This is a genomic window from Ramlibacter sp. GCM10027632 (genome assembly GCF_042675325.1).
Lineage (GTDB): Bacteria > Pseudomonadota > Gammaproteobacteria > Burkholderiales > Burkholderiaceae_C > Ramlibacter.
On sequence record NZ_JBHTGW010000002.1, the window covers coordinates 168,776 to 223,002 of the forward strand.

General features: G+C 71.9%; 56 protein-coding genes (2 of these 56 running past the window's edge). 34 read left to right on the forward strand and 22 right to left on the reverse strand.

Features of this window, described 5'->3' with window-relative positions:
* From ACFQZY_RS04175 to ACFQZY_RS04200, 6 genes are all read left to right on the forward strand, one after another.
* On the forward strand, positions 1–216 hold the 3' portion of the coding sequence (locus ACFQZY_RS04175) for an FAD-dependent oxidoreductase (RefSeq protein ID WP_377413000.1). It extends 1,380 nt beyond the left edge of the window; 216 of the gene's 1,596 nt are visible here — the last part of the coding sequence; the start codon falls outside the window, past its left edge; the stop codon is at positions 214–216.
* Positions 213–455, forward strand: a complete 243-nt coding sequence (locus ACFQZY_RS04180) for a hypothetical protein (protein WP_377413003.1) — start codon at positions 213–215, stop codon at positions 453–455. Before ACFQZY_RS04175 ends, ACFQZY_RS04180 begins: the two co-directional genes overlap by 4 nt.
* Positions 456–468: 13 nt before the next feature.
* A complete protein-coding gene (locus ACFQZY_RS04185) occupies positions 469–1,890 on the forward strand; it encodes an FAD-dependent oxidoreductase (protein ID WP_377413006.1) in 1,422 nt (473 codons plus the stop codon).
* Positions 1,891–1,922: 32 nt separating this feature from the next.
* Positions 1,923–3,686 (forward strand): FAD-dependent oxidoreductase, encoded by a 1,764-nt coding sequence (locus tag ACFQZY_RS04190; RefSeq protein WP_377413010.1) that lies wholly within the window; start codon positions 1,923–1,925, stop codon positions 3,684–3,686.
* A 15-nt stretch (positions 3,687–3,701) separates the two neighbouring features.
* Positions 3,702–4,481, forward strand: coding sequence for an SDR family NAD(P)-dependent oxidoreductase (locus ACFQZY_RS04195; protein ID WP_377413014.1), 780 nt, complete (start codon positions 3,702–3,704; stop codon positions 4,479–4,481).
* A 78-nt stretch (positions 4,482–4,559) separates the two neighbouring features.
* Positions 4,560–5,498 (forward strand): LysR substrate-binding domain-containing protein, encoded by a 939-nt coding sequence (locus ACFQZY_RS04200; RefSeq protein ID WP_377413884.1) that lies wholly within the window; start codon positions 4,560–4,562, stop codon positions 5,496–5,498.
* A 26-nt stretch (positions 5,499–5,524) separates the two neighbouring features.
* Here ACFQZY_RS04200 and ACFQZY_RS04205 read toward each other — a convergent pair whose 3' ends face one another.
* The gene (locus ACFQZY_RS04205) at positions 5,525–6,298 is read right to left on the reverse strand and encodes a hypothetical protein (protein WP_377413017.1); all 774 of its coding nucleotides are present in this window, start codon (positions 6,296–6,298) and stop codon (positions 5,525–5,527) included.
* Positions 6,299–6,513: 215 nt separating this feature from the next.
* Here ACFQZY_RS04205 and ACFQZY_RS04210 point away from each other — a divergent pair, with 215 nt between their 5' ends.
* From ACFQZY_RS04210 to ACFQZY_RS04255, 10 genes are all read left to right on the forward strand, one after another.
* The gene (locus ACFQZY_RS04210) at positions 6,514–7,335 is read left to right on the forward strand and encodes an SDR family NAD(P)-dependent oxidoreductase (RefSeq protein WP_377413021.1); all 822 of its coding nucleotides are present in this window, start codon (positions 6,514–6,516) and stop codon (positions 7,333–7,335) included.
* Positions 7,335–8,012 (forward strand): TetR/AcrR family transcriptional regulator, encoded by a 678-nt coding sequence (locus ACFQZY_RS04215; protein WP_377413024.1) that lies wholly within the window; start codon positions 7,335–7,337, stop codon positions 8,010–8,012. The genes ACFQZY_RS04210 and ACFQZY_RS04215 overlap by 1 nt, the downstream gene beginning before the upstream one ends.
* A 173-nt stretch (positions 8,013–8,185) precedes the next feature.
* Positions 8,186–9,178: a TRAP transporter substrate-binding protein DctP gene (gene dctP / locus ACFQZY_RS04220; protein ID WP_377413027.1), complete on the forward strand. Its 993-nt coding sequence runs from the start codon at positions 8,186–8,188 to the stop codon at positions 9,176–9,178.
* 67 nt (positions 9,179–9,245) lie between these two features.
* Positions 9,246–9,764, forward strand: coding sequence for a TRAP transporter small permease (locus ACFQZY_RS04225; protein WP_377413030.1), 519 nt, complete (start codon positions 9,246–9,248; stop codon positions 9,762–9,764).
* Entirely contained in the window at positions 9,761–11,065 is a 1,305-nt protein-coding gene (locus tag ACFQZY_RS04230) for a TRAP transporter large permease (RefSeq protein ID WP_377413033.1), read from the forward strand. The genes ACFQZY_RS04225 and ACFQZY_RS04230 overlap by 4 nt, the downstream gene beginning before the upstream one ends.
* 9 nt (positions 11,066–11,074) lie before the next feature.
* Positions 11,075–11,800: an SDR family NAD(P)-dependent oxidoreductase gene (locus ACFQZY_RS04235; protein WP_377413036.1), complete on the forward strand. Its 726-nt coding sequence runs from the start codon at positions 11,075–11,077 to the stop codon at positions 11,798–11,800.
* Positions 11,801–11,808: 8 nt separating this feature from the next.
* On the forward strand, positions 11,809–12,885 hold the full coding sequence (locus ACFQZY_RS04240) for a Gfo/Idh/MocA family protein (RefSeq protein ID WP_377413039.1): 1,077 nt from the start codon (positions 11,809–11,811) through the stop codon (positions 12,883–12,885).
* Positions 12,882–13,754: a sugar phosphate isomerase/epimerase family protein gene (locus ACFQZY_RS04245; protein WP_377413042.1), complete on the forward strand. Its 873-nt coding sequence runs from the start codon at positions 12,882–12,884 to the stop codon at positions 13,752–13,754. The genes ACFQZY_RS04240 and ACFQZY_RS04245 overlap by 4 nt, the downstream gene beginning before the upstream one ends.
* Positions 13,747–14,460 carry an SDR family oxidoreductase gene (locus tag ACFQZY_RS04250; protein WP_377413045.1) on the forward strand — a complete coding sequence of 238 codons (714 nt, stop codon included), beginning with the start codon at positions 13,747–13,749 and terminating at the stop codon, positions 14,458–14,460. Before ACFQZY_RS04245 ends, ACFQZY_RS04250 begins: the two co-directional genes overlap by 8 nt.
* Positions 14,461–14,477: 17 nt before the next feature.
* Positions 14,478–14,930 carry a type II 3-dehydroquinate dehydratase gene (locus ACFQZY_RS04255; RefSeq protein WP_377413048.1) on the forward strand — a complete coding sequence of 151 codons (453 nt, stop codon included), beginning with the start codon at positions 14,478–14,480 and terminating at the stop codon, positions 14,928–14,930.
* Here ACFQZY_RS04255 and ACFQZY_RS04260 read toward each other — a convergent pair.
* The 5 genes from ACFQZY_RS04260 to ACFQZY_RS04280 all read right to left on the reverse strand — a co-directional run bounded on the left by ACFQZY_RS04260 (position 14,876) and on the right by ACFQZY_RS04280 (position 17,682).
* Positions 14,876–15,355 (reverse strand): hypothetical protein, encoded by a 480-nt coding sequence (locus ACFQZY_RS04260; protein ID WP_377413051.1) that lies wholly within the window; start codon positions 15,353–15,355, stop codon positions 14,876–14,878. The genes ACFQZY_RS04255 and ACFQZY_RS04260 overlap by 55 nt on opposite strands.
* A gap of 29 nt (positions 15,356–15,384) precedes the next feature.
* Positions 15,385–15,621, reverse strand: coding sequence for a hypothetical protein (locus tag ACFQZY_RS04265; protein WP_377413055.1), 237 nt, complete (start codon positions 15,619–15,621; stop codon positions 15,385–15,387).
* A 106-nt stretch (positions 15,622–15,727) separates the two neighbouring features.
* Positions 15,728–15,979, reverse strand: coding sequence for a KGG domain-containing protein (locus tag ACFQZY_RS04270; protein ID WP_377413058.1), 252 nt, complete (start codon positions 15,977–15,979; stop codon positions 15,728–15,730).
* 92 nt (positions 15,980–16,071) lie between these two features.
* Positions 16,072–17,430: a sigma 54-interacting transcriptional regulator gene (locus tag ACFQZY_RS04275; protein ID WP_377413061.1), complete on the reverse strand. Its 1,359-nt coding sequence runs from the start codon at positions 17,428–17,430 to the stop codon at positions 16,072–16,074.
* An 18-nt stretch (positions 17,431–17,448) separates the two neighbouring features.
* On the reverse strand, positions 17,449–17,682 hold the full coding sequence (locus ACFQZY_RS04280; RefSeq protein WP_377413064.1) for a hypothetical protein: 234 nt from the start codon (positions 17,680–17,682) through the stop codon (positions 17,449–17,451).
* A gap of 417 nt (positions 17,683–18,099) precedes the next feature.
* Here ACFQZY_RS04280 and rpoN point away from each other — a divergent pair, with 417 nt between their 5' ends.
* Together rpoN and ACFQZY_RS04290 are read left to right on the forward strand one after the other, a co-directional pair.
* Complete coding sequence (gene rpoN, locus ACFQZY_RS04285) at positions 18,100–19,485, forward strand: RNA polymerase factor sigma-54 (protein WP_377413067.1); 1,386 nt, start codon at positions 18,100–18,102, stop codon at positions 19,483–19,485.
* Positions 19,486–19,531: 46 nt separating this feature from the next.
* Positions 19,532–20,923 carry a sensor histidine kinase gene (locus ACFQZY_RS04290; protein ID WP_377413070.1) on the forward strand — a complete coding sequence of 464 codons (1,392 nt, stop codon included), beginning with the start codon at positions 19,532–19,534 and terminating at the stop codon, positions 20,921–20,923.
* Here ACFQZY_RS04290 and ACFQZY_RS04295 read toward each other — a convergent pair.
* The 7 genes from ACFQZY_RS04295 to pcp all read right to left on the reverse strand — a co-directional run bounded on the left by ACFQZY_RS04295 (position 20,902) and on the right by pcp (position 26,674).
* Complete coding sequence (locus ACFQZY_RS04295; protein WP_377413073.1) at positions 20,902–21,495, reverse strand: LuxR C-terminal-related transcriptional regulator; 594 nt, start codon at positions 21,493–21,495, stop codon at positions 20,902–20,904. The two genes, ACFQZY_RS04290 and ACFQZY_RS04295, sit on opposite strands and share 22 nt — an antisense overlap.
* Before the next feature lie 79 nt (positions 21,496–21,574).
* Positions 21,575–22,864, reverse strand: coding sequence for a tryptophan--tRNA ligase (locus ACFQZY_RS04300; RefSeq protein WP_377413076.1), 1,290 nt, complete (start codon positions 22,862–22,864; stop codon positions 21,575–21,577).
* 14 nt (positions 22,865–22,878) lie between these two features.
* On the reverse strand, positions 22,879–23,547 hold the full coding sequence (locus ACFQZY_RS04305; protein ID WP_377413078.1) for a site-2 protease family protein: 669 nt from the start codon (positions 23,545–23,547) through the stop codon (positions 22,879–22,881).
* A 42-nt stretch (positions 23,548–23,589) separates the two neighbouring features.
* Positions 23,590–24,225, reverse strand: a complete 636-nt coding sequence (locus ACFQZY_RS04310) for an L-threonylcarbamoyladenylate synthase (protein WP_377413081.1) — start codon at positions 24,223–24,225, stop codon at positions 23,590–23,592.
* Between the two features lie 44 nt (positions 24,226–24,269).
* Positions 24,270–25,160, reverse strand: coding sequence for a DMT family transporter (locus ACFQZY_RS04315; RefSeq protein WP_377413083.1), 891 nt, complete (start codon positions 25,158–25,160; stop codon positions 24,270–24,272).
* A complete protein-coding gene (locus ACFQZY_RS04320) occupies positions 25,157–26,008 on the reverse strand; it encodes a 3',5'-nucleoside bisphosphate phosphatase (RefSeq protein WP_377413087.1) in 852 nt (283 codons plus the stop codon). Before ACFQZY_RS04320 ends, ACFQZY_RS04315 begins: the two co-directional genes overlap by 4 nt.
* A gap of 9 nt (positions 26,009–26,017) precedes the next feature.
* The gene (gene pcp, locus ACFQZY_RS04325; RefSeq protein WP_377413886.1) at positions 26,018–26,674 is read right to left on the reverse strand and encodes a pyroglutamyl-peptidase I; all 657 of its coding nucleotides are present in this window, start codon (positions 26,672–26,674) and stop codon (positions 26,018–26,020) included.
* Positions 26,675–26,786: 112 nt separating this feature from the next.
* On the opposite strand from pcp, the gene ACFQZY_RS04330 reads away from it, so the two are divergent.
* From ACFQZY_RS04330 to ACFQZY_RS04340, 3 genes are all read left to right on the forward strand, one after another.
* Positions 26,787–27,872, forward strand: coding sequence for a transporter (locus tag ACFQZY_RS04330; protein WP_377413090.1), 1,086 nt, complete (start codon positions 26,787–26,789; stop codon positions 27,870–27,872).
* A 175-nt stretch (positions 27,873–28,047) separates the two neighbouring features.
* Positions 28,048–28,659 carry an OmpW family protein gene (locus ACFQZY_RS04335; RefSeq protein WP_377413094.1) on the forward strand — a complete coding sequence of 204 codons (612 nt, stop codon included), beginning with the start codon at positions 28,048–28,050 and terminating at the stop codon, positions 28,657–28,659.
* A 106-nt stretch (positions 28,660–28,765) separates the two neighbouring features.
* On the forward strand, positions 28,766–30,214 hold the full coding sequence (locus ACFQZY_RS04340; protein ID WP_377413097.1) for a DEAD/DEAH box helicase: 1,449 nt from the start codon (positions 28,766–28,768) through the stop codon (positions 30,212–30,214).
* A gap of 143 nt (positions 30,215–30,357) precedes the next feature.
* Here the strand turns inward: ACFQZY_RS04340 and ACFQZY_RS04345 are convergent, their stop codons facing one another.
* Positions 30,358–31,194, reverse strand: coding sequence for a symmetrical bis(5'-nucleosyl)-tetraphosphatase (locus ACFQZY_RS04345; protein ID WP_377413100.1), 837 nt, complete (start codon positions 31,192–31,194; stop codon positions 30,358–30,360).
* A gap of 26 nt (positions 31,195–31,220) precedes the next feature.
* Between ACFQZY_RS04345 and ACFQZY_RS04350 the strand changes: the two genes are divergently transcribed.
* A complete protein-coding gene (locus tag ACFQZY_RS04350) occupies positions 31,221–32,516 on the forward strand; it encodes a hemolysin family protein (RefSeq protein ID WP_377413103.1) in 1,296 nt (431 codons plus the stop codon).
* Between the two features lie 24 nt (positions 32,517–32,540).
* On the opposite strand, the gene ACFQZY_RS04355 is transcribed toward ACFQZY_RS04350, so the two are convergent.
* Together ACFQZY_RS04355 and ACFQZY_RS04360 are read right to left on the reverse strand one after the other, a co-directional pair.
* Positions 32,541–32,819 (reverse strand): hypothetical protein, encoded by a 279-nt coding sequence (locus tag ACFQZY_RS04355; protein WP_377413106.1) that lies wholly within the window; start codon positions 32,817–32,819, stop codon positions 32,541–32,543.
* A gap of 83 nt (positions 32,820–32,902) precedes the next feature.
* Positions 32,903–33,916: a glycoside hydrolase family 5 protein gene (locus ACFQZY_RS04360; protein WP_377413109.1), complete on the reverse strand. Its 1,014-nt coding sequence runs from the start codon at positions 33,914–33,916 to the stop codon at positions 32,903–32,905.
* A 219-nt stretch (positions 33,917–34,135) separates the two neighbouring features.
* On the opposite strand from ACFQZY_RS04360, the gene ACFQZY_RS04365 reads away from it, so the two are divergent.
* The 6 genes from ACFQZY_RS04365 (at position 34,136) to ACFQZY_RS04390 (ending at position 41,273) form a co-directional block, all read left to right on the forward strand.
* Complete coding sequence (locus ACFQZY_RS04365; protein ID WP_377413112.1) at positions 34,136–36,073, forward strand: AMP-dependent synthetase/ligase; 1,938 nt, start codon at positions 34,136–34,138, stop codon at positions 36,071–36,073.
* Positions 36,074–36,087: 14 nt separating this feature from the next.
* On the forward strand, positions 36,088–36,909 hold the full coding sequence (locus ACFQZY_RS04370; RefSeq protein WP_377413888.1) for an ABC transporter ATP-binding protein: 822 nt from the start codon (positions 36,088–36,090) through the stop codon (positions 36,907–36,909).
* 16 nt (positions 36,910–36,925) lie between these two features.
* On the forward strand, positions 36,926–37,855 hold the full coding sequence (locus tag ACFQZY_RS04375) for a branched-chain amino acid ABC transporter permease (RefSeq protein WP_377413114.1): 930 nt from the start codon (positions 36,926–36,928) through the stop codon (positions 37,853–37,855).
* A 15-nt stretch (positions 37,856–37,870) separates the two neighbouring features.
* A complete protein-coding gene (locus ACFQZY_RS04380; protein WP_377413116.1) occupies positions 37,871–38,947 on the forward strand; it encodes a branched-chain amino acid ABC transporter permease in 1,077 nt (358 codons plus the stop codon).
* Between the two features lie 46 nt (positions 38,948–38,993).
* Positions 38,994–40,316 (forward strand): ABC transporter substrate-binding protein, encoded by a 1,323-nt coding sequence (locus ACFQZY_RS04385; RefSeq protein ID WP_377413118.1) that lies wholly within the window; start codon positions 38,994–38,996, stop codon positions 40,314–40,316.
* A gap of 147 nt (positions 40,317–40,463) precedes the next feature.
* A complete protein-coding gene (locus ACFQZY_RS04390; RefSeq protein ID WP_377413120.1) occupies positions 40,464–41,273 on the forward strand; it encodes an ABC transporter ATP-binding protein in 810 nt (269 codons plus the stop codon).
* A gap of 104 nt (positions 41,274–41,377) precedes the next feature.
* Here ACFQZY_RS04390 and ACFQZY_RS04395 read toward each other — a convergent pair whose 3' ends face one another.
* Entirely contained in the window at positions 41,378–42,067 is a 690-nt protein-coding gene (locus ACFQZY_RS04395) for a Crp/Fnr family transcriptional regulator (RefSeq protein ID WP_377413122.1), read from the reverse strand.
* A gap of 169 nt (positions 42,068–42,236) precedes the next feature.
* Between ACFQZY_RS04395 and ACFQZY_RS04400 the strand changes: the two genes are divergently transcribed.
* Positions 42,237–43,502, forward strand: coding sequence for a phenylacetate--CoA ligase family protein (locus ACFQZY_RS04400; RefSeq protein ID WP_377413125.1), 1,266 nt, complete (start codon positions 42,237–42,239; stop codon positions 43,500–43,502).
* A gap of 146 nt (positions 43,503–43,648) precedes the next feature.
* Positions 43,649–46,675, forward strand: coding sequence for an acetoacetate--CoA ligase (locus ACFQZY_RS04405; RefSeq protein ID WP_377413127.1), 3,027 nt, complete (start codon positions 43,649–43,651; stop codon positions 46,673–46,675).
* 15 nt (positions 46,676–46,690) lie between these two features.
* Here the strand turns inward: ACFQZY_RS04405 and ACFQZY_RS04410 are convergent, their stop codons facing one another.
* Entirely contained in the window at positions 46,691–46,900 is a 210-nt protein-coding gene (locus ACFQZY_RS04410; protein WP_377413130.1) for a DUF2892 domain-containing protein, read from the reverse strand.
* A 99-nt stretch (positions 46,901–46,999) separates the two neighbouring features.
* Here ACFQZY_RS04410 and ACFQZY_RS04415 point away from each other — a divergent pair, with 99 nt between their 5' ends.
* Positions 47,000–47,335 (forward strand): ArsR/SmtB family transcription factor, encoded by a 336-nt coding sequence (locus tag ACFQZY_RS04415; protein WP_377413132.1) that lies wholly within the window; start codon positions 47,000–47,002, stop codon positions 47,333–47,335.
* 60 nt (positions 47,336–47,395) lie between these two features.
* Here ACFQZY_RS04415 and ACFQZY_RS04420 read toward each other — a convergent pair whose 3' ends face one another.
* From ACFQZY_RS04420 to ACFQZY_RS04435, 4 genes are all read right to left on the reverse strand, one after another.
* A complete protein-coding gene (locus ACFQZY_RS04420) occupies positions 47,396–48,421 on the reverse strand; it encodes a YeiH family protein (protein ID WP_377413134.1) in 1,026 nt (341 codons plus the stop codon).
* 4 nt (positions 48,422–48,425) lie between these two features.
* Entirely contained in the window at positions 48,426–50,069 is a 1,644-nt protein-coding gene (locus ACFQZY_RS04425) for a 3-(methylthio)propionyl-CoA ligase (protein ID WP_377413136.1), read from the reverse strand.
* Between the two features lie 19 nt (positions 50,070–50,088).
* Complete coding sequence (locus ACFQZY_RS04430; RefSeq protein WP_377413138.1) at positions 50,089–51,066, reverse strand: Bug family tripartite tricarboxylate transporter substrate binding protein; 978 nt, start codon at positions 51,064–51,066, stop codon at positions 50,089–50,091.
* Between the two features lie 129 nt (positions 51,067–51,195).
* Positions 51,196–52,242 carry an AraC family transcriptional regulator gene (locus tag ACFQZY_RS04435; RefSeq protein WP_377413139.1) on the reverse strand — a complete coding sequence of 349 codons (1,047 nt, stop codon included), beginning with the start codon at positions 52,240–52,242 and terminating at the stop codon, positions 51,196–51,198.
* Between the two features lie 122 nt (positions 52,243–52,364).
* Here ACFQZY_RS04435 and ACFQZY_RS04440 point away from each other — a divergent pair, with 122 nt between their 5' ends.
* The 3 genes in view from ACFQZY_RS04440 to ACFQZY_RS04450 are tightly spaced (at most 13 nt apart) and all read left to right on the forward strand, a layout consistent with a single transcriptional unit that may run on beyond the window.
* On the forward strand, positions 52,365–53,420 hold the full coding sequence (locus ACFQZY_RS04440) for a 3-keto-5-aminohexanoate cleavage protein (RefSeq protein ID WP_377413141.1): 1,056 nt from the start codon (positions 52,365–52,367) through the stop codon (positions 53,418–53,420).
* 13 nt (positions 53,421–53,433) lie between these two features.
* Positions 53,434–54,090, forward strand: a complete 657-nt coding sequence (locus tag ACFQZY_RS04445) for a DsbA family protein (protein WP_377413143.1) — start codon at positions 53,434–53,436, stop codon at positions 54,088–54,090.
* A gap of 5 nt (positions 54,091–54,095) precedes the next feature.
* Positions 54,096–54,227, forward strand: partial view of an RBBP9/YdeN family alpha/beta hydrolase gene (locus ACFQZY_RS04450; RefSeq protein ID WP_377413145.1) — the start only. The gene runs 447 nt beyond the window's last position; only the first 132 of its 579 coding nucleotides appear in the window; it begins with the start codon at positions 54,096–54,098; the stop codon falls past the right edge of the window.

The following is a 54,227-nucleotide window of genomic DNA, read 5'->3' on the forward strand; positions in this document are numbered from 1 at the left end:
ATCCCCGGCCTGTACGCCGCGGGCTCGGCGGGGCAGGGCGGCGCCCTGCTCGCCGGCCACGGCCACCACATCGGCTGGGCCATGGTCTCCGGCCGCCGCGCCGGCCGTTTCGCCGCGCAGCAGCGCCACACGCCCGCGCCGGCGACCGCTGCCGCGTCCCGACCCGGCCCTCAATCCGCATCCCACTCCGCGCCCGTCGAGGCGACCCCCGCATGAGCCAGGACTACACCCCCCCCACCTATCCCGTCGTCCAGTTCCTCGTGGCGCGCGGCAAGCCGCTGTCGATCGCCCTGGCCGCCGCGGTGCTGCTGCTGTCGCTGGGCGCCGGCGTCGCCACCGGCGCGCTGTGGATCGTGCCCGCGGGCGTGATCGCCGCCGGCGTGCTGCTCGGGCTGCTCCTGAGCTATGTCGAGGTGCTGCGGATCATCGCGGACACGCTGATCCCCAAGTACTGAGAAGGAGCGGACCATGACCGACGCTTCCTCCCCCGACGTGATCGTGATCGGCGCGGGCCTGGCCGGCCTGTCGGCCGCCAACCGCGTGGCGCAGGACGGCCTGTCCGTCGTCGTGCTCGAACAGGGCACCGACGAGGCCTACCTGTGCAACAGCCGCTACACCGGCGGCCTGTTCCACATCGCCATGGACGACATGGCCGGCGACCCGGCCTGGGTGCGCGCCAACCTGATGCGCGTGACCCGCGACACCGCCGACCCGGCGCTGGCCGACGCGCTCACGCAGAACGCGCGGCGCGCGCTGCGCTGGCTGTCCTCCCTCGGCGTGCGCTTCATCCAGGCCGGCCCCGACGGGCTGCGCCGCAACTCGCTCTCGCCCCCGGGCGTGCGCCAGACCGGCCTGAACTGGCGCGGCCGCGCCGGCGACGTGATGCTGCGCACGCTGGGCGAACGCCTGGCCGAACGCGGCGGGCGCATCCGCCGCGGCGTGACGGCCCGCCGCCTGGTCATGGAGGAGGGCGCCTGCGCCGGCGTGCAGGCCATCACCGCGCAGGGCGAGGCGATCACGCTGCGCGCGCGCAGCGTCGTCATCGCCGACGGCGGCTTCCAGGCCAACCCCGACCTCGTGCGCCGCTTCATCAGCCCGCGCCCCGAGCGCCTGCTGCAACGCAACGCCGAGACCGGCCGCGGCGCCGGCCTGCTCATGGCCGAGGCGGTGGGCGCGAAGCTGGTGGGCATGTCCGATTTCTACGGCCACCTCCAGCACCGCGACGCCTTGACGAATGGCGGCCTGTGGCCCTACCCGGTGGTGGACTTCCTGGCCACCGCGGGCCTGGTGGTGGACGGGCGCGGCCGCCGCTTCTGCGACGAGGGCCTGGGCGGCGTCTCGGTGACCAATGCCGTCGCCCGGCTGGACGACCCGCTGTCGGCGGTGATCGTGATCGACGAGGCGATCTGGAACGGCCCGGGCCGCGACTGGCTGCTGCCCGCCAATCCCTACCTCCTGAGCGCCGGCGGCAACCTGGTGAGTGCGCCCACGCTGGGCGAGCTGGCGGGCAGGCTGGGCCTGGACGCCGCGGTCCTGCAGGACACGGTGGACCGGTACAACCGCCTCGTCATCGGGCAGCCCGGCGCCGGCGAGCAGCCGGCGCGCAGCACCGGCGCCTACAAGGCCTGGCCGGTGCTGCTGGGGCCCTTCCACGCGGTGCCGGTGTGCGCCGGCATCACCTACACCATGGGCGGCATCGCCACCGACGCGAAGGCGCGCGTGGTCGACGACGCCGGCCGGCCGATCCCCGGCCTGTACGCCGCCGGCGCCTGCACCGGCGGGCTGGAGGGGCAGGGCGGCGCCTCGGGCTACTCCGGCGGCCTGTCCAAGTCCGGCGTCTTCGGGATGCTGGCGGGCGAGGCCATCGTCGCGAGCCTGCAGCCGGCCTGAGCCCGGCCCGACACACGAAGAGGATGGAAACGATGCAAGACACGCAAGGACGGGCCCCGGCCTGGGACGAGGAGGCCGACCTGGTGGTCGTCGGCGCCGGCGCGGGCGGCATGGGCTGCGCGCTGGTGGCGGCGCTCGAGGGGCTGAAGGCGGTGCTGGTGGAGAAGTCGTCGCAGGTCGGCGGCACGATGTCGACCTCGGCCGGCACCATCTGGATCCCCGGCAACACGCAAAGCCGCGAGGCCGGCTTCGACGACACCGCCGAGGCGGCCGATGCCTACATGCAGGCGCTCACCGGCGCGCCCGACCCCTCGGGCCGGCGCGCCGCCTACCTCGAGAGCGGCCCGCAGATGGTGGACTACCTGCGTGCGCGCAGCGACGTGCAGTTCGTCCCCTGCGGCAAGCACCCCGACTACCGCGACATGCCCGGCGCCGCCGTCACCGGCCGCGCGCTCGCACCCGCGCTGTTCGACGGCCGCCTGCTGGGGCGCGACTTCGAGCGGGTGCGCCCCCCCATCCCGGAGTTCATGGTGCTGGGCGGGATGATGGCGGGCAAGGCCGACATTCCTCGCCTGATCAACCGGTTCGGTTCGGTGTCCGACTTCCTCTACGCCGGCCGGCTGTTCCTGCGCTACCTCGGCGACCGCCTGCGCTTCTCGCGCGGCACGCGGCTGGTGATGGGCAATGCGCTGGCCGCGCGCCTGTTCCACAGCCTGCGCCGGCAGCAGGTGCCGGTCCTGTTCGACAGCACGGTGCGCGAGATGGTGCGCGAGGGCGACCGCATCACCGGCGTGGTGCTGGACGTCGCCGGCACCCCGCGCCGCATCCGCGCGCGCAAGGGCGTGGTGCTGGCCACCGGCGGCTACGGCCACAACCCGGCGATGCGCCGGCAGTTCATGCCCGCGCCCACGCCGCCGCTGACGGTGGCCTGCCCGACGAACACCGGCGACGGCATCGCCCTGGGCCAGCGCCTCGGCGCCGCCGTTCGCCCCGAGACGCAGGGCCCTGGCGCGTTCTGGACGCCGGTCTCGCGCACCCGCCGCCGGGACGGCAGCCAGGGCGTGTTCCCGCACCTGTCGCTGGACCGCGCCAAGCCGGGCCTGATCGCCGTGAACGGCGCGGGGCGGCGCTTCGTCAACGAGGCGGCGTCGTACCACGACTTCGTCGAGGGCATGTACGCCTCGCACCGCACCGCGCCGACGATGCCGGCCTACCTGGTGTGCGAGGCCGCCTTCGTGCGCCGCTACGGCCTGGGCGCGGTGCACCCGGGCACCCGCGACCTCGGCCCCGCCGAGCGCGAGGGCTACCTGGCGACCGGCGCCACGCTGGAGGAGCTGGCCCGCAAGATCGGCGTCGATCCCGGCGCGCTGGTGGCCACCGTCACCCGCTACAACGGCATGGCCCGGGCCGGCCGCGACCTGGACTTCGGCAAGGGCGATACCCAGCTCAATCGCTTCAACGGCGATCCGGCGGTGCAGCCCAACCCGTGCCTCGCGCCGATCGAGCAGGGGCCTTTCGTCGCGGTGGCCGTGTGGCCCGCGGAGATCGGCACGAGCACCGGCCTGGAGACCGACCCGAACGGGCGCGTGCTCGACGCGCAGGGCCGCCCCATCGGCGGCCTGTATGCCTGCGGCGCTGACATGGCCTCGGTCATGCTCGGCACCTACCCCGGCCCCGGCACCACGCTGGGCCCGGCGCTGACCTTCGGCTACCGCATCGCCCTGCATGCCGCCGGCAAGCTTGGCGAGCCCCGCCCCGCCGCCGCGCGCGCGGCTTCCGCCGCCGTCGCGGCCTGACCTGGACGCATCGCCATGAACACCGCCTACCTGCAGAAAACCTTCGGATTGGCCGGGCGCACCGCCCTGGTCACCGGCTCGGCCCGCGGCATCGGCCGCGCCATCGCCCAGGCCCTGGGCCAGGCCGGCGCGCGCGTCGTGGTCAGCGACATCGACGCCGCCGCCTGCGAGGACGCCGCGTCGCAGCTGCGCGCCCTGGGCCTGGACGCGCGCGCAGCGCCCTTCGACGTCTCCGACCTCGCCGCGGTGCAGGCCGCCCAGCGCACCCTGGCCGTGGCGGGCTGGAACGTCGACATCCTCGTGAACAACGCGGGCAACCAGAACCGCAAGCCGCTGGTGGACATGCTGCCGCAGGAGTGGCAGTCGCTGATGAACGTGCACGTGAACGGCGCCTTCCACTGCACCCAGACCTTCCTGCGCGGCATGTGCAGCCAGGGCTTCGGGCGCATCATCACCACCTCGTCGATTTCGGCCGAGGCGACCATGCCGAACATCGCGGCCTACACCACGGCCAAGGGCGCGCTGGCGGCCTTCACCCGCGCGGTGGCGGTGGAGTACGCGGCCTACGGCATCACGGCCAATGCCATCGCGCCAGGCTTCGTGCGCACCGAGTTCACCACCGGCCTGCAGACGCGCGCGGGCTTCGAGGACTTCCTGCGCCAGTCGGTCCCGGTGGGCCGGTGGGCCGTGCCGGAGGACGTGGCGCCGGCGGTCCTGTTCCTGGCCAGCGCCGGCGCCAGCTTCGTCACCGGGCAGCTGCTCGCCATCGACGGCGGCCTGCTCGCCAGCATGTGAGGCCCCGGGGGGGTGTATGCCTTTGGGCTATAGTCCGCGGCCTGACCACGACCCGTACATGACGCTGCCCGCATGAGCCTGGACTGGACGCACCGACTTCGCCTTCGCAACCTGCAGATGCTCCTGAGCCTCGCGCAGACGGGCAACATGAGCCAGTCGGCCGAGTCGCTGCACACCACGCAGCCGGGTCTGTCCAAGTGGCTCAAGGAGCTGGAGGAGGATGTCGGGCTGCCGCTGTTCGAGCGGCATGCGCGCGGGCTGCGGCCCACCACCTATGGCGCGGCCCTGATCGCGCACGCCCGGCGCATCGAGGCCCACCTGGACACCGCCCGCGACGACATGCAGCTGATGCGCGCGGGCAGCAGCGGCCTGGTCACCATCGGCTTCGCGGGCGCGTCGTCGGTGGACACCGTGCCGATGGCCGTGCTCAAGGTCAAGGACAAGCTGCCCTCGGCGCATGTGCGGATCCTGGAGAACAAGATCGACCAGCTGATGGACGCCCTGAGCAGCGGCGAGCTGGACGTGGTGGTCGGTCCCTCGGAGATGTCCACCCAGGACCCGCGCGTGCGCACCGAGGTGCTCTATGCGGAGCCGATCCACCTCGTCGCGCGCAGCCACCACCCGATCTTCGAGCGCGCCACCATCGACTGGGAGGCGGTGATGCAGTACCCGTGGGCCCTGTGGGCGCGCGGCACGCCGGTGCGCCGCGCACTCGACCGGGCGCTGGCCCTGGTGGGACAGATACCGCCGGCCAACCACGTGGAATCCAACTCCGCCACCCTCACCACCACGCTGCTCCTGCACAGCGACATGATCGGCGTGGCCTCGCAGCGCCCGGCGCTTCGCTACAGCCGGCTCAAGCTGCTCTCGGTCATCCCGCTGAACCTCGGCGTGCTCGGCTCCATCTCCATGTACTGGCGCGAAGACGCCCTGGACCGCATCGCGGTGCACACCGCGGTCGACGCGATCCGCGAGGTGGTGCGCGAGTTCTCGACGCAGGCGGCCACACCGCCCTGAGCGCCGGCGCGTCGATTGCCCGCGGGTCAGCGGCCGCGGGAAGGCGGCGGGACGACCGCCTGTTTGACTTCGCCCGCCTGGTTGATGCCACTCGCCTGGTTGATCCCTCCGGCCTGGTTGATGCTGCCCACCTGGTTCACGTCACCCATCTGGTGCCCCCGGCCCACCTGGTTCACGCCGCCAGGGCCGACGACATTCCCGTAGTTCACGCTGCCACCGAGCACGGCCGGGGTCGGCATGGGCTGGACCACGGGTGCGGGCGGAGTCCCCGAGCGCATGACCTCGGCGCCGCCAGGTACGGGGGCCTTGCCCAGTGAGTCATACATCTGCGCCATGGCCGCCGGGTTGCCCAGGTTCAGGGCCTCGACCGCGCCTTCGACCATGGCGTTGATGTCCATCGTCAGGGCGGTCCCCAGCCAGGTGGAGAGGTTGGATTGCAGCGCCGCCACCTGCTCCTTGGTGCACCGGGGCAGGTAGCGGCGCAGCCAGTCCTCGGCGAGCGCGGCGCGCTGCACCGGGTCGTGGGTGCGCATGCCCAGGGCCTTGAACTGGGCGACCACGCACATGGGCGGCGGCGGGCCGGGCCGGGCAGCCGCGCGCTTGCGCGCGGGGGCGGAGGCCGCCGGGGCGGGCGCGTCCGGCGGGGCGGAGGCTGCGGGCGCGGGCGCTGAAGCGGCTGCCGAGGCCGCCCGGGCCGGCGCTGCGGGCGCGGCAGGTGCGGGGGCCTGTGCCCGGGCCGCAGCGGCCAGCAGCAGGCCGAGGAGGAGGGCGAGGCGGTGGACCGGTCGGACGTGGCGCATGAAGGTGGATCGGCAGCAGCCGGCGAATCTTGAAGCCCCGCATCCCCGGCGCGCGGACCTCGCGCTTCGGCGCCCCCGCCGTGCCGCCGCGAAGCCCTCGCCGCCCGAGGGAAAACCCCTGCGATGCCACAGACCGGCGGGCTGGGTAATTCACGATCGAGTGCATTATTCTCCGGTCCATCGCGCACCCGCGCCCGCCTGCCCTGGAGAAACCCATGTCCCGACCCACCCCCTTCCATGCCCTCGTCACCGGCGCCACCGGCGGCATCGGCCACGGCATCTGCCGGGCGCTGATCGACCAGGCCGGGCGCGACGGCCGCGCGCTGACCCTCACCGTCACCGGCTCGCGCGCCGGCGAGAAGCTCGATGCGCTGGCCGCCGGCCTGCGTGCGCCCGGCGTGACGGTGCACGCCCTGGGCGGCGACGTCACCGACCCGGCCCGCTGCCGCTCGCTGGTCGAGGACGTCGTGGCCCTGGGCGGCGACCTGTCCGCGCTGGTGTGCGTGGCCGGCGCCTCGGCGCCGGGCAAGCTGGCCGAGATGTCCGTCGAGCAGTGGGACCAGTGCTTCCACCTGAACACCCGCTCGGTGTGGCTGATGGCGCAGGCCGCGCGGCCCAGCCTGCTGCGCACGCGCGGCAGCATCACCGCCATCGCCTCCATGACCGGCCTCCAGCCGATCCCCGGCATGGGCGCCTATTCCCCGGCCAAGGCCGCCCTGGTGATGCTGTGCCGGCAACTGGCGCAGGAATGGGGGCCTGACGGCATCCGCACCAACACCGTCTGCCCCGGCATGATCCGCACCCCGCTGACCGAGGCCGTCTACCAGGACGACGAGACCCGCGCCCGCCGCGAGGCCCTGGTGCCGGTGGGGCGCATCGGCACGCCGGCGGACATCGGCCACGCGGTGGCCTACCTCGTGAGCGAGGGCGCGTCCTACGTCAATGGCGTGGACCTGCTGGTCGACGGCGGCATCTCCGGCCACATGATGGCCATGATCCCGGGCCGGCCCGGCAAGGCCGCCGCGCCGAAGTCCTGATGGCGGCCGCCCGCAAGCCCCGTCCGCCGCAGCCGCCCGGGGAGGCCCAGGGCGAGCGGCGCCAGCGCGACGCCGAGCGCTCGCGCCGCCTGATCCTGGCGGCGGCGCGCACCCACTTCGCCGAGCAGGGCCTGTCCGGCACGCGCCTGGACGCCGTGGCCCAGGAAGTCGGGCTCGACAAGCGCCTGATCTATTACTACTTCGGCAGCAAGGAGCGGCTCTTCGTCGAGGTGCTGGTCGACGCCATCGCCGACATCCGCCGCGAGGAGATCCGCCTGAACCTGCAGGACATGGACCCGGTGGACGCGGTGCGCACCCTGATCCGCTTCTCCTGGGACTACTACCTGCGCCATCCCGAATTCCTGCGCCTGATCAACACCGAGAACCTGCACCAGGCGCGGCACCTGGCCCAGTCCGACAACATCGGCCGCATCAACGAGCCGCTGGTGGAGTCGCTCGCCGCCATCCTCGAGCGCGGGCGCGCCGCCGGCGTCTTCCGCGGCGGGGTGGACCCGCTGCAGCTGTACATCAGCATCGTCGGCCTGACCTACTACTACGTCTCCAACCGCCACACCCTGGCCCTGATGTTCAAGCGCGACCTGATGACGCCGCGCGCGCTGGCGGAGCGCCTGTCCCACGTGACCGACGTGATCCTGGGCTACCTCCTGATGCACTGACGCCCCAGGGTCTGTCAGCGAATTCCCCGGGCCCAGGGAATTCGCTGACAGACCCTAGGGTCACCCCGAATGTTATTCACTGGGTCGTGAAATAGACTGGCCCGGCCGTCAGCGGTCGCCGGGCCTGCGCCTGCGCCGTCGAGACCGGCCGAACGATCAACAGGAGACGCCCCATGTCCATCGCCATGAACCGCCGCGCCCTCGTCCAAGCAGGTGCCGCACTCGCCGCCACGAGCCTGGTCCCCGCCGCCTTCGCGCAGGCGAGGATTCCGCTGACTTTCTCGGAGACGATGACCGACCAGGACGTCCGCGCCAAGCTGCTGGTCGAGAAGTTCGGCCCCGCCCTCGGCCCGGACTTCGAGTTCAAGCCGTACTTCGGCGCGACCCTGTTCAAGCAGGGCACCGAGATCGTCGCGATGCAGCGGGGCAACCTCGACATGGGCGCGCTGTCGGTCTCGGACATCCAGCGGCAAATCCCTGAATGGGGAATTGTGGGCGCCCCCTACGTCCTGCGCGACCTGGCCCACATGCAGAAGACCTTCGCCAGCGACGTCGGCAAGGAGCTGTTCAAGATGTCCGAGGACAAGATGGGCATCAAGATGCTCTCGGTCTTCTACATCGGCACGCGCCATGTGAGCCTCAAGCCCAAGAAGAAGATCAACAAGCCCGCCGACCTGGCCGGCATCAAGCTGCGCATGCCCGCCGGCGAGGGCTGGCAGTTCATCGGCACGGCGCTGGGCGCCAACCCGGTGCCGGTGGCCTTCACCGAGGTCTACACCGCGCTGCAAAGCGGCGCCATCGACGCCCAGGACAACCCGCTGCCGCTCACGCGCACGATGAAGTTCTACGAGGTCCTGAGCCAGTACGTGCTGACCAGCCACCTGGTGAACTTCAACATCCTGTCCATCCGCAAGTCCAAGTGGGACACGCTGAGCGCCGCCCAGAAGCAGCGCCTGCAGGCGGCCGCCGACGACGTGGCCGCAGCCATCACCGCGCAGATGGTCAAGGAGGAACAGGAGCTGGTCGCCTTCATGAAGTCCCAGGGCCTGGACGTCTACGCCCCCGACACCAAGGCCTTCCGCGACCACGCGATCGAGATCATCAAGAAGTCCAAGTACCTCGCCGAGTGGAAGCCCGGCATGCTGGACCGCATCAGCGCGCTCTGATGCCCGCCCGCGGCGGCGTCCCGGCAGGCGCGCCGCCGCGCCTTCCCGCTGATCCCGAGGGGGTTTCATGCTTGCTGCAATGAGCCGGGCGGGGCGCTGGTCCCTGGCCCGGTCGGAGAACGTCGCCGCCTTCCTGATGGCGACGATGATGGTGTCGTTCCTGTACCAGGTGACGGCGCGCTACGTGTTCAACGCGTCGACGCCCTGGGCCGAGGAGATCTGCGTCATCGCCTGGATCTGGTCGGTGCTCTGGTGCTCGGCCCTCGTGGCCAGGCCGGAGGACGACATCCGCATCGACCTGATCACCGTCGCCGTGCCGCCGCTGGCGCGCCGGGTGATCGAGGGGGGCTGCGCCGTGGCGGTGATCGTGCTGTTCGTGATCGGCCTGCCCGGCGCCTGGAACTACATCACCTTCATGCGCGTGGAGACCACCGCCGCCCTGGGCTGGCGCTTCAACTGGGTCTTCGCGGTCTACATGCTGTTCTCGCTGGCCGTGATCGTGCGACAGGCCATCGTGCTGTGGCAGGCCGTCACCGGCAGCGCGGCGCAACGCTTCCTGGAGGGCCGGGAGGCCGCCGAACTATGAGCTTCATCCAAAGCCCGTTCGGGCTCACCGTCCTGATCATCTTCGGCCTGAGCATGCTCGGCGCGCCCATCGGGCTGGCGATGATCGGCGCCTCCATCTTCTACCTGTTCGCCGTGGGCCAGGACATCGGCATCGCCGCGGAGCAATTGCTGCAGGGCCTGTACGGCAGCTACACCCTGCTGGCGATCCCGCTGTTCATCGTGGCCGCCAACTTCATGTCGGTCGGCGCCCTGAGCGACCGCCTCATGGACTTCTGCAATGCGCTGGTGGGCCGCTTCCGCGGCGGCCTGGGCCACGTGAACGTGATCTCCAGCCTGATCTTCGCCGGCATGTCCGGCTCCGCGGTGGCCGATGCGGTGGGCGTGGGCAAGCTCACCATCGAGATGATGGTCAAGGGCGGGCGCTACACCCACAGCTACGCCGCGGCCATCACCGCCGCGACCGCGGTGATCGGGCCCATCATCCCGCCTTCCATTCCCATGGTGCTGTATGCGCTGGTGTCGGACGCCTCGATCGGCTACCTGTTCCTGGCCGGCGTGATCCCCGGCCTGGTGATGACGGTGGTGATGTCCGGCGTGAACTGGTACATGGCGGTCAAGCACGGCTTCCCGGTGGAGAAGCCGGTCCCCCTGCGCGAGCTGCCGAAGATCACCTGGCACGCGCTGCCGGCGCTGATGATGCCGGTGGTGCTCCTGGGCGGCATCTACGGCGGCGTGATGACGCCGACCGAGGCGGCCGCCGTCGCCGCCGCCTACGCGCTGGTGATCTCCTGGCTCCTGTACAAGTCGGTGACCCTGCGCGCCACCTACGCGTCGCTGATCGCGAGCGCCCGCAACACCGCCTCGGTGGGCATCCTGATCGCCGGGGCGCTGGTGTTCAACTACGTGGTGACGGTCGAGAACATCCCGATGGCGATCAAGGCCTGGCTGGACACCTTCCAGCTCACGCGCGGCGAGTTCCTGCTGATGGTGAACCTGCTGCTGCTGGGACTGGGCTGCCTGCTGGACGCCAGCACCGTGCTGCTGGTGATCGTGCCGATCCTGATCCCCACGGCCCAGGCCCTGGGCGTGGACATGGTGCACTTCGGCCTGGTGGTGGTGATGAACCTCATGATCGGACTGATCACGCCGCCGTACGGGCTGCTGCTGTTCATCGTGGCCAACATCACCAAGGCCCCCTTCAAGTCCATCGTGCGCGACACGATGCCCTTCATCTACGTGCTGGTCGCGGCGCTGGCGGTGCTCACCGCCTTCCCCGACCTGGTGCTCTGGCTGCCGCGCCTGTTCGGCTACAAGGGATAACGAGCTTCCATGAACCATTACGACGTCAAGGGCCGCGTCGCCGTCATCACCGGCGGCGCCGGCGGCCTGGGCCGCGCGATCGCCCAGCGGCTGCTCGAAGGCGGCGCGACCGTCTGCATCTGGGACCTGGCCGCGCCCGCGGCGCAGCCGGGCCTGCATTTCCTGCAGGTCGACGTGACCCGCGAGGACTCGGTGCGCGAGGCCGTGCGGCGCACGCAGTCCGAGGTCGGGCCGATCGACATCCTGGTGAATTCGGCAGGCATCACCGGCCCGGTGCTGCCGGTGGCCGAGTACTCGCTGGAGGCGTGGCAGCGGGTGATGGCGATCAACCTCACCGGCACCTTCCTGTGCTGCCGCGAGGTGGTGCCGCAGATGCAGGCGCGCAACCGCGGCCGCATCGTGAACATGGCCTCGATCGCCGGCAAGGAGGGCAACGCGGGGCAGTCGGCGTATTCGGCGGCCAAGGCCGGCGTGATCGCGCTGACCAAGTCGCTGGGCAAGGAGCTGGCCGCCACCGCCATCCGCGTGAACTGCATCGCGCCGGCGATGGTGGCCACCGACCTGCTCGACCAGATGACGCCCGAGAAGCGCCGCGAGAACCTGGCCCGCATCCCCATGGGCCGCGCCGGCGAGCCGGCCGAGATCGGCGCGCTCGCAGCCTGGCTGGCCAGCGACGACTGCTCCTTCTGCACCGGCGCGGTGTTCGACGCCTCTGGCGGCCGCGCCACCTACTGATGCCGGCCATGACCGAGACCACCAGGGCGCGCATCGCCGTGATCGGCGCCGGCCTGATCGGCCGCGAGCACGTGGCGCTGCTGCGCCGCCACCCCGGCGCCGAGCTGGCCGCCATCGCCGACGTCACGCCCGAGGGCGAGGCCCTGGCGCGCGAGTGCGGCGTGGCCTGCCACGCCGATTACCGCCGCATGCTGCGCGAGGTGCCGCTGGACGGCGCCATCATTGCCCTGCCCAACCAGCTGCACCTGGAGGCCGGCCTGGCCTGCATCGAGCACGGCGTGGCCATGCTGATGGAAAAGCCGGTGGCCGACACGCTGGCCTCGGCGCTGGCCCTGGCGCAGGCGGTGGAGGCCGGCGGCGTGCCGCTCCTGGTGGGCCACCAGCGCCGCCACAGCCCCGACATCGTCGCCGCCCACCGCGCCATCACCCAGGGCGAGCTCGGCCCGCTGGTGACCGTCAACGGCATGTGGTGGATGCACAAGAACGAGCGCTACTTCGATGCCGAGTGGCGCCGCCGCCCCGGCGGGGGACCGTTGCTGATCAACCTGATCCACGACATCGACTGCCTGCGCTTCCTGTGCGGCGAGGTGGAGACGGTGCAGGCCAGCGTGTCCAGCCATGCGCGCGGCTTCGCGGTGGAGGACACCGCGGCGGTGATCCTGCGCTTCGCCAACGGCGCCCTGGGCACCTTCAGCCTGAGCGACGCCGTGCCCTCGCCCTACACCTGGGACGGCAGCTCCGGCCAGGCGCTGTACTTCCCCTCGCAGCGCGAGAACTGCTATTTCATCGGCGGTCGCCGCGCCTCGCTGGCCGTGCCCACGCTGGCGCGCTGGCAGCACGAGGGCGAGGGCCGCTGGCAGGACCCGCTGGTGTGCCATCAGGTGCAGCGCGAGGTGGCCAGCGCCTACGAGCGCCAGCTCACGCACTTCCTGGCGGTGGCCGCGCGCCGCGCGCCGCCCGTGGTCAGCGCGCGCGACGGCATGCGCACGCTGGCGACGATCCACGCGATCCAGCAGGCCGCCGCGAGCGGGGCGCCGGTGCGGGTGGACGAGGTCATCGCCGAGGCGTCAGGCGAGGTCGCATGATCCCCGCGATCGACATGTACTGCTACCACCGGTACTTCGGCGAGGTCTACCCCGGCCTCGAGGAGGACCCGGGCCGGCGTTTCACCGTGGACGACGTGCTGGCGCGCGTGCAGGCGCTGGGCCTGGGCGGCGTGTCCCTGGAGTCCTGTTTCTTCGCCGACACCGGCGCGCCGGCGGTGGCGGCGCTGCGCCGCAAGCTGGATGACGCGGGCCTGCAGCGGGTGTGGGCCTGGGGCCACCCGGGCGGCCTGCAGTCCGGCGCCGACCCGCAGGCGCTGGCCGACCTGGTGCGCCACATCGGCGTGGCCCGTGACCTCGGCGCGCGGGTCATGCGCATCTGCTGCGGCGGCCGACGCACCCGCCCCGACGACTGGGACACGCACCGCCGGCAGCTGCTGCCGATGCTGCGCGAGGCCGCGCAGGAGGGCGAGCGCCATGGCGTGGTGCTGGCCATCGAGAACCACATCGACCTGCTGGCCGACGAGCTCGTCGAGCTGCTCGAGACGGTGGCCTCGCCCGCGCTGGGCGTTTGCCTGGACACGGCCAACAACCTGCGCATGCTGGAAGACCCGGTGGAGGTGGCGCGCAAGCTCGCGCCCTGGGCCCGCGCCACCCACGTGAAGGACGTGGCGGCGTACCGCGGCAACCCGCGCACCTTCGCCTTCTGGCCCAGCGTGCCGCTGGGGCAGGGGCTGGTCGACCTCCCGACGGTCCTCGGCCTGCTGCACGAGGCGGGCTACGACGGCCTGCTGGCGCTGGAGATCGACTACCTGCACCCCCACCACCACCGCGCGCCCGGCGATGACGAGCGCGCCATCGCGGCGAGCATCGGCTACCTGCGCGGCTTGCTGGGAGAACAGCATGATTGACCTGTCCGGCCAGCGCGTGCTGTGCGTGGGCGGCAGCTCCGGCATCGGCCGGGCCACCGCGCAGCTGGCCCTGCAACTCGGCGCCGACGTGACCCTGGCCTCGCGTTCACCCGCGAAGCTGGCGGCGGCGCGCGAGGCCCTGGGCGGCGGCGCGCGCACCGCCGTTCTCGACGTGACCGACGATGCCGCGGTCGAGGCCTTCTTCGCCGAGGGCACCCCCTGGGACCATGTCGTCGTGACCGGCTCGGACGTGCGCATCGCGCCGGTGCGCGAGCTGCCGCTGGCCCAGGCCCTGGCGTCGTTCGACAGCAAGTTCTGGGGCTTCTACCGCGTCGCGCGCAGCGCCCGCCTGCGGCCCGGCGGCTCGCTCGGCGTGGTCGCCGGCTTCCTGGCCACGCGGCCCGCGCCCGGGCGCGCCCTCATGGGCGCCATCAACGGCGCGCTGGAGAGCCTGGTGCGCGGCCTCGCGCTCGAGCTCAAGCCGGTGCGCGTCAACGCGGTCTCCCCCGCGATGGTGCGCACCGAGATGTGGGCCGGCCTGCCCGAGGCCGCCCGCGCCGAGGCCTTCGCGCGTGCCGCCGCCGCGTACCCGGCGGGGTGCGTCGGCGAGCCCGCGGACATCGCCCGCCAGCTGCTGCTGCTGGCGGCCACCCCCTATGCCACCGGCGTCGTCGTCACCCTGGACGGCGGCGCCTCCATCGGCTGAACCCTGCGAGGACTTCCATGGCTTCCACGATCTACCTGCTCAATGGTCCCAACCTGAACCGCCTGGGCAAGCGCGAACCCCACATCTACGGCAACCAGAGCCTGGACCAGGTGCGCGAGCGCTGCGAGGCCAAGGCCCGTTCGCTCGGCCTGGAGCTGGTGTTCCGCCAGACCAACTTCGAGGGCGCGCTGGTCGAGAGCGTGCACGAGGCCTGCGACGGCAAGGCCGACGGCATCATCATCAATCCCGCGGGCCTGACCTTTTCCTCCGTCGTGCTGATGGACGCCCTCAAGATGTTCGACGGCCCCAAGGTCGAACTGCACATCTCGAACGTGCATGCGCGCGAGGCGGTCTACCACCACTCGCTGATGTCCCCCGTGGTGACCGCGGTGATGGCCGGCTTCGGCACGGACGGCTACACGATGTCGCTGGAGTGGATGGCGCGCCGGTTGGACAAGGCCAGCGCCTGAGCCGCCTGGAGCGCGGCCTCCTGCCGCTGCCGCAGGGCGGCGAGCTGCGCCTCGTGGTCCGAGTCCAGCCAGGCCTCCGGGTCGTCCCGGCGCAGCGACCGCTGCCGGTGCGACAGCCGCTCGATCGCGTCGTCGGCCTGCGCCAGGTCGGCCACCGCGCGGGCCACGCGCGGCCCCAGCGGACCCGCGCAGGCCTGGGCCCGGCGCAGCGCCGCGGCGACCGAGGCGCGTTCGACCGCGCCGCCCAGCCCGCTGCGCTGGGCCGCCAGCCACAGCGCGTACAGCCGCAGCGCCGAGAGCAGGCCGCGCGCCTGCGCCTCGCGCCGCGCGTGCTGGCCGACCCGCGCCACCAGCCAGGCGCTCAGCCCCGCGGCCAGCAGCAGGCCCAGCCCCATCCAGGCCAGGTGGTAGGCGAGTCCGGTCATGGCGGGCGGGTCCATGGTGCCCCGGGGCCTCAGTGCCAGCCGGCCAGCCCGGCCCAGCGGCGCGCCAGCCGCGCGAAGGCGCCGCGGCTGCCGGGCGCGAAGTGGGCCGCCTGCGCCGTGAGCGTGTGGAAGTTGCGCGCGATGCGGCGCGCCAGCATCGTGCGCTGGGCCGGGCCGGCCGCCTGCGGGTAGGCCTTCATCAGCGAGAAGGTGGCGCGCCACAGGTCGCGGCAGGCGTGGGCCAGGGGGTCGTCGGTCGCGGGCACGGGGCGTTCCTCTCCGGGGGGCGGGGTGGGGCGCATCCTAGGCAGCCCCGCGAGGCCGGCCGTGTCAGCGCGCGGCGCGGCCGCCCCGCGCCCGCTCCTACAGCCGTCAGCGCCCGGGGCGGCCGGCGGCGGACGCGCCCTCGGCCCGCGCGGCCTGCGCCCGCTGGTGGCGCTTCTTGCCTGCGGCGCGCGCCTCCTCGCTGGTGAATTCGTGGGCATGGCCGCTCTGGTGTGCCGCACGGCCGCCCAGGCTGGCGATCTCGCGCTGGCGCTTGGGGTCCATGGCGGCGAACCCGCGCAGCCCGCGGCGCGCGGGCAGGGCATCGCCGGCTGGGGCGTGGGAGTCGGGCAGGGTCATGGCGTGGCTCCTTTCAGGGTCGGACGACGGTGTCCCGCCCCGTCCATGGCAACGGGCGTGCCCGCGAGGCCGCCGTCCGGCGCGCCGGGCCCTCAGAGCCCGTAGTCCTTCAGCCGGTTGTAGAGGGTCTTCAGGCTCACCCCCAGCGCGGCGGCCGTGCGCTCGCGGTGGTGGCCGTGGTGCGCCAGCGTCGCCAGGATCACCTGCCGCTCCACCGCGGCCAGCGGCATGCCCAGGGCCACCGCCAGCGTGCCGGCCTGTGCGGCCGGGGCCTGCGCGGGCGGGTCGCGCGGCAGCCAGTCCTCGCCGATCACGTCGCCGGCGGCCATGACCCAGGCGCGCTGCAGCACGTTGCGCAGCTCGCGCACGTTGCCGGGCCAGCGGTACTGCGCCAAGCGGGCCAGCACCTGCGGCGTGGCCTGGCGCAGCGCGCCCTCGCGCTCGCCGATCTGGCGCAGGAAATGCGCCGCCAGCAGCGGGAGGTCGTCGGCGCGCTCGCGCAGCGGCGGCATCTCGATGGGGAAGACGTTCAGCCGGTACAGCAGGTCCTCGCGCAGCGCCCCCTCGGCCACCGCGCGCTCGAGGTCCCGGTTGCTGGCGGCGACCAGGCGCACGTCGGCCTCCTGCGCCGCGGTCGATCCCACGCGCATGAAGGTGCCCGACTCCAGCACCCGCAGCAGCTTGACCTGCAGCGCGGTGGGCATCTCGGTGATCTCGTCGAGGAACAGGGTGCCGCCGTGCGCGCGCTCGAAGAAGCCCTGGTGCTGGCGCTCCGCGCCGGTGAAGCTGCCCCGCTCGTGGCCGAAGATCTCGCTCTCGATCAGGTGCGGCGAGATCGCGCCGCAGTTCACCGCCAGGAACGGCTTGCCCGCGCGCCGGCTCATGTCGTGCACGGTGCGCGCCACCAGCTCCTTGCCGGTGCCGCTCTCGCCGGTGACCAGCACCGTGACCGAGGTGCCCGCCACCCGCGCGACCTGCGCGTAGACGCGGCGCATGCACTCGCTGCGCCCCACCAGGTGGCCGAAGCGGCCGGTGCGCGCCAGGTCCTCGCCGACGGCGCGCTGCGCCGCCCGGGCCTGCGCCTCGCGCTGCGCGGGGCGCAGCAGCCGCGCGAGGCTGCCCTGCAGCGCGCCGGCGCTGACCGGCTTGATCAGGTAGTCCACCGCGCGATGCCGCAGCGCGGCGATCGAGGATTCGAGGCTGGCATGGCCCGTCATGAACACGACCTCGGCGTGGCCGCGCAGGTCGTCCTCGTCCTCCAGCAGGGCCAGGCCGTTGCCATCGGGCAGGCGCAGGTCCAGCAGCAGCAGGTCGGGCTGGTGCAGCGCCATCTGCCGGCGCGCGTCGAGCAGCGAGGGCGCGGTGGCGGCGGACCAGCCCAGGCCGCCAACCAGGGTGGCGACCATGCGGGCGGCGTCGGCGTCGTCCTCGACGATCAGGGCGTGGTCCATCGGGTGCTGCGAGCGGGCTCAGTCGGGGTCGGCCTCGCCCGGGGGGGCGCTGATCATCCAGGCCAGGCGGCGGGCCTGGCGGGCGATGACGCGCCGCGCCTCGCCCGCTGCGGCGCTGTGCGGGGGCGCGGCCTGCAGGACCTCGGCCGCCGCCAGCAGCGCGCCCAGCGGCCCGCGCAGGGCGTGGCGCCAGCGCGCCAGGGCCGGGTCGCGCATGTCGCCGGCCGGGGCCGGGGGCGTGGTCGGGTTCATGCTCCCAGACTACTTCGCACGGGCTGGAATGAGGCACGGGGGCAACCGCCTGTAACCCCGGCCTTGCGGCAAGGACTACCGGTCCGGCGCGCCAGCCGCCGCGGCAGGCACGCCCTGCCGCCGCGCGGCCGTCCCGCGGGTGTGACGCAGGTCCGCGCCGCGCCCGGCGGTGCGGTCACGGCGGGTCTCAGGTGTGAGCAGGCGTGGGGCGCGCGGCCGCGCGGCACGCCGGTTGCGTGGCATGGGGATGCCTGGCCCGATCCTGCCGACCCCGTCGCCTGCGGCACCTGCTCTGCTTGCGTCACTTGCGTCACTTGCGTCACTTGCGTCACTTGCGTCACTTGCGTCACTTGCGTCGATGGCGTCGATGGCGTCGATGGCGTCGATGGCGCGTCCCGCGCCGCGCCCGGAGGCGCCGTGAACCCGTCGCTCGCCCTGCATGCCGCGCCGGCGCTGGCGACCACGCTGTCGCCGCGCCTGCAGCGCGCGGTGCGCCTGCTGCAGATGTCGTCGCAGGACTACGCCCAGGTGCTGCGCCAGCAGCTGGACACCAACCCCTTCCTGGAGCCGCTCGACGGGTTCGGCCCCGGCGAGGCCTTCGAGCCGCTCGACGATCCCCGCGACGACGGCCCGCCCGAGGACGGCTGGGGCGCCGAGCCGCTGCCGCAGGCGCGCGGCGAGCCTGGCGGGGGCCTGCTGGAGACGCTGCAGGCCCCCGCCACGCTGGCCGAGCACCTGTGCGGTCAGTTGCGGCTGCTGCCCCTGCCGCCGCGCGACCGCGCGCTCGCCCTGGCGCTCGCCCATGCGGTGGACGACGACGGCTACCTGCGCATGGCGCTGCCCGAGGCGGCTGCGCCGCTGGCGCTGCGGCCGCCGCCCGACGACAGCGAGCTGGCCATCGCATTGCGCCGGGTGCAGGCGCTGGATCCGGCCGGCGTGGGCGCGCGCGGCGTGGCCGAGTGCCTGCTGCTGCAGCTCGCGCCGGCGCCGCTGCCCGCGCCGCTGCGCGCGCTGGCCATGGCCATCGTCGCCGGCCACCTGGGCGCGCTGGCGGGGCGCGACATCGCCACCCTGGCGCGGCGCCTGCGCGCGCCGCGGGCGCAGGTGGAGGCCGCGGTGCAGGCGATCCGCCGGCTCGACCCGCGGCCCGGCTGGCGCCAGGGCGGGGCGCAGGCGTCCCATGTCACGCCCGACGTGGTGGTGCGCCGCCGGCAGGGCCAGTGGGTGGCCTCGCTCAACCCCGCGGTGGTGCCGCGCGTGCGCGTGAACGACCGCTACGCCGACCTGTTCGCGCGCCACCGCGCGGCCTGCGGCGGCGAGCTCGGCGCGCAGCTGCAGGAGGCGCGCTGGACGGTGCGCAACGTGGACCAGCGCTTCGCCACCATCCTCGCGGTGGCCCGCGCCATCGTGCAGCGCCAGCACCGCTTCCTGGCCTACGGGCCGATGGCGATGAAGCCGCTGGCGCTGCGCGAGATCGCCCAGGCGGTCGGGGTGCACGAGTCCACCGTCTCGCGCGTGAGCCACCAAAAGTTCATGGCCACGCCCGGCGGGCTGTTCGAGCTGAAGTACTTCTTCTCGCGCGGCCTGGCCACCGCCGGCGGCGGCGCCTGCTCGCCGACCGCCATCCGCGGGCTGATCCGCGAGCTCGTGGCCGCCGAGCCGCGCGAGGCCCCGCTGTCCGACGTGGCCCTGGCCCAGGCCCTGGAGCGCCAGGGCCTGCAGGTGGCGCGGCGCACCGTCACCAAGTACCGCCAGCAGATGCGCATCGAGCCCGCGGACAGGCGCTACTCATCCATTCGATAGACTAGGCGGGATTGCATCCCCCTCCATGACGCCCGTCCACCCTGCAGTGACCTATACGCCGACCGAGACCCAGTGGGTCGATGCCGAGCTGGTGCGCAACCTGATCCGCATCGCGCGCAACACCCAGCTGGCGACGTGGCTGATCATCCCGGTCTACGTGGGGGTGCTGTGGGGCGAGGCCCACGGGGCGGCCCTGGCGGCCTGGACGGTGGCCGCGGTGGCCGTGGCGATGGCGCGGATGCTGGTGATGCGGCACTACAGCCTGCGCATCCCGGGCGACGACCCGGTGGCGCAGCTGGCCTACTTCAACCGCTGGCGCCATGTGTGGTCGGTCAGCGCCTTCTCCTGGGCCTCGGTGGCGCTGCTGTTCTTCGACAGCACCAGCCTGGCGACGCAGTTCATGTGCTGGCTGATGATGGCCGGCATCGCGATGTTCGCGGTCAACAGCCTGTCCGGCCACCTGCGCTGCGCGCGTGCCTACGTGGACACGCTCATGGCCACCACCGTGTTCATCCTGGCCTGGCGCGTGGGCGTGGACGTGCCCATGGGCAGTCCCTACATCCACTACTGGCTGATCGGCCTGATGCTGATCTTCTGGCAGGTGCTGCGCCAGGCGGCGCGCCGCCTGCACCAGGGCAGCCGGCGCAACTTCGAGCTGCAGTACCGCAACAGCCAGCTGATCGAGTCGCTCACCCGCCAGACGCAGGCGGCGCTGGACGCGGTGGAAATCAAGAACCGCTTCCTGGCCAGCGCGACGCACGACATCCGCCAGCCGGTGCACGCCCTGGGCCTCTACGCCGACTGGCTGGCCAGCGAGCCGGAGCTGGTGCACGAGATCGCGCCCAAGATCCTCGAGTCGACCAAGGCGGTGAACGCGCTGTTCGATTCGCTGTTCGACCTGGTGCGGCTGGACTCCGGCAAGATCCGCCTGAACCTCACCGAGGTCCGGCTGGACCAGCTGCTGCGCGAAATGGAGGTGCAGTACCGCCCGCTGGCCGAGGCCAAGGGCCTGGAGTTCCGGGTGCGCACCGCGGGCGGGGTGGTGCAGTCCGACGCGATCCTGCTGCGCCGGATCGTCGGCAACCTGGTCTCGAACGCGATCAAGTACACGCCCGAGGGCAGCGTGCTGCTGGCGGTGCGCCATGCCTGGGGCGCGCCGCGCATCGAGGTGTGGGACACCGGGGTGGGCATCGCTCAGTCGCACCAGCGCGACGTGTTCCGGGAGTTCTACAAGGTGCCGGTGCATGCCGGCACGGAAGACGGCTTCGGCCTGGGCCTGTACATCGTGGCCCGGCTCTCGCACATCCTTGGCCACCCGGTCGACCTGGCCTCGCGGCCGGGCCGGGGCACGGTATTCCGGCTGGAGATGAAGCCCAGCGACCCGGACCAGGCGTTCGCCCGGGCCGCGTCTATGGATCAGCTGGCCAGGAGGCCGTGAACGCGGGCGTAGTGGATGGTCTGGGTGCGGCTCTTCACGCCCAGGCGGCGGAACAGGCGCCACAGGTGGACCTTCACCGTGTGCTCGGAGATGCCGAGTTCGTCGGCGATCTCGCGGTTGGACAGGCCGCGGTCCAGCATGACGATGAGCTGCTTCTGGCGCTTGGACAGCTTGTTGTCCGTGGGCGCGAGCTCCTCGAACTGGCCGTCGGCGGCCAGCAGGGCGCGCAGCGCGTTGCCGATCTCGCCGGCGCCGGACGACTTCTCGATGTAGATGTCGGCGCCGGCGTCGATGCAGATCTCCTCGGCATCGGAGGCGGGCGAGGCCGACAGCACGGCCAGGGGCGTGCCGGGGAACAGGTTCTTGATCTCGTGCACGCCCGAGGTGCCGGTGGTGTCGGGCAGCTTCAGGTCCAGGCAGATCAGGTCGGGCGCGCCGTGCTGGCGCACCGCGGCATCGAGGCCGCCCATGCGGTCGAGCTCGACCACGTTGGCTCCCGGACGCAGGCGGCGCAGCAGCATGACCACGGCCTCCCGCATCAGCGGGTGATCGTCGATCACGAATAGATTCATCGGGGAGGTGGGTTTCTGGGCCTGCATGGGTAACGGAACGTAAAGGATGACCTGCGTCCGGCTTTATAGCAGAGCTGGATTAAGCCGGCTCGTTAAATAGCGATAGCGCTGCCTTAACCTCGTCCCGCGTCACGCCCTCGCAACAATCCACCAGGCCTTCCAGGCCGGGCAATCCCTCGGCCTTGAGACGGGCCACCAGCTGGCCGGCGTCCCGGGGCGAGGCGAAGCCGCGGCTTTGCAGCAGCGTGCGGCCGCCCGGCTCGACCAGCTTGAAATAGTGCTGGCCGTCGGCCTCGCGGTACTGCTTGAACACCGGCAGCGCGGCCTTCTCCTGCTTTTTCGCGGGGGCGGCGGCCTGGCTGGCCAGGTTGCGCAGCCCCACGGCCTGGCGCACCCGGGCCAGCAGCGGCGTGGCCAGGGCGCGGGCCTTGCGGGCGCCCTCCTGCAGGATGCGCTCGACCTCGGCTGGGTGGGCGATCAGCTCCTGGTAGCGCGCGCGCATCGGCGCGATCTCGCGGTCGATGCGTTCGAACAGGAGTTGCTTGGCGTCGCCCCAGGCAATACCTTCGGCGTACAGCTTTCGCAGCGCCTCGGTTTCCTCGGGCGTGGCGAAGGCCTGGTAGATCTGGAAGAGGGCCGAGCCCTCGGTCTGCTTGGGCTCGCCCGGCGCGCGCGAGTCGGTGACGATGCCGGCGATCTGCTTGCGAATCACCTCCGGCGGCGCGAACAGGGCGATGGTGTTGTCGTAGCTCTTGCTCATCTTCCGGCCGTCGAGGCCGGGCAGGGTGGCGACCGACTCGTCCACCACGGCTTCGGGCAGGGTGAAGTGTTCGCCGTAGAGGTGGTTGAAGCTGGAGGCCATGTCGCGCGCCATCTCGATGTGCTGGACCTGGTCGCGGCCCACCGGCACCTGGTGCGCATTGAAGATCACGATGTCGGCGGCCATGAGCACCGGGTACATGAACAGGCCGGCGGTGACGTCGGCGTCGGGGTCCTTCCCGTCGGCGCTGTTCTTGTCCACCGAGGCCTTGTAGGCGTGGGCCCGATTGAGCAGGCCCTTGCCGGTGACGCAGGTCAGGAACCAGGTCAGCTCGGGGATCTCGGGGATGTCGGACTGGCGATAGAAGAAGACCTTGTCCGGGTCCAGGCCGGCGGCGATCCAGCAGGCGGCGATCTCCAGCGTGGAACGCTGGATGCGGGCCGGCTCGTCGCACTTGATCAGGGCGTGGTAGTCGGCCAGGAAGTAGAAGTTCTCGGTGCCGGGGCGGCGGCTGGCCTGCACGGCGGGGCGGATGGCGCCCACGTAGTTGCCCAGGTGGGGCGTGCCGGTGGTGGTGATGCCGGTGAGGTAGCGGACGGGAGCGGTCATGCGCGGCGAAGAGGTCAGGGAAGCAGGGCGTGCAGCGGCGCCAGCAGCAGGTTCAGGGCGGAATAGCCCAGGGCGATCAGGGGGCGCAGCCACAGCGAGCCGACCACGCCGACCACCACCAGGGCCATCACGATGAAGAAGCCCCAGGGTTCCAGGCGGGCGACGGCCACGGCCGGCCGCCGCGGCAGCAGGCCCACCAGGATGCGGCCGCCGTCCAGGGGCGGCAGCGGAAACAGGTTGAAGGCCCACATCACCAGGTTCACCAGCACGCCGGCGCGGCACATCTCGACGAAGAAGGGCTCGTCGATGCCGGCGGCCGCCATCAGCGTGAAGCCCACCGCCCACAGGATCGCCTGCGCGAAGTTGGCGGCGGGCCCGGCCAGGGCCACCCAGATCATGTCCCGCTTGGGGCGGCGCAGGCGGCTGAAGTCCACCGGCACCGGGCGCGCGTAGCCGAAAAGGAAGGCGCCCGCGGTGGCGAAATACAGCAGCAGCGGCATCAGGATGGTGCCGACCGGGTCGATGTGGGGCAGGGGGTTGAGCGTGACCCGCCCCATCTGCGTGGCGGTGGGGTCGCCGAACAGGCGGGCGGCGTAGCCGTGGGCGGCCTCGTGCACGGTGATGGCGAACAGCACCGGCAGGGCGTAGACCAGGACTTTCTGGACGAGGGCGTTGAAATCCACGGGGTGGATTGTCTCAGAGCGGTCCGTGACCCCTGCGCCGGCTCAGAGACCGAGCAGGGCGACGTCGCCGCGGCCCTCGCGCAGGACCACCGCCTCCCCGCCGTCGCCCATGGGGGTGAGGTCGACCACGGTGGTGGGCTGGGAGGGGCAGGCGCCGGCGTCGATCACCGCGGCGACCGGGTGCTCGAAGCGCTCGCGGATCTCGTGGGCGTCGTTCAGGGGCAGGTCCTCGCCGGGCGGGATCAGCGTGGTCGCCAGCAGCGGCGCGCCGTGCAGCGCCAGCAGCGCCTGCAGCGCGGTGTGCTCGGGCACCCGCAGGCCGATGGTCTTGCGCTGGGGGTGGCTCACGCGCCGCGGCACTTCCTTCGTGGCCTCGAGGATGAAGGTGAAGGCGCCGGGCGTGGCGGCCTTGAGCAGGCGGTACTGGCGGTTGTCCACCCGGGCGTAGCTGGCCAGCTCGCTCAGGTCCCGGCACAGGAGCGTCAGGTGGTGCTTCTCGTCCACCCCGCGGATCTGGCGCAGGCGGTCCACCGCGGACTTGTCGTCCAGGTGGCAGACCAGGGCGTAGCTGGAATCGGTGGGCACGGCGACCACGCCGCCGCGTTCGAGCAGGGCCACGGCCTGCTTCAGCAGCCGCGCCTGCGGGTTGTCGGGATGGACTTCGAAGTACTGGGCCATGGAAGGAATGCCTGGATGCCGTGATTGTCCGCGCTCGCGGCGGGTCAGGCCCGGCGCTGCTCGAACACCGTCAGCGCCGCGCCGCCCACGCCGCACAGCGCGATCAGCGCCATCCCCAGCAAGGACCAGCCGTCCGGCACATGGTCGAACAGGATCCAGCCGGCCGCCATGGCGAAGGCGATCTGCGCGTACATGGTGGGCATCAGCGCGGCCGCCGGCGCCCGCTGGTAGGCCAGGATCAGGAGCAGGTGGCCGACCGCGGCCAGCACGCCCATGAGGGCGATCAGCCCCCACATCGCCGGCGAGACCGCGGCGCCCCAGACCCAGGGCAGCAGCGGCATCACCACCAGCGCCCCGACCCAGCTGGTGTACAGGTGCATGGTCAGCGGGTTCTCGGTGCGGGCCATGCGGCTCGTGATCAGCTGGAAGGCGGTGTTGGCCGCGATGTGCACCAGCGGCAGCAGCATCGCCAGCGTGAAGGCCTCGCCGCCCGGCCGCAGGATCACCAGCGTGCCGGTGAAGCCGCCGGCCACCAGGCTCCAGCGCAGGGGCGAGACATGCTCCTTGAAGAACAGGCCGGCCATCAGCGTGATCACCAGCGGCGCGACCAGCACGATGGCGGTGAACTCGCCGACCGGCATGTAGTGCATGGCGACGAACAGGATCACCGTGGTCGTCGCCAGCAGCAGGCCGCGCACCAGGTGCATCAGCGGCGCGCGGGTGCGCAGGATGCCGGGGCCGCCCATGGGCAGCACGAAGGCGGTGGTCAGCACGGCCTGCACCAGGTAGCGGGCCCACACGGCCAGCAGCGTCGGCACGCCGGCGAGCATCACCACCTTGGAGGTGGAGTCCATCGAGGCGAAGAACACGGTGGCCGCCAGGCACATCGTGATGCCCGCCACCACGCGCCCCGGGCGGGTGCCGGTGCGTATCACTGGACGCGGTCCGCCAGCAGCTCCCACACCGGCGTGAGGCCGCCGGGCAGCCAGGGCAGCTGGCCCAGGTCGGTGTGGCTTTCGCCGGGGCTGTGGAAGTCGCTGCCGCGGGAGGCGGCGAGCTCGAACTCGCGCGCCATGTCGGCGTACTTCACGTATTCGGCGGCGGTGTGGCTGCCGGTGACCACTTCGACGCCGCGCCCGCCATGGGCCTTGAATTCGGAGAAGAAGGCGTATTCCTCGTTGGCGCTGAAGTCGTAGCGGGCCGGGTGGGCGATCACCGCGATGCCGCCGGCAGCGGTGATCCAGCCCACCGCGTCGGCCAGCTTCGCCCAGCGGTGCGGCACGAAGCCGGGCTTGCCCTCGGTGAGGTAGCGGCGGAACACCTCGCCGGTGTCGCGGCACACGCCGGCCTCCACGAGGAAGCGGGCGAAGTGGGTGCGCGAGACCAGCTCGGGGTTGCCCACGTACTTGAGGGCGCCCTCGTAGGCGCCCTGGATGCCCACCTGCGCCAGCTGCTGCGACATCTCCTGCGCGCGCTCGCCGCGGCCGCCGCGGGTGGCGGCCAGGCCCTGGCGCAGGGCGGCGTCGTCGGCGTCGAAGCCCAGGCCGACGATGTGCACGGTCTGGCCGGCGAAGGTCACCGAGATCTCGGTGCCGGTGAGGTACTTCATGCCGGCGTCGCGGGCGGCGGCGAGGGCGCGGTGCTGGCCGCCGACCTCGTCATGGTCGGTCAGCGACCACAGCTCGACGCCGTTGGCGGCCGCGCGCTGCGCCAGCGCCTCCGGGGTGAGGGTGCCGTCGGAGACGACGGAGTGGCAGTGCAGGTCGGCGTTGAGGATGGACACGTTGCGATTTTAGTTTGCGTCCGCTGGCGCGCCGTGGAGCGTGCCGGCGTCGATGTCGAGGTCCTGCCGCACCCGGGCGGCGCAGTCCAGCGCGAGGCGCAGGCCCTGCACGCTGCGCTCCAGCGCCAGCGAGGGCTCGCCCTGCTGCGGCAGCCACGGCAGGTGCATGAAGCCCCCGCGCGTGGCGGCCAGTCGCGGCTGCGCCAGCCGGTGCATCAGGCCGTAGAAGACGTGGTTGCAGACGAAGGTGCCGGCGCTCAGGGACACCTCGGCGGGCAGGCCGGCGGCGCGCAGCGCCTCGCGCATGGCCTTGACCGGCAGGGTGGCGAAGTAGGCCGCGGGCGCGCCGGGCACCACCGGCCGGTCGATCGGGCGGGCGCCGGCGTTGTCCGGGATGCGCGCGTCGTCGAGGTTGAGGGCCACCCGCTCCAGGCAGAGGGCGGCGCGCCCGCCGGCCTGGCCGCAGGCCAGCACCAGCGCCGGCCGATGCGCCTCGAGCAGGGCGTCCAGCCGCGCCAGCGAGGCGCCGAAGGCCGTCGGCAGCACCGCCGACACCACCTGGAGGCCCGCCACGCGCTCGCCGTCCAGGGCCCTGACGGCCTGCGCGCTCGGGTTCAGCGCCTGCCCGTCGAACGGCTCGAACCCGGTCAGCAGGATGCGCGGCAAGGTGGACATCGGGTCACTCTACCGCAGGCCCGCGCCCAGGTCCGGACCGCGGGGGCTTGCCTACTATTGATGAGTTGGCTGTAATTCACGAAACGAATTGATTCAGGACCCCATGCCCCACCTTCCCCTGACGCTCCGAAGCCTGGCCCTGGCCTGTGCGGTGGTGGCCGGCCCGGCCGGCGCGGCCGAGGGCTTCCAGGTGCGCTACAACCTGGCCGGCACCCTGGGCGGCGAGCTGTTCGCCCCGGTCGACCTGCGGGGCGTGGCGGTCGGCCTGGTGCGCTCCGATGCGCGGCTGGACAAGATCACCGGCCCGGACGGCGGCGTGGTCCGGCTGAACGTGCCAGGCGGCACCCTGCCGGCGCCGGCGGCGCAGAACCCCACCTTCCCGGCCACCTCGCCGCAGGTGGACACGACCGGCGAACTCACCCAGTACAACCTGCTGCTGGCGCGCATCACGCCCGCCGAGCGCGGCGACGAGCGCTGGGTGGTGGGCCTGAACCTGCCCTACGCGGCGCGCAAGGCCCAGAAGAGCCGGGTCTCCGGGCCGACCCCGGCGCTGAGCTTCCAGCCCACGGTCGGTCCCGCCCTGCGCGCCGGGGCCGGCGCCACGTTCAACACCCTGTACCAGGGCCAGCTCGCGGCGCTGGGGACGGCCGAGTCGACCGCCGTCGAGGGCGTGGGCGACGTGGAGCTGCAATTCGGCTGGATGCGCCGCACCGAGCCCCTGCGCCTGCAGGCCGGCGCCTCGCTGGTGGTGCCCACCGGCCGCTTCGACCCTGCCGCCGGCACCGATGTCAGCCTGGGCAAGTTCTACACGCTGCGCCCGGTCGTCCAGGCGGTGTGGCTGCCGTCGCCCGAGGTCTCGCTGGGCGGGCGCATGACCTACGGGATCAGCAACCGCAATGACGACACCGGCGTGCGCGGCGGCAACTGGCTGAGCCTGGAGGGCGCCGCCGGCGGCCTCACCCGCTGGGGTGCGTTGGGGCTGCAGGGCATCCACGTGCAGCAGGTGCAGGACGACAGCGGCAGTCCCCGGGGCGGCAACCGCCTGCGGGCCTCGCACCTGGGCGTGTTCTATTCGGCCCAGATCCCGGTGATCGAGACCGGCCTGAGCGTGAACTACATGGCCACCACCGACTCGCGCAACGCCCGCCACGGGCGCTACCTGCAGGTGCGCCTCGCCCGGCTCTTCTGAGCCCGCGGCGCCCCGGCCGGCCGGGGTGGCTTGATATTCGTCAAATTGACTTGTTGCGCTGCCGCAACCGGCGGTGGCGGGGTTGACCTGCGTCAATTCGTGGGGTCGGGCGACTTTTACAGTCGATTCGACCAGGGGTTTTCCCTTGGCCCATCGGAAACTGGAGAAACCCAAGATGAAAAAGACCTCTGTCCTCCTCGCCCTCGCCGCCCTCGGCTTCGCCGGCCATGCCCTGGCCCAGCAGAGCCCCTGGCTGGTCCGCGCCCGCGCCGTGCACCTGAACATGGCCGACAAGTCGGAGGCCATTCCCGCCCTGGGCGTCGGTGCCGACCAGATCACGGTCAACAACAAGACCATCCCCGAGGTGGACATCACCTACTTCGTGACCCCGAACATCGCCGCCGAGCTGGTCCTGACCATCCCGCAGAAGCAGACGGTGAGCATCGCCGGCACCGACGTGGGCACCTTCAAGCACCTGCCGCCCACGCTGACCGTGCAGTACCACTTCAGCCCGGCCGCCCAGGTCAGCCCCTACCTCGGCGCCGGCGTGAACTACACCCGCATCAGCAGCGTCAAGCTGCTGGGCGGCGCCGGCGACCTGGAGAACCAGTCCTTCGGCCTGGCCGTGCAGGCGGGCGTGGACTACAAGCTGGACAAGAACTGGTCCCTGAACCTCGACCTGAAGAAGGTCCAGATCCGCTCCGACGTGTTCGCCGGCGGCTCCAAGGTCAGCGCCGTCAAGCTGGACCCGTGGCTGCTGGGCGTGGGCGTGGGCTACCGCTTCTAAGCCGCAAGCGCATCCCTTCCAGGGTGCGGGGGGCGGGTCGGCAGACCCGCCCCTTTTTCCTGTCCTGCCCCCGCCCGCCCCCCAGATGCGACAATCCGGGGTTGAGATGACTGCTCCCTATTCCTCCCTCTCGCTGGCCGAGCCCCTGAAGCGTGCCGTGGCCGACATGGGCTACGAGAACATGACGCCCATCCAGGCCCAGGCCATCCCGGTGGTCCTGACCGGCAAGGACGTCATGGGCGCCGCCCAGACCGGCACCGGCAAGACCGCTGCCTTCTCGCTGCCCCTGCTGCAACGCCTGCTCAAGCACGAGAACACGTCCACCTCCCCGGCCCGCCACCCCGTGCGTGCCCTGGTGCTGCTGCCCACCCGCGAGCTGGCCGACCAGGTCGCCCAGCAGATCAAGCTCTACGCCAAGTACACGAACCTGCGCAGCGCCGTGGTGTTCGGCGGCATGGACATGAAGCCCCAGACGCTGGAGCTGAAGAAGGGCGTCGAGGTGCTGGTCGCCACGCCCGGCCGCCTGCTGGACCACATCGAGGCCAAGAACGCGGTGCTCAACCAGGTCGAGTACGTGGTGCTCGACGAGGCCGACCGCATGCTGGACATCGGCTTCCTGCCCGACCTGCAGCGCATCCTGTCCTACCTGCCCAAGCAGCGCACCACGCTGCTGTTCTCGGCCACCTTCTCGCCCGAGATCAAGCGCCTGGCCGGCAGCTACCTGAACGACCCGGTCACCATCGAGGTGGCCCGCCCGAACGAGACCGCCTCCACCGTCGAACAGCACTTCTACAGCGTGCTCGACGACGACAAGCGCCGCGCCCTGACCCAGATCGTGCGCCAGCGCGAGGTGCGCCAGGCCTTCGTCTTCGTCAACTCCAAGCTCGGCTGCGCCCGCCTGGCGCGCTCGCTGGAGCGTGACGGCTTCAAGACCACCGCCCTGCACGGCGACAAGAGCCAGGACGAGCGCCTGAAGGCGCTGGCCGCCTTCAAGGCCGGCGAGGTCCAGCTGCTGGTGGCCACCGACGTCGCCGCCCGCGGCCTGGACATCAAGGACGTGCCGGCGGTGTTCAACTTCGACATCCCTTTCAACCCCGAGGACTACGTGCACCGCATCGGCCGCACCGGCCGCGCCGGCGCCTCGGGCCTGGCGGTGAGCTTCGTCTCGGGCAGCGACGGCCGACTCGTCGCCGACCTCGAGAAGCTGCTGAAGAAGAAGCTGGACCTCGAGGCCGTCGAGTTCGAGGAAGACCGCCCGCGCGGCCGCATCAACGATGGCCGCCGCACCTGGCGTGACCGTGATGAGCGGGACCCCCGCGAGCCGCGCGCCGCGCAGGAGCGCCCGCGCGAGCCCCGCGCGCCGCGCCCGCCCGCCGCGCCGCGCGACCCGTTCTTCGACCGGCCCTACGAGGCCACCGCCCCCGCCGAGGCGGCCGCGCCCGCCTGGGAGACGGCCGCCAAGCCGGCGACCAGCCGCGTCTCGTCCAACATCAAGACCAAGCGCAAGGTCGCGGCCCTGTTCAAGGCCGCAGCGCCCGCGACGCCGGCCGCCTGAGCCGCCGCCGGCATGCCGGCCGCCTGGCCGGCGCGCCGGCCCTCGCTGCAGCCCGGCGTGCCGCCGGCAGCGCCGCGCTAAGTCGCCACGTCCAGCCGCCACGTCCAGCCGCCACGTCCAGCCGCCACGTCCAGCCGCCACGTTCAGTCGCCGCCTGGCGACTGGGACTGTTCGCAGACGACCTGGATCAGCTCGTGCCGGTCCGGGTCGGCCTCCAGCCGCAGCGCGGAGAGGCAGCCGCCCCACACGCATCCCGAGTCCAGGGCCAGCAGGTCCGGGCGCAGCAGCACGCCCAGGGTGGACCAGTGGCCGCAGGCGATGGGGGTGCCCGCCGTGCGCCGGCCCGGCACCGCGAACCAGGGCAGGGTGCCTTCGGGCGCCTGGTCCGGCCGGCCCGAGGCCTTGAGGTGCATGACGCCCTCGGGCGAGCAGAAGCGCAGGCGCGTCAGCGCATTCACCACCACCCGCAGCCGGTCGGTGCCGGTGAGGGCGTCGTCCCAGCGATCGGGCTGATTGCCGAACATGCTGCCGAGGAAGGCCACATGGTCCGGCCCGCGCAGCACCGCCTCCACCTCGCCCGCCAGGGCCATCACCTGCGCGACGTCCCACTGCGGCAGCACGCCGGCATGGACCATCAGCAGCCCGTGCGCGCGCAGGGCCATCGGCTGGTGGCGCAGCCACTCGAGCAGGGCCTCGCGGTCGGGCGCCTGCAGCACCCGGTCCACCGTGTCGCCGGGGTGCGGCGTGCGAAAGCCCTGGGCCACCGCCAGCAGGCTCAGGTCGTGGTTGCCCAGGAGGCAGCGCGCCGAGCTGCCGTAGCCCATGAGGCGGCGCAGCACGGCGTCGGAGTCGGGCCCGCGGTTCACCAGGTCGCCGAGCAGGTAGAGGGTGTCGCGGCTGGGGGAGAAGTCGATCTTGTGCAGCAGGCGGCCCAGGGCTGCGTCGCAGCCCTGCACGTCGCCGATCAGGTAGAGTGCCATGGCCCCGATTCTCCCCTTCCCCCTCGATGGATGTCCTCCTCATCGCGCTGCTGACGGTCCTCAACGGCGTGTTCGCCATGTCCGAGATGGCCCTGGCCTCCAGCCGCAAGGCGCGCCTGTCCGCCATGTCCGAGGCCGGCGACCCCGGCGCTCGCGCCGCGCTCGGCCTGATGGAGCAGCCCACGCAGTTCCTGTCGACGGTGCAGGTGGGCATCACCTCCATCGGCGTGCTCAATGGCATCGTGGGCGAGGCGGCCTTCAGCGCCGGCCTGGCGCAGTGGCTCATGGACCTGGGGGCCGGGCCGAAGCCGGCGGGCATCGCCGCGACGGGCATCGTCGTGGCGATCATCACCTTCGTGACCATCATCTTCGGCGAGCTGGTGCCCAAGCGCATCGGCCAGCTCTATCCCGAGACCGTGGCGCGCTGGGTCGCGCGGCCCATGGCCGGCCTGGCGCGGGCGGCGGGGCCCTTCGTGCGCGCGCTGTCGGCGGCCACGCAGGCGGTGCTCAAGGTCCTGCGCATCGACACCGGGCGCGAGCGCACCATCACCCACGAGGAGCTCTCGCACAGCCTGGAGGAGGGCGTGGACGCCGGCGTCTTCGCGCAGCACGAGCGCCAGATGGTGCAGAACGTGTTCCACCTCGACGAGCGCACCCTGGTGTCGATGATGCTGCCGCGCACCGACATCGAGTGGCTGGACGCCGGCCTGCCGGTGCGCGAGGCGCTGGCCCAGGCCGGGCGCGCCGGCGCGCACTCCTGGTACCCGGTGTGCCGCGGCTCGCTGGACGACGTGGTGGGCGTGGTGAGCATCGCCCGCCTGCTGGCGCTCGACCCGGGTGACGACCGCCCGGTGGCGGCCCATGCCGTGGCGGCGGCCTTCCTGCCCGAGACCCTGACCGGCCTGGAGCTGCTGGAGCAGTTCCGCGCGCATGCCGCGCGGATGGTGTTCGTGGTGGACGAGTACGGCGTGGTGCAGGGCCTGATGACCCCGCATGACCTGCTGGAGGCCATCACCGGCGAGCTCAAGCCGGTGGTGCAGGCCGAGGCCTGGGCCACGCCGCGCGACGACGGCTCGTGGCTGCTGGACGGCCTGATGCCGGTGTCCGAGCTCAAGGCCCGCCTCGACATCAAGGAGCTGCCCGACGAGGAGCGCGGGCGCTACAACACGCTGGCCGGCCTGCTCATGGCGGTGTCGGGGCACCTGCCGTCGACGGGCGAGCGCATCGACTGCGGCGGCTGGCTGTTCGAGGTGGTGGACCTCGACGGCCGCCGCATCGACAAGGTGCTGGCCTTGCCGCTGCCCCCGGCGGCCGCCGCCTGACAGGCCCCGCGGCCGCGCGGCGCCTTACCAGGCGAGGGCGGGTCGAAGGCTGGTGTTGGACCCACCCAAGGCCTGGGTCAGGGTGGGTAGTTGCGTCTCGACGACTGCCGAGCCCAGGACAGCAAGGAGTGCATCCACGTCGCGGTCGGTGAGGGGCGAGTGGTCGCGGATCCACCGACGGCTGACGGGCTTGACCGTCATCGTTGACAGGATCCGGTAGATCGGCGCGATCCGCAGGCCGTCCGGGAGGTCGGGCCAGCGCTTGAGCCGGTAGGAGCGGTTGTCGATGGAAGGATGGGCCATGGAGACAGTGTGGGCGGCCCCCGCGCCGGCGCCTTAGTGGTTCTGCCTCCACCGCGCTAGGTCGATTGCGCAAGCCGAAGGTATTAGTCCAGCAGCGCCCGCCGCAGCGGCTCCACCCAGCGCCCCGCCGCGGGGTCCCACACCCCGGAAAAGTCGGAGGCCAGCTCCCACCAGGCCCAGCCGATGCCCCGGCGCTCGGCCTCGTCGCGCACCAGCCGGGCGTAGGCCGCGCGCGAGGCCAGGTCGCCCGCGCGGTAGGCGCCGAACTCGCCCAGGTGCAGCGGCACGCCCTGGGCCCGGCTCCAGCGCACCGCGTCGTCGAGCGCGCGCGCCACCTGGGCGCGCTGGGCCTCGCTGCAGCAGGCCTGGCCGGTGGGCAGCACCTGCGGCCGCCAGGGCACGCCCTGGTGGGTGAAGTCGAACGGGTCGTAGCTGTGGATGCTGGCGATCAGGTTCGCATCGCGCGGCAGGCGCAGCGCGGGCAGGGCGCGCGGGTGGTTCCACTCGCCCGGGCCCACCAGCACCACCCGGCGCGGGTTGGTCTCGCGCACCGCCGCCAGCGCGCGCGCGGCCAGCCGGTTCCAGGCCTCGCCCTCGAGCCGGCCATTGGGTTCGTTGAACAGCTCGAACAGCAGGCGCGGCGGGCGGCCCTGGTAGCGGCGCGCCACCTGCCGCCACAGGTTTACCAGGCGCTCGTCCACCACCGCGGGGTCCACCGCGAACTCGCGCGGGTGCAGCGCGCCGCCGGTGGCCTGGCTGTAGTGGTGCAGGTTGACGATCACCCACGCGCCGCGCGCCAGCAGCGCGTCGACCACCGTGTCCACGCGCCGCGCGAAGGCCTCGTCGATCGTCGCGTCGGCGCCGGGCGCGGCATGGTTGCTCCAGCGCACCGGCACGCGCACCGTGCGGAAGTGCCGCGCCGCCAGGGCCACCAGCGCCGGCTCGGCGCGCACGCCCCAGTCGCCCTCGCGCGGGGCCTCGAGCATGTTGCCCAGGTTGATGCCGCGGCCCAGCGCGCGCGCAGTCTCGCAGGCCGCGCGGCTGACCGCGTGGCAGGCCATCCGCGACTCGCCCCAGGCCGGCGAAGCGCTGGTCAACGTGACAACGAGGAGGAGGTGCGCGGCGCACCGCGCGAGCAGGCCCATGCCGTCATCCTGACGCGAGCCTTGCGCGGCCGAGGTTACGAGGCGTTTTTCGTTCAGGGTTTGTCCTAGCCGGAACTGTCCACGCCCGAACAGTCCGCGCCTCCCCGCGGCGAACAGAATCCAGCCATCGTGGACCTGCGTGTCCGCCCCCGAGGCTCTGGAAGCACAAGAATGACCCAAGAGACATTCCCGCAACTGCTGCAGCAGCATGCCCGCGACCGCGGCGATCGCGCCGCCCTGCGCGAGAAGGAATACGGCATCTGGCAGACGCTGACCTGGTCCAAGCTGGCCTCGCTCGTCGAGCACATCGCCTGCGGCCTGCACCAGGCCGGCCTGGCGCGCGGCGAGCACCTCGTCGTGATCGGCGCCAACCGCCCGCGCCTGTACGCCACCATGCTGGCCGCGCAGTCCCTCGGCGCCATCCCGATTCCCCTGTACCAGGACGCCGCGGCGCCCGAGTGCGTCTTCCCGATCAACAACGCCGGCGTGCGCTTCGCGATGGTCGAGGACCAGGAGCAGGTGGACAAGCTGATCGAGGTGCGCGAGCAGTGCCCGCAGCTCACGCACATCTGGTACGACGACCCGCGCGGCCTTCGCAACTACACCGACCCGGGCCTGAGCTCGGTCGACGAGCTGGTGGCGGCCGGCAAGGTCTTCGCCGGCCAGCATCCCGCCTTCTACGCGGGCGAGGTGGCCCAGGGCCGCGGCGGCGACGTCGCCGCCATGTTCTTCACCTCCGGCACCACCGGCACGCCCAAGGGCGTGGTGCACACGCACCATTCGCTGCTCGATCGCGCCCGCGCCGGCGCCGAGTTCGACCGCCTCACCGAGAAGGAGGAGGTGCTGGCCTACCTGCCGCCCGCGTGGATCGGCCAGAACATCTTCTCCTATGCCCAGTGGCTGGCCTGCGGCTACGTGGTGAACTGCCCCGAGTCCGCCGGCACGGTGATGATCGACCTCAAGGAGATCGGCCCCACCTACTACTTCGCGCCGCCGCGCGTGTTCGAGGGCCTGCTCACGAGCGTGATGATCCGCATGGAGGATGCGGGCGCCATCAAGCGCCGGATGTTCCATGCCTGCATGGGCGTCGCGCGCCGCGTCGGCCCCGCACTGCGTGACGGCAAGGCCGTCTCGTTCCTGGACCGTGTGAAGTACGCCATCGGCGACCTGCTGGTCTACGGCCCGCTGCGCAACAACCTGGGCATGTCCCGCGTGCGCGTGGCCTACACCGCGGGCGAGGCCATCGGCCCCGACCTCTTCACCTTCTACCGCGCCATCGGCATCAACCTGAAGCAGCTGTACGGCTCCACCGAGACCGCGGTGTTCGTCTGCATGCAGCCGGACCACGAGGTCAAGGCCGACACCGTGGGCGTGCCCTGCCGCGACGTGAAGATCAAGGTCTCCGACTCCGGCGAGATCCTGGTGCAGTCGCCCGGCCTGCTCAAGGAGTACTACAAGAACCCGGCGGCCACCGCCGAGGTGCGCACCGAGGACGGCTGGTACCGCACCGGCGACGCCGGCTTCCTCGACGCGCAGGGCCACCTGAAGATCATCGACCGCGCCAAGGACGTGGGCCGCATGGCCGACGGCTCGATGTTCGCGCCCAAGTACATCGAGAACAAGCTCAAGTTCTTCCCCCACATCAAGGAAGCCGTGGCCGTGGGCGACGGGCGCGACCGCGTCTGCGCCATGATCAACATCGACTTCGACGCGGTGGGCAACTGGGCCGAGCGCCGCAACCTGCCCTATGCCGGCTACACCGACCTGGCGGGCAAGGTCGAGGTCTACTCCCTGATCAAGGACTGCGTCGAGCAGGTCAACGCCGATCTCGCCAACGACGAGCGCCTGGCCGGCTCGCAGGTCCACCGCTTCCTGGTCCTGCACAAGGAGCTGGACGCCGACGACGGCGAACTCACGCGCACCAACAAGGTCCGCCGCGGATTCGTCGCCGAGAAGTACGCGGTGCTGGTCGACGCCCTGTACGGCGGCAAGTCCGAGCAGTTCATCGAGACCCAGGTGAAGTTCGAGGACGGCCGCACCGGCAGCGTGAGCGCCACGCTGAAGATCGCCGACACCCAGACCTTCCCGCCCCTGAAGGCCGCAGCATGAAGATCGAGACCGACATGGCAAACCCCGGAGCAGGCGCGCAGCAGGACGGCGGCAGCGGCCGCAAGATCGGCGACGTGATCCTGGACGTGCAGAACATCTCGCTGTCCTTCGGCGGCGTGAAGGCGCTCACCGACATCTCGTTCAACGTGCGCGAGCACGAGATCCGCTCGATCATCGGCCCCAACGGCGCCGGCAAGAGCTCCATGCTCAATTGCATCAACGGCGTCTACCACCCCCAGCAGGGCGTGATCACCTTCCGCGGCAAGCAGTTCCGCGACATGAACTCGCGCCAGGTCGCCGAGATGGGCGTGGCCCGCACCTTCCAGAACCTGGCCCTGTTCAAGGGCATGAGCGTGCTGGACAACATCATGTCCGGCCGCAACCTGAAGATCAAAAGCAACCTGCTGATGCAGGCGCTGCGCCTCGGCCCGGCCGAACGCGAGGAGATGCGGCACCGCGAGTTCGTGGAACGCATCATCGACTTCCTGGAGATCCAGGCTTTCCGCAAGACCCCGGTGGGCCAGCTGCCCTACGGCCTGCAAAAGCGCGTGGACCTGGGCCGCGCGCTGGCGATGGAGCCGCAGGTGCTGCTGCTGGACGAGCCCATGGCCGGCATGAACCTGGAGGAGAAGCAGGACATGTGCCGCTTCATCCTCGACGTGAACGACGAATTCGGCACCACCGTGGTCCTGATCGAGCACGACATGGGCGTGGTCATGGACATCTCCGACCGCGTGGTGGTGCTGGACTACGGCAAGAAGATCGGCGACGGCACCCCCGACGAGGTGCGCAACAACCCGGACGTGATTCGCGCGTACCTGGGTACCTCGCACTGAGAGGGAGGCAAGACAAATGGGATTCTTCCTTGAGACCCTGCTGGGCGGCCTGATGGCCGGCATGCTCTATTCGCTGGTGGCCCTGGGCTTCGTCCTGATCTTCAAGGCCTCGGGCGTGTTCAACTTCGCCCAGGGCGCGATGGTGCTGTTCGGCGCGCTGGCCATGGCCCGCTTCGCCGAGTGGATCCCGGCCTGGACCGGCATCGACAGCAAGGTCGTCGCCAACGTCGCGGCCTTCCTGATCGCCGGCGCCATCATGTTCGCGGTGGCCTGGCTGATCGAGGCGCTGGTGCTGCGCCACCTGGTCAACCAGGAGGGCGCCACGCTGCTCATGGCCACGCTGGGCATCACCTACTTCCTCGAGGGCGCGGGCCAGACCCTGTTCGGCAGCAGCATCTACAAGATCGACATCGGCATGCCCAAGGACCCGGTGATGGCGTTCGAGGGCGTGTTCCAGGGCGGCATCCTGATCAACCAGGAGGACCTCATCGCCGCCGGCATCGCCGCGGCGCTGGTGGCCCTGCTGACCCTGTTCTTCCAGAAGACCGCCACCGGCCGCGCCCTGCGCGCGGTGGCAGACGACCACCAGGCCGCGCAGTCCATCGGCATCCCGCTCAATCGCATCTGGGTGATCGTGTGGTGCGTGGCCGGCGTGGTGGCCCTGGTGGCCGGGATGATCTGGGGCTCCAAGCTGGGCGTGCAGTTCTCGCTCGCCACGGTGGCCCTGCGCGCGCTGCCGGTGGTGATCCTGGGCGGCCTGACCTCGGTGCCCGGCGCCATCATCGGCGGCCTGATCATCGGCGTGGGCGAGAAGCTCTCGGAGATCTACCTGGGCCCGCTGGTGGGCGGCGGCATCGAGATCTGGTTCGCCTACGTGCTGGCGCTGGGCTTCCTGCTGGTGCGGCCGCAGGGCCTGTTCGGCGAAAAAATCATCGACCGCGTGTAAGGGGAGGAGACCAAGATGCTTTACCGCGAGAACGGTCAGTTCAAGACCACCTACCGTGCCGACCAGCAGATCTTCCCGATCGCGCAGGACCGCATCGTCATCGTCGCCCTGGTGCTGGCCGCCTTCCTGGTGGTGCCGGCCCTGGCCTCGGACTACCTGTTCCAGGCCGTGCTGCTGCCCTTCGTGATCATGTCGCTGGCGGCGCTGGGCGTGAACATCCTGGTCGGCTACTGCGGCCAGATCTCCCTGGGCTCCGGCGCCTTCATGGCGGTGGGGGCCTATGGCGCCTACAACTTCTTCGTGCGCTTCGAGGGCATGCCCCTGGTGCCCGCGCTGCTGCTCGGGGGCCTGTGCGCCACCTTCTTCGGCATCCTGTTCGGCCTGCCCTCGCTGCGCGTGAAGGGCCTGTACCTGGCGGTGGCCACGCTGGCCGCGCAGTTCTTCTCCGACTGGATGTTCCTGCGCATCAAGTGGCTGACGAACGACTCGCCCTCGGGTTCGGTCTCGGCCGCCGGCCTGCAGGTCTTCGGCATCCCGATCGACACGCCCCAGTCCAAGTACTGGCTGTGCCTGGCGATCCTGGTGGTCATCGCCCTCATGGCCAAGAACCTGGTGCGCAGCGCCATCGGCCGCGAGTGGATGGCGATCCGCGACATGGACGTGGCCGCCGCCGTGATCGGCATCCGCCCGATGTACGCCAAGCTCAGCGCCTTCGCGGTCAGCTCCTTCATCATCGGCGTGGCCGGCGCGCTGTGGGCCTTCGTCTACCTGGGCACCTGGGAGCCCGCCGCCTTCTCGGTGGACCTGTCCTTCCGCCTGCTGTTCATGGTGATCATCGGCGGCCTGGGCTCCATCATGGGCAGCTTCTTCGGCGCCGCCTTCATCGTGGTGCTCCCCATTCTCCTGAACCAGTTCCTGCCGGGGTTCCTGGGCCTGTTCGGCCTGGAGATCTCCACCGCCGGCCTGTCGCATGCCGAGTTCATGATCTTCGGCGCGCTGATCGTCTGGTTCCTGATCGTCGAGCCGCACGGCCTGGCCCGCCTGTGGTCCACCGGCAAGCAGAAGCTGCGCCTGTGGCCCTTCCCGCACTGAGTCCCGTCCCGTCGTTTTCCAAGCAAGCACTCCAGGAGACAAAACCATGAAACTTCGCACCCTCGCCACGGCCGGCCTGATGGCCGTCGCCGCCCTGGGCTCCAGCGCCGCGCTGGCGCAGGCCAAGGACCAGTTCTTCCCGCTGCTGTCCTACCGCACCGGTCCCTTCGGCCCCAACGGCACGCCCTGGGCCAACGGCAAGCAGGACTACATCAAGCTGATCAACGCCCGCGACGGCGGCATCAACGGCGTCAAGCTCACCTTCGAGGAGTGCGAGACCGGCTACGCCACCGACCGCGGCGTGGAGTGCTACGAGCGCCTCAAGGGCCGCCCGGGCGTGACCCTGTTCGACCCGCAGTCCACCGGCATCACCTTCGCGCTGACCGACAAGGTGATCAACGACAAGATCCCGCTGCTGACCCTGGGCTACGGCCTGTCGGTGTCGCAGGACGGCATGGCCTTCAAGTGGAACTTCCCCCTCATGGGCAGCTACTGGACCGGCGCCGACATCCTGATCCAGCACATCGCCAAGAAGGAAGGCGGCGCGGAAAAGCTCAAGGGCAAGAAGATCGCCCTCGTGTACCACGACTCGCCCTTCGGCAAGGAGCCGATCCCGCTGCTGCAGGAGCGCGCCAAGATGCACGGCTTCGACCTGTCGCTGATCCCGGTGACGGCGCCCGGCGTGGAGCAGAAGGCCACCTGGCTGCAGGTGCGCCAGCAGCGTCCCGACTACGTCCTGCTCTGGGGCTGGGGCGTGATGAACTCCACCGCCCTGAAGGAGGCCCAGGCCACCGGCTACCCGCGCGACAAGATGTACGGCGTGTGGTGGGCCGGCGCCGAGCCGGATGCCAAGGACGTGGGCGAGGGCGCCAAGGGCTACAACGCGCTGGCGCTGAACACCTCGGGCACCCAGCCCAAGGTGATGCAGGACATCCTGGCCCTGGTGCATGGCAAGGGCCAGGGCACCGGCCCGAAGGACGAAGTGGGCAGCGTGCTGTACACCCGCGGCGTCATCATCCAGATGCTCTCCGTCGAGGCCGTGCGCCGCGCCCAGGAGCGTTTCGGCAAGGGCAAGGTCATGACCCCCGAGCAGGTGCGCTGGGGCCTGGAGAACCTGAACCTGGACCAGAAGCGCCTGGACGCCCTGGGCTTCGCCGGCGTGATGCGTCCGCTGTCCACCAGCTGCGCCGACCACATGGGTTCCACCTGGGCCCGCATCCACACCTGGGACGGCAGCAAGTGGAACATGGGCAACGACTGGTACCAGGCCGACGAGCAGATCATCAAGCCGATGGTCAAGGCCGGCTCGGAGAAGTACCTGGCCGACAAGAAGCTGCAGCGCCGCGACGCGAAGGACTGCCAGTCCTGATGGGTCTTCGCCCATCAGGTCGGCAGGCTGCCGGCCGGTGGGCACCCTCCCCACCCCCTCCCGCCAGGCGGGAGGGGCAGCGGCTGCGACGCAGCCGCCAACCGACAGGGCTGCGATGCAGGTCTGTCGATTGGTAGAAGGAAAACCATGAGCGCTTCCAACATCGTCCTGAACGTCAACGGCATCGAGGTGATCTACAACCACGTGATCCTCGTGCTCAAGGGCGTCTCCCTGCAGGTGCCCGAAGGCGGCATCGTCGCCATCCTGGGCGGCAACGGCGCGGGCAAGACCACCACGCTGCGCGCCATCTCCAACCTGCTGAAGGGCGAGCGCGGCGAGGTCACCAAGGGCAGCATCGAGCTGCGCGGCGAGCGCATCGAGAACCTCTCGCCCGCCGAGCTGGTGGAGCGCGGCGTGCTGCAGGTGATGGAGGGCCGCCACTGCTTCGCCCACCTCACCATCGAGGAGAACCTCCTCACCGGTTCCTACACCCGCAAGGACAAGGGCGAGATCGCGGCCAACCTCGAGAAGGTCTACAACTACTTCCCGCGCCTGAAGACGCGCCGCACCTCGCAGGCCGCCTACACCTCGGGCGGCGAGCAGCAGATGTGCGCTATCGGCCGCGCCATCATGGCCAACCCCAACCTCGTGCTGCTGGACGAGCCCTCCATGGGCCTGGCGCCGCAGATCGTCGAGGAGGTGTTCGAGATCGTGAAGGACCTCAACACCAAGGAGAAGGTCACCTTCCTGCTCGCCGAGCAGAACACCAACATGGCCCTGAAGTACGCCAGCTACGGCTACATCATGGAAAGCGGCCGCATCGTCATGGACGGCCCCGCGCAGGACCTCGCCAGCAACGAGGACGTCAAGGAGTTCTACCTCGGCGTCGGCGGCGGCGAGCGCAAGTCGTTCAAGGACGTCAAGAGCTACAAGCGCCGCAAGCGCTGGCTGGCGTAATCGCCCCCACGCTCGCCCACTGCGTGTGGCTCACTGCCCCCCGAGGGGGCCCTCGCGCCTTGGGGCGGCCCGGCGGCGCTCAAGGCCTGCGCTTCGCGCGCGCGTCATCCGCCCGCAGCCATGTCCTGCAGCGCGGGCAGGTCCAGCACCTCGACCCCGCCGTAGGCGATGCGGATGACGCCCTTGTCCTGCATCTCGTGCAGCACGCGGTTGGCGATCTGGCGCGAGACGCCGGCCAGCCGCCCGATCTCCTCCTGCGAGATCGCCAGCTGCGGCTGCGTGCCGGGGTACAGGTCGCGGTTGAACAGGCTGGCCAGGCAGTAGGCCACCTGCGCCGTCGTGTCGTTCAGCCGCAGGCCCTGCACCAGGGCGATGAAGTGGCCCAGGCGCGCGTTTAGCTGGTGAATGAGCCAGGCCGAGAAGGGCTGGCACTCGGTCATGAGCCACTGGAAGGTGGGGGCCGGCATCAGGGCCACCAGGCTGTCCTGCAGCGCGGTCACGTCATAGGGACGCAGCTCGCCCTTGATCACCGCGCCTTCGCCCACCCAGGCGCCGGCCGGCACGCCGGTGAGCGTGGCGCTCTTGCCGCCGGGGCTGCTGTTCTCCACCTTCAGCATGCCGTCGACCACGCCGATCCAGTAGGCCGAGGGCGCGCCGCGCACGCACACCGTGGCGCCTGCCTCGTAGCGGCGCACCAGGGTGTCCTGGTGCACGCGGTCCACCTGGGCGGGCGTCAGCCCCTGGATCCACGGGGTGGCGTCGAGGAAGTCGTGCAGGCGCTGGAGGTCGTCCATCAGTTCGGGGCGGCCGGGGCGGGCCCGGCCAAGGGTCGTTCTCGGCGCATTCTCTCGCATCCGGCGAGCCGGTCCGCTGCAGCGGCACCGGGTTTTCCCGGGTGAACGCGGTGGGCCAATTGGTGGAGCGACGACAGTATCGGCGCGGCGCGCTGCGTAGATTCGCCGCATGACCGCACCGAACTACGAAGCCCAGGAGCGCCGCGAGCCGGCGCAGCGTGAAGCCGCCCTGATGGACGCCCTGGCCGCCCAGGTCGCCCATGCCAAGGCCAGCAGCCCGGCGCAGGCCGAGCGGCTGAAGGAGGTCGACCCGGCCGCCATCACCTCGCGCGCCGCGCTGGCCACGCTGCCCGTGCTGCGAAAGAGCGAACTGCTGGAGGCGCAGGCGGCGCAGCGCGGCGGCGATCCCTTCGCCGGCTTCTCGGCCTGCGGCTGGCGTGGCCTGGGCTACCCGCGCCAGGCGCGGCGCGTGTTCCAGTCGCCCGGCCCGCTGTACGAGCCGCAGGGCCTGCACCCCGACGGCTGGCGCCTGGGCCGCGCGCTGTGGGCCGCCGGCTTCCGCCCCGGCGACCTGATTCACAACTGCTTCAGCTACCACCTCACGCCGGCCGGCCTCATGACCGAGGAGTCGGCCTTCGCGCTGGGCTGCGCCGTCTTCCCCGGCGGCATCGGCAACACCGAGCTGCAGCTGGCGGCCATGAGCGACCTCGGCCCGCACGGCTACGTGGGCACGCCCAGCTTCCTGAAGATCATCCTGGAGGCGGCCGAGGCCAAGGGCATCCGCATTCCCTCGCTGACCAAGGCGCTGTTCTCCGGCGAGGCCTTCCCGCCCTCGCTGCGCGAGTGGATGGCGCAGCGCGGCGTCGCCGGCTACCAGTGCTATGCCACCGCCGACCTCGGCCTCATCGCCTACGAGACCGAGGCGCGCGAGGGCCTGGTGGTGGACGAGGAGGTCATCGTCGAGATCGTGCGTCCCGGCACCGGCGACCCGGTGCCCGAGGGCGAGGTGGGTGAAGTGGTCGTCACCATCTTCGACCCCGACTACCCCCTGATCCGCTTCGGCACCGGCGACCTCAGCGCGGTGCTGCCGGGGCGCTGCCCCACCGGCCGCACCAACACCCGCATCAAGGGCTGGATGGGCCGCGCCGACCAGACCACCAAGGTCCGCGGCATGTTCGTGCACCCCAGCCAGGTCGCCGAGATCGTGCGCCGCCACCCCGGCGTGCTGAAGGCGCGCCTGGTGGTCGAGGGCGCGGTCGCCGAGGAGCGCATGGTGCTGCACGCCGAGGCCGCGAGCGGCGGTGACGAACTCGCCGCGGCGATGGTGGCCACGGTGCGCGACGTCACCAAGCTGCGCGGCGAAGTGCGCGTGGTCGCCCCGGGCAGCCTGCCGGGCGACGGCAAGGTCATCGACGACCAGCGCAGCTACAAGTGACAAGGCGGGGTCAGGTCTTGCATCAACGCGGCAACGACTGACCCCCAGCCCTTTCGCACTGGCCCGCCAGGGCCGCGCGCTCGGGCGCCGCGCCGACCCCGGGCCGGCGGCGGGCTGGCTAGCGTGGTGTGCCAGGAGCGCAGACCATGCAGCAGTACGTGCCGTCCCGCCCGCCGCGGCCCGGTCCCGGGGTGCGGAGTGCCGGGCGGCCCCGGGGTCTCGCCCTGGCGCGCTTCACCGCCACCCTCGCCGCCGCCCACGGCCTGCGGCTGGACGGGCCCGGGGCCCTGCATGCCTTCTCGGTGCGCGAGTACCGCGCCTTCTGGTCGCACCTGGTCGCCACCTGCCGCGACGAGCTGGGCCTGGAGGGTCCGGCCGAGCCGGCCTGCGTGGGCGATGCCTGCGAGCATGCCCGGTTCTTCCCCGAGCTGCGCCTGAACTACGCCGACGCGCTGCTGAACTTGCGCGTCGCCCCCGCCGGCGCGCCGGCGCTCACCGCCTGCCATGCCGACGGCCGCGTCCTGCGCCTCACCCGCGGCGAGCTGCGCGCCGCGGTGGCCCGTGCCGCCCTCGGCCTGCGCCGCCTGGGCCTGCGCGAAGGCGACCGGGTGGTGGCGGTGGCGCGCAACGACGAGGCCATCGCCATCGCCGGGCTGGCCGCCTGCGCGCTGGGCGCGACCCTGTCCACCGCCGCGCCCGACATGGGCCGCGACGCGCTCCTGGACCGATTCGCCCCGCTCGCGCCCGCGCTGCTCCTGGCGCACACCCGGCCCCAGGCCTTCGACACCGGCGAGCCGCTGCCGCAGCGCCTGCGCGCGCTGGCCGGCGGCCTGCCGTCGCTGCGCGCCCTGGTGCGGCTGGACGGCGACGCCTCGCTGGGCCTGCCGCAGGAGGCGGACCTCGCCGCCCTCGACGCCGGCGGCGACGACACCGGCATGGCCTGGCCGCGCCGGCCCTTCGACCACCCGCTGTTCATCCTCTTTTCCTCCGGCACCACCGGCCGGCCCAAGTGCATCGTCCACGGCGCCGGCGGCAGCCTGCTGGAGCATGTGAAGGAGCACCGGCTGCACGGCGACCTCGCGCCGGGCGAGCGGCTGTACTTCCACACCGGCTGCGGCTGGATGATGTGGAACTGGCAGCTCTCGGCGCTGGCCAGCGGCGTCGAGGTCGTCACCTGGGACGGCCCGGTCGACACGCCGGCGCGCCTGTGGGCGCTGGTGGCGCGCGAGCGGGTGAACGTCTTCGGCACCAGCCCCGCCTTCCTGCGCGCCTCCCAGGAGGCCGGCCTGGCGCCGGCGCGCCAGTGGGACCTGGGCGCGCTGCGCGAGGTGCTCTCCACCGGCGCGGTGCTGCACGACGCGCAGTACGACTGGGTGCGCGAGGCGCTCGGGCCGGTGCCGCTGCAGTCCATCTGCGGCGGCACCGATATCCTGGGCTGCTTCGTCCTCGGCCACCCCTGGCTGCCGGTGGTGCGCGGCGAGGCCACGGGCCGCAGCCTGGCGATGGACGTGCAGGCCTGGCAGGGCGGGGCGCCAGCCCCGGGCACCGGGCAGCTGGTGTGCGCCAACCCGTTCCCCTCGCGGCCCCTGGGCTTCTTCGGCGACGAGGGCGGCCGGCGCTTCCACCAGGCCTACTTCGCCGAGAACCCGGGCGTGTGGACGCATGGCGACCTGGTCGCCTTCGGCCCTTCGGGCAGCGCGCGCCTGCAGGGCCGCTGCGACGGCCTGCTGAACGTGCGCGGCACCAAGATCGCGCCGGCCGAGGTCCTGCGCGTGCTGCACGAGGTGCCCGGGGTGCGCGAGGCGCTGGTGGTGCCGCGCGCCCCCGACGAGGTGGTGGCCCTGCTGGTGCTGCGCCCGGGGCAGGCGCTCGACGCCGCGCTGGCTGCGCGCATCCGGCAGGCGCTGCGTGACCGCCTCTCGCCCGCCCATGTGCCGGACCGCCTGCTGGCCGTGCCCGAGCTGCCGGCCACCCACAACGGCAAGCCCTCCGAGGCCGCGGCGCGCCGCGCGCTGCAGGGGCTGCCGGCGGACAACGCCTCGGCCCTGCGCAACCCCGCCTGCCTGGACGCGATCCGCGACCACCCGGGCCTGCGCGCCGTCCCCGGCGCCAGCGGGGACGACCCCGGCCTGCCCCTGGCGCAGCGCCTGCAGCGGCTGTGGCAGCGGCGCCTGGGCGTCGCGCGGGTGGGGCTGGACGACACCTTCCTCTCCCTCGGCGGCAACTCGCTGCTGGCGGCGGTGATCGCGCAGGAGGTCGGCCGCATGACCGGGCGCGAGCTGCCCCTGGCCGCGTTGCTGCATGCGCCCACGGTGCGCGCGCTGGCGGCCTGGATCGAGCAGGGCCCGGCGCCGGCCGGCCGCCCGCTGCTGGCGCCGGTGCGTGGCGGCACCGGCCGGCCGCTGTTCCTGGTGCACGGCCTGAGCGGTACGGTGATGGACTGCGCGCGGCTGGTGGCGGCGCTGCGCACGCCGCGCCCGGTGGTCGGCCTGCATGCCCCCGGGCTGGACGGCGACGCGCCGATGCCGCGCTGCGTGCTGGCGCTGGCGCAGGCCTACGCGGCGGCGATCCGCGCCGAGCAGCCGCGCGGGCCCTACGCGGTCTGCGGCTTCTCCTTCGGCGGCGTGGTGGCCCTGGAGATCGCGCGGGTGCTGGCGGCCGGCGGCGAGGCGCTGGAACTCGTGGCGGTGCTCGACGCGCACCTGCGCCGCGACCTCGGCGCGCTGCGCGCGCTGGGCGGCCGCGCGCTGCTGGCGGCGCGGCGGGTGGCCTGGCTGCCCGCCGCGGCGCGCTGGCAGTACCTGGCGCGGGCGCTGCGCCGCGCGCTGTCGCCGGGGCTGTACGGGCCGGCCGTCCCCGACGGTCCCCACGGCCTGCCGGTGCCCGACGCCTGGGCCTCGATGGGCCCGGCGCAGCGCGCCGTCCACCAGGCCCTGGGCGAGGCGCTCATGGCGTACCGACCCGCGCCCTTCGACGCTGCGCCGGTGCTGCTGGTGCGCCCGCGCGTGCCGCTGGAGGGCTACCCGGACCCGATGCCGGTGTGGCGGCAGGTCGCGCGCGGCGGGCTGCGCCAGGTGCGCCTGCCGGGCACCCACCTGGCGCTGGTCGGCGCCAACGCGCAGCGCACCGCGGCGGTGCTGGACGAGGCGCTGGGCCCGGGCGGCGCGGCGTGAGTGCCGCGCGCCGCCTCAGCACCCGGCGCGCACGCCGAGCCGGCGCAGGATGATCTCCAGCGGGCACCAGCGAGTGAGGGCGCTTTGCAGCAGGTTGGCGCCGACGAAGGCGGTGAGCGCCAGCCACCAGGGGCTGGCGAAGAACGGGCTGCCGGGCACGCCCAGGGCGAGCGACAGGAGGATGAAGCTGCCCGCGGCGAGGCGGACGATCTGCCAGGAAGTCATGGGCAGGGGCCTTTCGTGGAGTTGCCAGGATCTGTTTTCATCATTATTTGCTTATTTGCATTCTTGTGCAAATACGATGAAAAGGATATCCTGCGCGCCATGGACCACCTCCCGCCCGAAGCCCTCGAGGACGTCGCCGCCTACTTCCAGGCGCTGGCCGAGCCCACGCGACTGCAGATCCTGAACCGGCTGCGTGACGGCGAGTGCAACGTGAGCGAGCTGGCCGAGATGTGCGGCTTCAGCGTGGCCAACATCTCGCGCCACCTGGGCGTGCTGACCAAGCAGGGGCTGGTGGCGCGCGAGGGGCGCGGCACCAGCGTCTACTACCGCATCGCCGACCCGGCGGTCTACCAGCTGTGCGACCTGGTCTGCGGCAACATCGCCCGGCACCTGCAGGCCAGCCCGCGCAGCGCCTTCCTCACCGGCGGTCGATAGGGTCAGGTCTTGCAGCAACGCGGCAGTCGCGCGTTGTCGCGTTGCTGCAAGACCTGACCCCTACGCCCCCAGCAGCGCCAGCCCGCCGCAGGCCAGCGCCGCGAGGAACGCGGTCTCGACGGTCATCAGGGCGATCGGCTTCCAGCCGACCGAGAGGATTTCCTTCAGGTGCGACTTCATGCCGATGGCGGCCATGGCGGCCACCAGGCAGGCCTGGGACAGGTCCACCCCCGCGCGCACCACCGGCGCGGGCAGCCAGCCGGTGCTGTTGACGCCGACCAGCACCGCGAAAGCCACCGCGAACCACGGCAGCAGCGGCGGGCGCCGGCCCCCGGCCTGCGCGCCGGGCTGCGCCGCGAGGTGGCGGCGCGCCAGCCATGCCGCCAGCAGGATCACCGGCACCAGCATCGCCACCCGCACCAGCTTGACCAGCGTGGCGGCGTCGCCGGCCTCGTGCGAGATGCTGTAGCCCGCGCCCACCACCTGCGCCACGTCGTGGATGGTGGCGCCGATGAACAGGCCGGCCTGCACACCCTCCAGGTTCAGCCACTGCGCCATCAGGGGGTACAGCACCATCGCCAGCGTGGACAGCGCGCTCACCCCCACCACGGTGAACAGCGTGGCCCGCTCCTTCAGCGGGTGCGCAGGCAGGGCGGCCGACAGCGCCAGCGCCGCCGAGGCGCCGCAGATGGCCACCGCGCCGCCCGTGAGCAGGCCGAAGAACACCTGGAAGCCGAACACCCGCGCCATCACGATGCCGAAGGCGATCGTGGCGGCCACCAGCACCAGCACCAGGCCCAGCGTCTCCCAGCCCATGGCCTGCACCTGGGCCAGCGTGATCCGCAGGCCCAGCAGGGCGACGCCCAGGCGCAGCACCTGGCGCGCCACGAAGTCGATGCCCTCGGCGCACCGCGTCTGCTGCGACAGGAAGTTCAGCGCCATCCCGAGCAGCAGCGCGAACAGCATCACCGGCGCGCCGTAGTGCTGCGCGAGGAACAGCGCGGCGAGGGCCACGATGGCGCTCACGGCCACGCCCGGCCAGCGTGACTCCCACTGCGCCTGGCAGCTGGCGATCAGGGCCTGCATGGCATCAGCCCTGCGCGGCGACGAGGTGGCCGGCGTACTGGTCCCGCAGCCGGTTCTTCAGCATCTTGCCGGTGGCGCCCAGGGGGATCGCGTCGACGAAGACCACGTCGTCCGGCGTCCACCACTTGGCGATGCGGCCCTCGTAGAAGGCCAGGAGTTCTTCCTTCGTGACCGCCATGCCCGGCTTGCGAACCACCACCAGCAGCGGGCGCTCGTCCCACTTCGGGTGGCGCGCCGCGATGCAGGCGGCCATGGCCACGGCGGGATGCGCCATGGCGATGTTCTCCAGGTCGATGGAGCCGATCCACTCGCCGCCGGACTTGATCACGTCCTTGCTGCGGTCGGTGATCTGCATGAAGCCGTCGGCGTCGATGGTGGCCACGTCGCCGGTGGGGAACCAGCCGCGGCCCTGCGCGTCGGCCACCAGGGGGCTGCCCTCGCCCTTGAGGTAGTGGTCCACCACCCACGGCCCGCGCACCATCAGCTCGCCGGCGGCCTGGCCGTCCCAGGGCAGCTCGCGGCCGGCGTCGTCGACGATCTTCATGTCGATGCCGAACACCGCCCGGCCCTGCTTGGCCTGCAGCGCGCGCCGCTGCGCCGCGGGCAGCGCCAGCTGCGCGCCCTTGGGCACGCACACCGTGCCCACCGGGCTCAGCTCGGTCATGCCCCAGGCGTGGATCACCTGAACGCCGTAGCGCTCCTCGAAGGCTTCCATCATCGCCGGCGGACAGGCCGAGCCGCCGATGATGGTGCGGCGCATGGTGGAGAACTTCAGGTCGTTCGCCTGCACGTGGGCCAGCAGGCCTTGCCACACGGTGGGCACGCCGGCCGACAGCGTCACGCCCTCGGCCTCGAACAGCTCGTGCAGCGATTTGCCGTCCAGCCCCGGGCCGGGGAACACCAGCTTGGCGCCCACCATGCACGCGGAGTAGGGCAGGCCCCAGGCGTTCACATGGAACATCGGCACCACCGGCAGGATGGTGTCGCGGCCCGAGAGGTTGAGGGCGTCGGGCAGGGCCGAGGCGAAGGTGTGCAGCACCGTGGAGCGGTGGCTGTAAAGCACGCCCTTGGGGTGGCCGGTGGTGCCGCTGGTGTAGCAGAGGCTGGAGGCGGATTCCTCGTCCAGGTCGGGCCAGTCGAAGGCGTCGTCCTGCGCCTCCACCAGGTCCTCGTAGCACAGGAGGCCGGGGATCACGGACTTCTCCGGCATGTGGGCGCGGTCCACCATCAGCACGAAGTGCTTCACGGTCGACAGGCGCGAGGCCACGGCCTCCACCAGCGGCAGGAAGGTCTTGTCGAAGCACAGCACGCGGTCCTCCGCGTGGTCGGCGATCCAGGCGAGCTGGTCGGCATGCAGGCGCGGGTTCAGCGTGTGCAGCACCGCGCCCGAGCCGGACACCGCGTAATACAGCTCCAGGTGGCGGTAGCCGTTCCAGGCGAGGGTGCCGACGCGGTCGCCGCGGCCCACGCCCAGGGCGGCCATGGCCTTGGCCATGCGGCGCGAGCGGGCCGCGAGGTCGCGGTAGGTGCAGCGGTGGATGTCGCCCTCGACGCGGCGCGAGACCACCTCCTGGTCACCGTGGTGGCGTTCGGCGTGCTTCAGCAGGGAGGCGATCAGCAGCGGCTGCTGCATCATGAGTCCGTTCATGGGGGGCTCCAGGGGGCGGTTACTGCAGCTTGATGCCGAAGGCCTTGACGATGCCGGCGTTGCGCTCGAACTCGGCCTTCGTCGCGGCGGCCAGCTGCGCGGGCGGCGTGTCGGGCAGCATCTCGAAGCCGGCGCCCACCAGGCGGTCACGCACCTTGGGCGAGGCGGCAGCCTTCAGGATCGCGGCGTTGATGCGGTCCACGGTGGCGGCGGGAACGCCGCTGGCGGTCACCACGCCCACCCAGTTGCTGAAGTCCAGCTCGGGGTAGCCCTGCTCCGCGAACGTCGGCACCTGGGGCAGCTGCGGCGAGCGCGTGCGCCCGGCCACGCCCAGCGCCTGCAGCTTGCCGCTGGCGATCAGGGGCTTGGAGGTCGCCATGCCGTCGAACATCAGCGGGATCTGGCCCGCCATCACCTGGGCCAGCGCCGGCGGCGAGCCGGGGAACGGCACATGCTGCATGTCCAGGCCAGCCTTCTGGTTCAGGATCATGCCGGCGTAGTGCGAGGAGGTGCCGGCGCTGAAGGAGGCGAAATTCACCTTGCCGGGGTTGGCCTTGACCCAGGCCACCGCCGACTTCAGGTCCTTGGCCTCGATGCCGGGCGCAGCCACCAGCACCAGCGAGCTGCGGGCGATGGCGGTGACCGGCTTGACGTCCTTGAGCGGGTCGAAGGCCGTCTTCATGACATGCGGGATCTCGGTGAGCACGTTGCTCGCCGTCATCATGATCGTCTGGCCGTCGGCCGGCGCGGTGGTCATGGCCTGCACCGCGATCGCGCCGCCGGCGCCGGGCTTGTTGTCCACCACCACCGGCTGGCCGATGTCGGCGGCGAGCTGGTCGGCCACGATGCGGGCCACCACGTCCATGGTGCCGCCGGCGGGCGCGGGCACCAGCAGTTTCACCGGCTTGTCGGTCCAGGCCATGGCGGCGGGCAGGCTGAGCGCCATGACCGCGGCGCACAGCGCGCGGCGGGCGGAAAGGAAGGGGGTGTTGCGCATGCGTGTCTCCTGTGTTCGGGGCGAAGTCGGCGGGGCGCGCGTGGCCGTTCGCGGTGGCTCGAATGCTAGGCAGCGTGGCCGCGGTTGGCTTGACAATTCACGACAATCACTTGTGATTTGACGACACGGTCACCGGCGAGCCGCCCCGGCCGGCGCGCTGGCGCGGGCCCGCATCACCGAAGGCGCGCACGCGAACTGCGCCGAGAACCAGCGGGTGAACGAGCTCAGGTTGGCGAAGCCCAGGAGCTGCGTCACCTTGCCCAGGGGGTGGGCGGTGCCGACGATGTAGCGCTGCGCGAGCTCGCAGCGCACTTCGTTCAGGAGGGAGGAGAAATGGATGCCGCTGTCGTCCAGCCGCCGCTGCAGGGTGCGCACGTTCATGCCCAGGCCCGAGGCGACCTGCTCCACGCTGGCGCGCCCCATCGGTAGCAGCAGGTACACCGAGCGGCGCACGTCCAGCACGATGGAGCTCTGCCCCGGACGGGGGATGGCGTCGACGAAGGTCTGGGCGTAGCTGGCCATCGCCGCGTCGGCGTGGACATTGGGGCGGTCGAGGTCGGCGGTCAGGCACATCAGGCCGTTGAAGTCGCTGTCGAAGCGCACCGGGCAGCCGAAGAGGCGGCGGAAGATGCGCAGGTCGCCGGGCTCGGCGTGGGTGAAGTGCGCGGACTGCGGCCGCCACTGCGGCCCGAGGATCGCGCGGAAGATCAGGGTCAGCACGCCCACCGCCAGGTCGGTGGACTGCGGGCCGCCGCCGGGCTGGTCGTTCATCAGCTCCTCGCGTATCAGCGTGAGCTTGCCCGCATCCTCGATGTACAGGCCCAGCGATTCATTCAGCAGGTGGCGGTACTGCGAGATGGTGTCCAGCGCGCTGCGCATCGAGGGCTGCTGCGTGAGCAGCAGGCTGATGGGGCCGAAGTCCGAGAGCTGGCGCGCCTCCGCCATCATCAGCCCCAGCGTGTCGCAGCCGCTGACCCGGGCCGACAGCTCCAGCAGGCCCACCGCGCTGTTCACGGGAATCAGGTGGGTCGGGTCGGCCAGCATGCGCTGGGACAGCCCCATCTTCCGCAGCAGCGGCTGCGGGTTCAGCCCCAGCTTGCGGGCCACCTCCTCGTACCGGGACAGCACCACCGCGCGCACTTGCATGGCGGGCGGCGAGGCGGCGGGCTGGTGCATGTCGTCTTCTCCAGGATGGCATGAATTGATAAATGCGTGTCATGCAATGTAAAGGAGTTGGCGACGCCTCGCACCTAAATTCACGCCACCCGGGACACCCCGCATCCACGCAGGAAGGCACCATGAATTTCATCGACGGCTCCCTCTTTCCGGAAAACCAGCAGGAACTCGTCATCACCTGCGCGCCCTATGGGCCGGAGTGGATGCCGGAGGATTTTCCGGAGGACATCCCGGTCACGATGGAGGACCAGGTGCAGAAGGCGGTGGACTGCTACAACGCCGGCGCCACCGTGCTGCACCTGCATGTGCGCGAGCCCGATGGCAAGGGCAGCAAGCGCCTGTCCAAGTTCAATGAACTCATTGCCGGCATCCGCGCCCGCGTGCCGGACCTGATCATCCAGGTCGGCGGCTCGATCTCCTTCGCCCCGGAGGGCGAGGGCGCGGTGGCCAGGTGGCTGTCCGACGACACCCGCCACATGCTGGCCGAACTCCAGCCCAGGCCGGACCAGGTCACCATCGCCATCAACACCAACCAGATGAACGTGGTGGAGCAGATGTGCGAGGCCGACATCCGCGGCACCTCGCTGGCCACGCCCGAGGGCTACCGCGCCTACCGCGAGATGACCATTCCCGCGGGCCCGGAGTGGGTGGAGGAACATATCCGGCGCCTGACCGCCAACGGCATCCAGACCCACTTCCAGCTCGCCAACATCACGCAGCTGGAGACGGTGGAACGCATGATGCGCCGCGGCGTGTGCAACGTGCCCCTGGTCCTCACCTGGGTCGCCATCGGCGGCGGCTTCGACCAGCCGAACCTGTACAACCTCGCCAACTTCGTGCGCGCCTGCCCCGACGGCTCGGTCCTCACGCTCGAGACCTCCATGCTGAACGTGCTGCCGGTCAACCTGATGGCGATCGCGCTCGGCCTGCATGTGCGCTGCGGCATCGAGGACAACATCTGGCAGCCCGATCGCCAGGCCAAGATGGGCACGGTGCGCCAGATCGAGCAGCTGGTGCGCATCGCCCGCGAGGTCGGCCGCGAGGTCGCCGATGCGAAGAAGGCGCGCGAGATCTACCGCATCGGCACCTTCTACAAGGACGCCGACGAGACCCTGGCCGCCAACGGCTTCGCGCCGAACCGCAAGCCGGGCCAGCGTGGCCTGATGCAATTCGCCTGAGGCCGTGGCGCCCATGGACCGACGCCTGCGCATCGACGCCTGGTTCGACCTGGTCTGCCCCTGGTGCTGGATCGGCAGCCGGCACCTGGCCGCCGCCCTGGGCCGCCTCGCCGCCGAGGCGCCGGGCGTGCAGGTCGAGGTGGCCTGGCACCCGGTGCGCCTGATCCCGGGCGTGCCGCCCGAGGGCTGGCCCTATGCCGCGTTCTACGAGCGCCGCCTCGGCGGCCCCGAGGCGGTGAAGGCGCGCCAGGCCCAGGTGCAGGCCGCCGCCGCCCGCGCCGGGTTGGCGATCCGCTTCGACCGCATGACGGTCTTCCCCGACACCGCGGCGGCCCACCGCCTGCTCACGGTGGCTGCGGGCCAGCTGCAGGCCCGGGCCCTCGACGCCCTGCGCGAGGCGCTGTTCGAGACCTACTTCGTGCACGGCGGCCACCTTGGCGACGCCGACACCCTGGCCGCGGTGGCCCGCGCGCACGGCGTCGACCTCGCGCGTGCGCCGTTGCCCGAGGCCCTGCCGGCAGCGTCCGACGCAGCGCCGGTCTCCGGCGTGCCGTACTTCATCTTCGACCACCGCTTCGCGCTCTCCGGCGCGCAGCCCCCCGAGCACCTGCTGGCCGCGATGCAGGCCTGCCTGCGCGAGCCGGAGCCGGCCGCGCCCTCCATGCCTTGAACCCCATGACCTGCGCCGACACCCCTACCGTCCTCATCGTCCCCGGCCTGCGTGACCACGTCGACGCGCACTGGCAGACCCTGCTTGCCAGGCGCCTGCCGCGCGTGCACGGCGTGCCGCCCATGGGCCGCGAGGAC

What these genes read in the sequence shown, in the direction of transcription:
- dctP (WP_377413027.1), top strand. Translation starts at nt 8,186, where the DNA reads ATGTCCATCGCCATGAACCGCCGCGCCCTCGTCCAAGCAGGTGCCGCA.
- ACFQZY_RS04385 (WP_377413118.1), top strand. Translation starts at nt 38,994, where the DNA reads ATGAAACTTCGCACCCTCGCCACGGCCGGCCTGATGGCCGTCGCCGCC.
- ACFQZY_RS04380 (WP_377413116.1), top strand. Translation starts at nt 37,871, where the DNA reads ATGCTTTACCGCGAGAACGGTCAGTTCAAGACCACCTACCGTGCCGAC.
- ACFQZY_RS04425 (WP_377413136.1), bottom strand. Translation starts at nt 50,069, where the DNA reads ATGAACGGACTCATGATGCAGCAGCCGCTGCTGATCGCCTCCCTGCTG.
- ACFQZY_RS04435 (WP_377413139.1), bottom strand. Translation starts at nt 52,242, where the DNA reads ATGCACCAGCCCGCCGCCTCGCCGCCCGCCATGCAAGTGCGCGCGGTG.
- ACFQZY_RS04310 (WP_377413081.1), bottom strand. Translation starts at nt 24,225, where the DNA reads ATGGCCCAGTACTTCGAAGTCCATCCCGACAACCCGCAGGCGCGGCTG.
- ACFQZY_RS04225 (WP_377413030.1), top strand. Translation starts at nt 9,246, where the DNA reads ATGCTTGCTGCAATGAGCCGGGCGGGGCGCTGGTCCCTGGCCCGGTCG.
- ACFQZY_RS04205 (WP_377413017.1), bottom strand. Translation starts at nt 6,298, where the DNA reads ATGCGCCACGTCCGACCGGTCCACCGCCTCGCCCTCCTCCTCGGCCTG.
- ACFQZY_RS04185 (WP_377413006.1), top strand. Translation starts at nt 469, where the DNA reads ATGACCGACGCTTCCTCCCCCGACGTGATCGTGATCGGCGCGGGCCTG.
- ACFQZY_RS04370 (WP_377413888.1), top strand. Translation starts at nt 36,088, where the DNA reads ATGGCAAACCCCGGAGCAGGCGCGCAGCAGGACGGCGGCAGCGGCCGC.
- ACFQZY_RS04415 (WP_377413132.1), top strand. Translation starts at nt 47,000, where the DNA reads ATGGACCACCTCCCGCCCGAAGCCCTCGAGGACGTCGCCGCCTACTTC.
- ACFQZY_RS04400 (WP_377413125.1), top strand. Translation starts at nt 42,237, where the DNA reads ATGACCGCACCGAACTACGAAGCCCAGGAGCGCCGCGAGCCGGCGCAG.
- ACFQZY_RS04195 (WP_377413014.1), top strand. Translation starts at nt 3,702, where the DNA reads ATGAACACCGCCTACCTGCAGAAAACCTTCGGATTGGCCGGGCGCACC.
- ACFQZY_RS04190 (WP_377413010.1), top strand. Translation starts at nt 1,923, where the DNA reads ATGCAAGACACGCAAGGACGGGCCCCGGCCTGGGACGAGGAGGCCGAC.
- ACFQZY_RS04335 (WP_377413094.1), top strand. Translation starts at nt 28,048, where the DNA reads ATGAAAAAGACCTCTGTCCTCCTCGCCCTCGCCGCCCTCGGCTTCGCC.
- ACFQZY_RS04245 (WP_377413042.1), top strand. Translation starts at nt 12,882, where the DNA reads ATGATCCCCGCGATCGACATGTACTGCTACCACCGGTACTTCGGCGAG.
- ACFQZY_RS04365 (WP_377413112.1), top strand. Translation starts at nt 34,136, where the DNA reads ATGACCCAAGAGACATTCCCGCAACTGCTGCAGCAGCATGCCCGCGAC.
- ACFQZY_RS04300 (WP_377413076.1), bottom strand. Translation starts at nt 22,864, where the DNA reads ATGACCGCTCCCGTCCGCTACCTCACCGGCATCACCACCACCGGCACG.
- ACFQZY_RS04215 (WP_377413024.1), top strand. Translation starts at nt 7,335, where the DNA reads ATGGCGGCCGCCCGCAAGCCCCGTCCGCCGCAGCCGCCCGGGGAGGCC.
- ACFQZY_RS04350 (WP_377413103.1), top strand. Translation starts at nt 31,221, where the DNA reads ATGGATGTCCTCCTCATCGCGCTGCTGACGGTCCTCAACGGCGTGTTC.
- ACFQZY_RS04340 (WP_377413097.1), top strand. Translation starts at nt 28,766, where the DNA reads ATGACTGCTCCCTATTCCTCCCTCTCGCTGGCCGAGCCCCTGAAGCGT.
- ACFQZY_RS04355 (WP_377413106.1), bottom strand. Translation starts at nt 32,819, where the DNA reads ATGGCCCATCCTTCCATCGACAACCGCTCCTACCGGCTCAAGCGCTGG.
- ACFQZY_RS04395 (WP_377413122.1), bottom strand. Translation starts at nt 42,067, where the DNA reads ATGGACGACCTCCAGCGCCTGCACGACTTCCTCGACGCCACCCCGTGG.
- ACFQZY_RS04250 (WP_377413045.1), top strand. Translation starts at nt 13,747, where the DNA reads ATGATTGACCTGTCCGGCCAGCGCGTGCTGTGCGTGGGCGGCAGCTCC.
- ACFQZY_RS04275 (WP_377413061.1), bottom strand. Translation starts at nt 17,430, where the DNA reads ATGGACCACGCCCTGATCGTCGAGGACGACGCCGACGCCGCCCGCATG.
- ACFQZY_RS04445 (WP_377413143.1), top strand. Translation starts at nt 53,434, where the DNA reads ATGGACCGACGCCTGCGCATCGACGCCTGGTTCGACCTGGTCTGCCCC.
- ACFQZY_RS04270 (WP_377413058.1), bottom strand. Translation starts at nt 15,979, where the DNA reads ATGACCCTGCCCGACTCCCACGCCCCAGCCGGCGATGCCCTGCCCGCG.
- ACFQZY_RS04235 (WP_377413036.1), top strand. Translation starts at nt 11,075, where the DNA reads ATGAACCATTACGACGTCAAGGGCCGCGTCGCCGTCATCACCGGCGGC.
- ACFQZY_RS04295 (WP_377413073.1), bottom strand. Translation starts at nt 21,495, where the DNA reads ATGAATCTATTCGTGATCGACGATCACCCGCTGATGCGGGAGGCCGTG.
- ACFQZY_RS04410 (WP_377413130.1), bottom strand. Translation starts at nt 46,900, where the DNA reads ATGACTTCCTGGCAGATCGTCCGCCTCGCCGCGGGCAGCTTCATCCTC.
- ACFQZY_RS04330 (WP_377413090.1), top strand. Translation starts at nt 26,787, where the DNA reads ATGCCCCACCTTCCCCTGACGCTCCGAAGCCTGGCCCTGGCCTGTGCG.
- ACFQZY_RS04255 (WP_377413048.1), top strand. Translation starts at nt 14,478, where the DNA reads ATGGCTTCCACGATCTACCTGCTCAATGGTCCCAACCTGAACCGCCTG.
- ACFQZY_RS04345 (WP_377413100.1), bottom strand. Translation starts at nt 31,194, where the DNA reads ATGGCACTCTACCTGATCGGCGACGTGCAGGGCTGCGACGCAGCCCTG.
- ACFQZY_RS04405 (WP_377413127.1), top strand. Translation starts at nt 43,649, where the DNA reads ATGCAGCAGTACGTGCCGTCCCGCCCGCCGCGGCCCGGTCCCGGGGTG.
- ACFQZY_RS04375 (WP_377413114.1), top strand. Translation starts at nt 36,926, where the DNA reads ATGGGATTCTTCCTTGAGACCCTGCTGGGCGGCCTGATGGCCGGCATG.
- ACFQZY_RS04260 (WP_377413051.1), bottom strand. Translation starts at nt 15,355, where the DNA reads ATGACCGGACTCGCCTACCACCTGGCCTGGATGGGGCTGGGCCTGCTG.
- ACFQZY_RS04240 (WP_377413039.1), top strand. Translation starts at nt 11,809, where the DNA reads ATGACCGAGACCACCAGGGCGCGCATCGCCGTGATCGGCGCCGGCCTG.
- ACFQZY_RS04230 (WP_377413033.1), top strand. Translation starts at nt 9,761, where the DNA reads ATGAGCTTCATCCAAAGCCCGTTCGGGCTCACCGTCCTGATCATCTTC.
- ACFQZY_RS04280 (WP_377413064.1), bottom strand. Translation starts at nt 17,682, where the DNA reads ATGAACCCGACCACGCCCCCGGCCCCGGCCGGCGACATGCGCGACCCG.
- ACFQZY_RS04430 (WP_377413138.1), bottom strand. Translation starts at nt 51,066, where the DNA reads ATGCGCAACACCCCCTTCCTTTCCGCCCGCCGCGCGCTGTGCGCCGCG.
- ACFQZY_RS04210 (WP_377413021.1), top strand. Translation starts at nt 6,514, where the DNA reads ATGTCCCGACCCACCCCCTTCCATGCCCTCGTCACCGGCGCCACCGGC.
- ACFQZY_RS04180 (WP_377413003.1), top strand. Translation starts at nt 213, where the DNA reads ATGAGCCAGGACTACACCCCCCCCACCTATCCCGTCGTCCAGTTCCTC.
- ACFQZY_RS04390 (WP_377413120.1), top strand. Translation starts at nt 40,464, where the DNA reads ATGAGCGCTTCCAACATCGTCCTGAACGTCAACGGCATCGAGGTGATC.
- ACFQZY_RS04420 (WP_377413134.1), bottom strand. Translation starts at nt 48,421, where the DNA reads ATGCAGGCCCTGATCGCCAGCTGCCAGGCGCAGTGGGAGTCACGCTGG.
- ACFQZY_RS04440 (WP_377413141.1), top strand. Translation starts at nt 52,365, where the DNA reads ATGAATTTCATCGACGGCTCCCTCTTTCCGGAAAACCAGCAGGAACTC.